General features: G+C 68.6%; 51 protein-coding genes, 1 tRNA gene and 1 pseudogene (2 of these 53 running past the window's edge). 33 read left to right on the forward strand and 20 right to left on the reverse strand.

The annotated features are described in order from the left end of the window. The 6 genes and pseudogenes from ASF87_RS12070 to ASF87_RS12095 all read left to right on the forward strand — a co-directional run. A protein-coding gene (locus ASF87_RS12070) for an AzlD domain-containing protein (protein ID WP_056376172.1) crosses the window boundary here: on the forward strand, positions 1-67 show its 3' end. It extends 248 nt beyond the left edge of the window; 67 of the gene's 315 nt are visible here — the last part of the coding sequence; its start codon lies off the left edge, out of view; it ends in the stop codon at positions 65-67. A gap of 35 nt (positions 68-102) precedes the next feature. Beyond that, on the forward strand, positions 103-579 hold the full coding sequence (locus ASF87_RS12075; protein ID WP_235558938.1) for a histidinol dehydrogenase: 477 nt from the start codon (positions 103-105) through the stop codon (positions 577-579). Between the two features lie 9 nt (positions 580-588). Next, positions 589-801, forward strand: a pseudogene (gene fdxA / locus ASF87_RS12080) (ferredoxin); the annotation flags it as partial. A 21-nt stretch (positions 802-822) separates the two neighbouring features. Next, positions 823-1935, forward strand: coding sequence for a succinyldiaminopimelate transaminase (gene dapC / locus ASF87_RS12085; RefSeq protein WP_056376173.1), 1113 nt, complete (start codon positions 823-825; stop codon positions 1933-1935). 144 nt (positions 1936-2079) lie between these two features. Then, a complete protein-coding gene (locus tag ASF87_RS12090; protein ID WP_153302153.1) occupies positions 2080-3399 on the forward strand; it encodes a citrate synthase in 1320 nt (439 codons plus the stop codon). 11 nt (positions 3400-3410) lie between these two features. Then, positions 3411-3881, forward strand: coding sequence for an SRPBCC family protein (locus tag ASF87_RS12095; RefSeq protein ID WP_056376174.1), 471 nt, complete (start codon positions 3411-3413; stop codon positions 3879-3881). 100 nt (positions 3882-3981) lie between these two features. Here the strand turns inward: ASF87_RS12095 and ASF87_RS12100 are convergent, their stop codons facing one another. Then, entirely contained in the window at positions 3982-5397 is a 1416-nt protein-coding gene (locus ASF87_RS12100; protein WP_042541999.1) for a DEAD/DEAH box helicase, read from the reverse strand. A 227-nt stretch (positions 5398-5624) separates the two neighbouring features. After that, positions 5625-6578, reverse strand: a complete 954-nt coding sequence (gene dapD / locus ASF87_RS12105) for a 2,3,4,5-tetrahydropyridine-2,6-dicarboxylate N-succinyltransferase (protein WP_056376175.1) — start codon at positions 6576-6578, stop codon at positions 5625-5627. Positions 6579-6643: 65 nt separating this feature from the next. Here dapD and dapE point away from each other — a divergent pair, with 65 nt between their 5' ends. From dapE to ASF87_RS17520, 3 genes are all read left to right on the forward strand, one after another. After that, on the forward strand, positions 6644-7717 hold the full coding sequence (gene dapE, locus ASF87_RS12110; RefSeq protein WP_042541997.1) for a succinyl-diaminopimelate desuccinylase: 1074 nt from the start codon (positions 6644-6646) through the stop codon (positions 7715-7717). After that, positions 7699-8916, forward strand: coding sequence for a hypothetical protein (locus ASF87_RS12115; RefSeq protein ID WP_056376176.1), 1218 nt, complete (start codon positions 7699-7701; stop codon positions 8914-8916). The genes dapE and ASF87_RS12115 overlap by 19 nt, the downstream gene beginning before the upstream one ends. 96 nt (positions 8917-9012) lie before the next feature. Beyond that, positions 9013-9186 (forward strand): DUF3117 domain-containing protein, encoded by a 174-nt coding sequence (locus tag ASF87_RS17520; protein ID WP_079112537.1) that lies wholly within the window; start codon positions 9013-9015, stop codon positions 9184-9186. 91 nt (positions 9187-9277) lie between these two features. Here the strand turns inward: ASF87_RS17520 and ASF87_RS12120 are convergent, their stop codons facing one another. Next, positions 9278-9913: an O-methyltransferase gene (locus tag ASF87_RS12120; protein WP_042541995.1), complete on the reverse strand. Its 636-nt coding sequence runs from the start codon at positions 9911-9913 to the stop codon at positions 9278-9280. A gap of 89 nt (positions 9914-10002) precedes the next feature. Here ASF87_RS12120 and ASF87_RS12125 point away from each other — a divergent pair, with 89 nt between their 5' ends. Beyond that, entirely contained in the window at positions 10003-10389 is a 387-nt protein-coding gene (locus tag ASF87_RS12125) for a translocase (RefSeq protein ID WP_042541994.1), read from the forward strand. A gap of 41 nt (positions 10390-10430) precedes the next feature. Next, positions 10431-11003: a hypothetical protein gene (locus ASF87_RS12130; protein WP_056376177.1), complete on the forward strand. Its 573-nt coding sequence runs from the start codon at positions 10431-10433 to the stop codon at positions 11001-11003. Positions 11004-11009: 6 nt separating this feature from the next. On the opposite strand, the gene ASF87_RS12135 is transcribed toward ASF87_RS12130, so the two are convergent. Genes ASF87_RS12135 through ASF87_RS12150 form a run of 4 tightly spaced genes read right to left on the reverse strand, consistent with a single transcriptional unit; the run spans position 11010 to position 14416 of the window. Next, complete coding sequence (locus tag ASF87_RS12135; protein WP_235558939.1) at positions 11010-11483, reverse strand: YcxB family protein; 474 nt, start codon at positions 11481-11483, stop codon at positions 11010-11012. Positions 11484-11490: 7 nt separating this feature from the next. Next, positions 11491-12609, reverse strand: coding sequence for an Mrp/NBP35 family ATP-binding protein (locus ASF87_RS12140; RefSeq protein ID WP_056376178.1), 1119 nt, complete (start codon positions 12607-12609; stop codon positions 11491-11493). Beyond that, positions 12606-13151: a DUF1003 domain-containing protein gene (locus ASF87_RS12145; RefSeq protein WP_056376179.1), complete on the reverse strand. Its 546-nt coding sequence runs from the start codon at positions 13149-13151 to the stop codon at positions 12606-12608. The genes ASF87_RS12140 and ASF87_RS12145 overlap by 4 nt, the downstream gene beginning before the upstream one ends. Next, a complete protein-coding gene (locus ASF87_RS12150) occupies positions 13151-14416 on the reverse strand; it encodes a magnesium transporter MgtE N-terminal domain-containing protein (RefSeq protein WP_042541990.1) in 1266 nt (421 codons plus the stop codon). Before ASF87_RS12150 ends, ASF87_RS12145 begins: the two co-directional genes overlap by 1 nt. A 99-nt stretch (positions 14417-14515) precedes the next feature. Here ASF87_RS12150 and ASF87_RS18130 point away from each other — a divergent pair, with 99 nt between their 5' ends. From ASF87_RS18130 to ASF87_RS12170, 4 genes are all read left to right on the forward strand, one after another. Further along, complete coding sequence (locus ASF87_RS18130; RefSeq protein ID WP_056376180.1) at positions 14516-15274, forward strand: general stress protein; 759 nt, start codon at positions 14516-14518, stop codon at positions 15272-15274. Between the two features lie 251 nt (positions 15275-15525). Beyond that, positions 15526-16026: a DUF4870 domain-containing protein gene (locus ASF87_RS12160; protein WP_157550062.1), complete on the forward strand. Its 501-nt coding sequence runs from the start codon at positions 15526-15528 to the stop codon at positions 16024-16026. Continuing rightward, positions 16026-16676 (forward strand): alpha/beta hydrolase family protein, encoded by a 651-nt coding sequence (locus ASF87_RS12165; protein WP_056376182.1) that lies wholly within the window; start codon positions 16026-16028, stop codon positions 16674-16676. The genes ASF87_RS12160 and ASF87_RS12165 overlap by 1 nt, the downstream gene beginning before the upstream one ends. After that, complete coding sequence (locus ASF87_RS12170; protein ID WP_056376183.1) at positions 16676-17071, forward strand: VOC family protein; 396 nt, start codon at positions 16676-16678, stop codon at positions 17069-17071. The genes ASF87_RS12165 and ASF87_RS12170 overlap by 1 nt, the downstream gene beginning before the upstream one ends. A gap of 3 nt (positions 17072-17074) precedes the next feature. On the opposite strand, the gene ASF87_RS12175 is transcribed toward ASF87_RS12170, so the two are convergent. Genes ASF87_RS12175 through ASF87_RS12185 form a run of 3 tightly spaced genes read right to left on the reverse strand, consistent with a single transcriptional unit; the run spans position 17075 to position 20459 of the window. After that, a complete protein-coding gene (locus tag ASF87_RS12175; RefSeq protein ID WP_056376184.1) occupies positions 17075-17968 on the reverse strand; it encodes a phosphotransferase in 894 nt (297 codons plus the stop codon). Positions 17969-17977: 9 nt separating this feature from the next. Further along, on the reverse strand, positions 17978-19399 hold the full coding sequence (locus tag ASF87_RS12180; protein ID WP_056376185.1) for an aminopeptidase P family protein: 1422 nt from the start codon (positions 19397-19399) through the stop codon (positions 17978-17980). A 37-nt stretch (positions 19400-19436) separates the two neighbouring features. Next, positions 19437-20459: an endonuclease/exonuclease/phosphatase family protein gene (locus ASF87_RS12185; protein WP_056376186.1), complete on the reverse strand. Its 1023-nt coding sequence runs from the start codon at positions 20457-20459 to the stop codon at positions 19437-19439. A gap of 87 nt (positions 20460-20546) precedes the next feature. On the opposite strand from ASF87_RS12185, the gene ASF87_RS12190 reads away from it, so the two are divergent. After that, on the forward strand, positions 20547-21422 hold the full coding sequence (locus ASF87_RS12190) for a PHP domain-containing protein (protein WP_042541984.1): 876 nt from the start codon (positions 20547-20549) through the stop codon (positions 21420-21422). 97 nt (positions 21423-21519) lie between these two features. Here ASF87_RS12190 and ASF87_RS12195 read toward each other — a convergent pair whose 3' ends face one another. Further along, positions 21520-23043 carry a DEAD/DEAH box helicase gene (locus ASF87_RS12195; RefSeq protein WP_056376187.1) on the reverse strand — a complete coding sequence of 508 codons (1524 nt, stop codon included), beginning with the start codon at positions 23041-23043 and terminating at the stop codon, positions 21520-21522. Positions 23044-23210: 167 nt separating this feature from the next. Between ASF87_RS12195 and ASF87_RS12200 the strand changes: the two genes are divergently transcribed. After that, entirely contained in the window at positions 23211-23924 is a 714-nt protein-coding gene (locus tag ASF87_RS12200) for a ferritin-like fold-containing protein (RefSeq protein WP_042542188.1), read from the forward strand. 160 nt (positions 23925-24084) lie between these two features. Here the strand turns inward: ASF87_RS12200 and ASF87_RS12205 are convergent, their stop codons facing one another. Beyond that, positions 24085-24372 carry a hypothetical protein gene (locus tag ASF87_RS12205; protein WP_056376188.1) on the reverse strand — a complete coding sequence of 96 codons (288 nt, stop codon included), beginning with the start codon at positions 24370-24372 and terminating at the stop codon, positions 24085-24087. Between the two features lie 7 nt (positions 24373-24379). Beyond that, on the reverse strand, positions 24380-24604 hold the full coding sequence (locus ASF87_RS12210) for a DUF3107 domain-containing protein (RefSeq protein WP_042541981.1): 225 nt from the start codon (positions 24602-24604) through the stop codon (positions 24380-24382). Positions 24605-24790: 186 nt separating this feature from the next. Here ASF87_RS12210 and ASF87_RS12215 point away from each other — a divergent pair, with 186 nt between their 5' ends. After that, the gene (locus ASF87_RS12215; protein WP_056376189.1) at positions 24791-28027 is read left to right on the forward strand and encodes an ATP-dependent helicase; all 3237 of its coding nucleotides are present in this window, start codon (positions 24791-24793) and stop codon (positions 28025-28027) included. Next, positions 28024-31473 carry a UvrD-helicase domain-containing protein gene (locus ASF87_RS12220; RefSeq protein ID WP_056376190.1) on the forward strand — a complete coding sequence of 1150 codons (3450 nt, stop codon included), beginning with the start codon at positions 28024-28026 and terminating at the stop codon, positions 31471-31473. The genes ASF87_RS12215 and ASF87_RS12220 overlap by 4 nt, the downstream gene beginning before the upstream one ends. Here ASF87_RS12220 and ASF87_RS12225 read toward each other — a convergent pair. Next, positions 31419-32750 carry a phosphotransferase gene (locus ASF87_RS12225; protein WP_235558940.1) on the reverse strand — a complete coding sequence of 444 codons (1332 nt, stop codon included), beginning with the start codon at positions 32748-32750 and terminating at the stop codon, positions 31419-31421. The genes ASF87_RS12220 and ASF87_RS12225 overlap by 55 nt on opposite strands. A gap of 63 nt (positions 32751-32813) precedes the next feature. Here ASF87_RS12225 and nudC point away from each other — a divergent pair, with 63 nt between their 5' ends. Both nudC and ASF87_RS12235 read left to right on the forward strand, forming a co-directional pair. Continuing rightward, positions 32814-33713 carry an NAD(+) diphosphatase gene (gene nudC / locus ASF87_RS12230; RefSeq protein ID WP_056376192.1) on the forward strand — a complete coding sequence of 300 codons (900 nt, stop codon included), beginning with the start codon at positions 32814-32816 and terminating at the stop codon, positions 33711-33713. Next, entirely contained in the window at positions 33710-35431 is a 1722-nt protein-coding gene (locus ASF87_RS12235; protein ID WP_056376193.1) for an ATP-dependent helicase, read from the forward strand. The genes nudC and ASF87_RS12235 overlap by 4 nt, the downstream gene beginning before the upstream one ends. A gap of 788 nt (positions 35432-36219) precedes the next feature. Here ASF87_RS12235 and ASF87_RS12245 read toward each other — a convergent pair. Next, a complete protein-coding gene (locus tag ASF87_RS12245; protein WP_056376195.1) occupies positions 36220-37635 on the reverse strand; it encodes a zinc-dependent metalloprotease in 1416 nt (471 codons plus the stop codon). Positions 37636-37751: 116 nt separating this feature from the next. Here ASF87_RS12245 and ASF87_RS12250 point away from each other — a divergent pair, with 116 nt between their 5' ends. Beyond that, positions 37752-38846 (forward strand): YlbL family protein, encoded by a 1095-nt coding sequence (locus ASF87_RS12250; RefSeq protein WP_157550063.1) that lies wholly within the window; start codon positions 37752-37754, stop codon positions 38844-38846. Positions 38847-38892: 46 nt separating this feature from the next. Further along, positions 38893-41790, forward strand: coding sequence for a UPF0182 family membrane protein (locus ASF87_RS12255; protein WP_056376196.1), 2898 nt, complete (start codon positions 38893-38895; stop codon positions 41788-41790). Positions 41791-42019: 229 nt separating this feature from the next. Here the strand turns inward: ASF87_RS12255 and ASF87_RS12260 are convergent. Then, positions 42020-42093, reverse strand: a tRNA-Met gene (locus ASF87_RS12260). Positions 42094-42172: 79 nt separating this feature from the next. Between ASF87_RS12260 and ASF87_RS12265 the strand changes: the two genes are divergently transcribed. Next, positions 42173-42985 (forward strand): carbon-nitrogen hydrolase family protein, encoded by an 813-nt coding sequence (locus ASF87_RS12265; RefSeq protein WP_056376197.1) that lies wholly within the window; start codon positions 42173-42175, stop codon positions 42983-42985. A 13-nt stretch (positions 42986-42998) separates the two neighbouring features. On the opposite strand, the gene ASF87_RS12270 is transcribed toward ASF87_RS12265, so the two are convergent. Next, positions 42999-44198, reverse strand: coding sequence for an aminotransferase class I/II-fold pyridoxal phosphate-dependent enzyme (locus tag ASF87_RS12270; RefSeq protein ID WP_056376198.1), 1200 nt, complete (start codon positions 44196-44198; stop codon positions 42999-43001). A 100-nt stretch (positions 44199-44298) separates the two neighbouring features. Here ASF87_RS12270 and ASF87_RS12275 point away from each other — a divergent pair, with 100 nt between their 5' ends. The 3 genes from ASF87_RS12275 to ASF87_RS12285 are packed head-to-tail and all read left to right on the forward strand — an operon-like array spanning position 44299 to position 48670. After that, positions 44299-45930 carry a S1C family serine protease gene (locus ASF87_RS12275; RefSeq protein WP_056376199.1) on the forward strand — a complete coding sequence of 544 codons (1632 nt, stop codon included), beginning with the start codon at positions 44299-44301 and terminating at the stop codon, positions 45928-45930. A gap of 53 nt (positions 45931-45983) precedes the next feature. Beyond that, positions 45984-47237: a CDP-glycerol glycerophosphotransferase family protein gene (locus ASF87_RS12280; protein ID WP_056376200.1), complete on the forward strand. Its 1254-nt coding sequence runs from the start codon at positions 45984-45986 to the stop codon at positions 47235-47237. After that, positions 47234-48670 carry a CDP-glycerol glycerophosphotransferase family protein gene (locus ASF87_RS12285; RefSeq protein WP_056376201.1) on the forward strand — a complete coding sequence of 479 codons (1437 nt, stop codon included), beginning with the start codon at positions 47234-47236 and terminating at the stop codon, positions 48668-48670. The genes ASF87_RS12280 and ASF87_RS12285 overlap by 4 nt, the downstream gene beginning before the upstream one ends. Before the next feature lie 25 nt (positions 48671-48695). Here ASF87_RS12285 and ASF87_RS12290 read toward each other — a convergent pair whose 3' ends face one another. Beyond that, the gene (locus tag ASF87_RS12290; RefSeq protein WP_056376499.1) at positions 48696-49721 is read right to left on the reverse strand and encodes a glycosyltransferase; all 1026 of its coding nucleotides are present in this window, start codon (positions 49719-49721) and stop codon (positions 48696-48698) included. Positions 49722-49872: 151 nt separating this feature from the next. On the opposite strand from ASF87_RS12290, the gene ASF87_RS12295 reads away from it, so the two are divergent. From ASF87_RS12295 to ASF87_RS12320, 6 genes are all read left to right on the forward strand, one after another. After that, a complete protein-coding gene (locus tag ASF87_RS12295) occupies positions 49873-51156 on the forward strand; it encodes a CDP-glycerol glycerophosphotransferase family protein (RefSeq protein ID WP_042541970.1) in 1284 nt (427 codons plus the stop codon). Positions 51157-51158: 2 nt separating this feature from the next. Further along, positions 51159-51920: a biotin--[acetyl-CoA-carboxylase] ligase gene (locus ASF87_RS12300; protein WP_056376202.1), complete on the forward strand. Its 762-nt coding sequence runs from the start codon at positions 51159-51161 to the stop codon at positions 51918-51920. Positions 51921-51977: 57 nt separating this feature from the next. Beyond that, a complete protein-coding gene (locus tag ASF87_RS12305; protein WP_056376203.1) occupies positions 51978-52532 on the forward strand; it encodes a PH domain-containing protein in 555 nt (184 codons plus the stop codon). Positions 52533-52595: 63 nt separating this feature from the next. After that, positions 52596-53747, forward strand: a complete 1152-nt coding sequence (locus ASF87_RS12310; RefSeq protein WP_082508858.1) for a 5-(carboxyamino)imidazole ribonucleotide synthase — start codon at positions 52596-52598, stop codon at positions 53745-53747. Positions 53748-53856: 109 nt separating this feature from the next. Further along, positions 53857-54324, forward strand: a complete 468-nt coding sequence (purE, locus tag ASF87_RS12315) for a 5-(carboxyamino)imidazole ribonucleotide mutase (protein ID WP_056376500.1) — start codon at positions 53857-53859, stop codon at positions 54322-54324. Then, entirely contained in the window at positions 54321-55775 is a 1455-nt protein-coding gene (locus ASF87_RS12320) for an LCP family protein (protein ID WP_056376205.1), read from the forward strand. Before purE ends, ASF87_RS12320 begins: the two co-directional genes overlap by 4 nt. A gap of 235 nt (positions 55776-56010) precedes the next feature. On the opposite strand, the gene ASF87_RS12325 is transcribed toward ASF87_RS12320, so the two are convergent. After that, positions 56011-56592, reverse strand: coding sequence for a hypothetical protein (locus ASF87_RS12325; RefSeq protein WP_056376206.1), 582 nt, complete (start codon positions 56590-56592; stop codon positions 56011-56013). A gap of 143 nt (positions 56593-56735) precedes the next feature. Beyond that, a protein-coding gene (locus ASF87_RS12330) for a DUF4012 domain-containing protein (protein ID WP_056376207.1) crosses the window boundary here: on the reverse strand, positions 56736-57143 show its end. Its footprint extends 1353 nt past the window's final position; 408 of the gene's 1761 nt are visible here — the last part of the coding sequence; its start codon lies beyond the right edge, outside the window — the gene reads right to left on this strand; the stop codon is at positions 56736-56738.

The raw sequence follows: 57143 nt of genomic DNA on the forward strand, positions 1-57143 counted from the left end.
CCTGGTCGTGGTGTTCGCCGCTGCGGTCGTCGCCGCGGTCCTGAGGCTTCTCGGCCTCGCTGCCTGAGTCGAGCAGATCCTCGGCGCGCGTAGGATCGACTCGTGCGTACTGGATGGATCTCCCGGGTGCTTTCCTGGATCGCCGCGGCTCTCGTCGGCGGCGTCTTCGGCGTCGCGGGAACGATCGGACACAGCCTGATGTGGGGACCGGTGCCCGTGGGGCTGCTGGTGGGAGCGGTCGCGTGCGGGGCGATCCTCGTCGCGATCCGCGCGCTCACCCACGACCGGGGCGCGACTCTCGCCGCGGGGCTCGGCATGCTCGGCATGCTGGTGCTCATCTCCGGAGTTGGTCCCGGTGGATCGGTGGTCGTCGAAGACACGCTCAGCGGTCGCATCTGGACCTATCTCGTCGCCGGACTCGTGCTTCTCGCCGTGGCATGGCCGTCCTTCTCCCGGCTTCCCGCGCGCACCGATGCGCCTGCGCCTGCGCCCGCAGAGTCGCCTGCGGCGTCCGACGGCGGAGCGCCGAGTGCCCGGCGTGCCCCCGCTCTGGGCGATCGGACGGGCAGCGAGTCGTAGACTGGGGGAGTGACGTATGTGATCGCTCTCCCGTGCGTCGATGTCAAGGACCGCGCCTGCATCGACGAGTGCCCCGTTGACTGTATCTACGAGGGCGAACGCTCGCTGTACATCCACCCCGACGAATGCGTCGACTGCGGCGCGTGCGAACCCGTCTGCCCCGTCGAGGCGATCTACTACGAAGACGACCTGCCGGAAGAATGGCAGGACTACTACAAGGCCAAGCCACAGGGCGAGTAGTCCGTGAGCGTTCGCGATCTCGCCGACTATCCGTGGGATGCGGTCGTTCCCTATCGTCAGCGCGCTGCCCTGCATCCGCAGGGGATCGTCGACCTGTCCGTCGGGTCGCCCGTCGATCCGACGCCCGAGCTGATCCGCCGAGCTCTGTCGGAGGCGACGGATGCGCACGCGTATCCGCAGACCGTCGGCACTCCCGCTCTGCGTGAGGCGATCGTCGCGTGGTATGCCCGCCGCAGGGGAGTGGTCGACCTCACGGTCGACAACGTCCTGCCCACGATCGGCTCGAAGGAGCTTGTGGCCCTGCTGCCGACCCTGCTCGGTCTCGGCGCCGGCGACATCGTCGTGCATCCCCGAATCGCATACCCGACCTACGAGGTGGGTGCCCGCGTCGTCGGGGCCACGCCGCTGCCTTCCGACGATCCTGCCGACTGGCCCGAGGGTACCAAGCTCATCTGGATCAACACGCCGGGCAACCCCGACGGCCGCACCTGGACGGTGGAGGAGCTCTCGGTCGCGGTTCTGCGCGCTCGTGAGCTGGGGGCCGTGCTCGCGAGCGACGAGTGCTACGCCGAGCTCGGGTGGGACGGCCAGTGGGCGACCGAGTCGATCCCCTCGGTCCTCGACCCGCGCGTGACGGGTGGGAGCAGGGCGAATCTGCTCAGCGTCTACTCGCTGAGCAAGCAGTCGAATCTCGCCGGCTACCGGGCCGCTTTCGTGGCGGGGTGCGCGCGCATCGTCGGCGAGCTGCTCACCGCGCGCAAGCACCTGGGGCTGATGCCACCGGAGCCTGTGCAGCACGCGATGGCCGTGGCTCTGGGTGACGACGAGCACGTCGCGGCTCAGAAGGAGCTCTATCGTGGGCGGCGCGACATCCTGCGGCCTGCGCTCGAAGCTGCGGGGTTCCGGATCGATGGATCGGAAGCCGGCCTCTACCTGTGGGCGACCGAGGGGCGGGATGCCTGGACGAGCATCGAGAGGCTTGCGGATCTCGGCATCCTCGCGGGGCCCGGCCCGTTCTACGGTGCGTTCTCGAACGAGCACGTGCGGCTGGCGCTGACGGCTCCTTCCGAACGGATCGCCGAGGGCGCCCGGCGTCTGCACGAACAAGCCGTGTAGGTTCTCGCCTCAGACTGAGGGTTCTTTTGTCGGTTGTCACAGTAGGCCTGTGTGCCTACTAGGCTGTAAAGGCGATTCGGTTGTGTATCGATGATCTCGAACAGACCTGGTGCTCAGCGCCGTGACATCGCCACATCCGACTTGATGAAGATCCATGAGGAGGCCCGCGTGAGCGCAGCGGCAGAGCAGCAGGCGACAGCGAAGCTGACGATCGGCGATACGACCGCTGAGTTCCCACTCGTGCGAGGCACGGCGGGCACCGACAGCATCGACTTCTCGACGCTGACGCGGCAGACCGGCTACACAGGGCTCGACTACGGTTTCGTCAACACCGCATCCACCAAGTCCGCGATCACCTTCATCGACGGAGACAAGGGCATCCTGCGCTACCGCGGATATCCGATCGAGCAGCTCGCCGGATCGACGAGCTACCTCGAGGTCGCCTGGCTCCTCATCTACGGTGAGCTGCCCTCCGCCGCCGAGCTCGCGGAGTTCGATGAGAAGATCCGTCGGCACACGCTGCTGCATGAAGACCTGAAGCGGTTCTTCTCGGCGCTGCCGCACACCGCGCACCCCATGTCGGTCCTGTCGTCGGCCGTCGCCGCTCTCTCGACCTACTACGAGGGTCAGACCGACCCGCACAACCCCGAGCACGTCGAGCTGAACATGATCCGCATGCTGGCGAAGCTGCCGGTCATCGCCGCCTACGCGCACAAGAAGAGCATCGGCCAGGCGTTCCTCTACCCCGACAACTCCCTCGGCTTCGTCGAGAACTTCCTCAAGCTCAACTTCGGCGTGCACTCCGAGGAGTACCAGGTCAACCCGGTCATGTCGAAGGCCCTCGAGCTGCTGCTCATCCTGCACGAGGACCACGAGCAGAACGCGTCGACCTCGACCGTGCGTCTGGTCGGCTCGACCGGTGCGAACCAGTTCGCATCGATCTCCGCCGGCATCCAGGCTCTCTCCGGCCCCCTGCACGGCGGTGCGAACGAAGCAGTCCTCACCATGCTCGGCCAGATCCGCGACTCCGGTCAGAGCGTGTCTCGCTTCGTGGAGCGGGTGAAGAACAAGGAAGAGGGCGTGAAGCTGATGGGCTTCGGGCACCGGGTGTACAAGAACTACGACCCGCGCGCCAAGCTCGTCAAGGAGGCTGCGGGCGAGGTGCTCGCCGAGCTCGGCGTCACCGACCCGCTGCTCGACCTCGCGCAGGAGCTCGAGGAGCTCGCTCTCGCAGACGACTACTTCAAGGAGCGTCGCCTCTACCCGAACGTCGACTTCTACACCGGCGTCATCTACAAGGCCATGGGCTTCCCGACGCGCATGTTCACCGTGCTGTTCGCGATCGGCCGTCTGCCCGGGTGGCTCGCGCAGTGGCGCGAGCTGCAGCTCGACCCGCAGACCAAGATCGGTCGCCCGCAGCAGCTCTACACGGGATCCCCCGAGCGCACCTTCCAGACCCGCTGACGTCGAGCACGATGCCTGTCGTCAGCGCCGAGGCGTTCGTGCCGGTGGACCCGGCGACGGCGTTCGCAGTGTCTCAGACGACGGGAGCGGTGCGCAGACGCTGGGACCGCTTCATCAGTGAGCAGCACCTCATGGACGACGCGGATGCCCCCGCCAAGGGTGTGCGCACCTTCACCCGGCAGCGGTTCGGTCTCTCGATGGTCAGTCGCTACGTGTCGTACGCTCCACCCACGAACGTGGGCATGGTGATGGAGCGGGGCCCCTGGTTCTTCACCAAGCTCGGTGGCGGCTGGCGGTTCACCGAGGTGCCGGAGGGCACGTTGGCTGTGTGGAAGTACAACTTCTCGTGCCGCCCCGCCTGGCTCGCACCGTTCGCCGAATGGATCGGGATTCGAGTGCTCGGCTTCGAGATCCGTCGTCGCCTCGCCGGGTTCGTCCGCGGCTGCGCGGATCCGCAGGTTCTCGCGGCCGTGGGACGCTGATCGCGGCGCCCTCCGCACACTTTGGTTTCGCCGACGCGCGCAGAAAGGCGGGTGCGTCGATGCCTGAGCATCGACGCACCCGCCTCTATGACTGTTGCGTTCAGCGACCCTGCGAGCTCCAGCCACGGCCGCCCTGGTTGCGTGACTGACCGCCCTGGCGAGATCCGCCCTGGCCGCCCTGTCGCGAACCGGTCTGCGCTGCCGGCGCACCCTGACCACTCTGGCCAGAGCGGGGACGACGGCTGCGACGCGACGGCGGGTTGGCGGCCGAGTTGCGCTCGCCGCCCGCGGGACGCTGCTTGGGCGCCTGGCGCTGCTGCGCCTGGACGGGAGCAGGACGCACGTGTGCGGCGCGCTCGGGAACCAGCTCGCTGACGGCGGCCGTCGTGACGGGCTCGAGAGCGGCGCTGATCGCTGCCTTGCGCAGCAGATCCTTCACATCGCGGCGCTGCTCGGGGAGCACCACCGTGACGACCGTTCCTGCGGCTCCGGCACGAGCAGTGCGACCTGAGCGGTGCAGGTATGCCTTGTGCTCCATGGGCGGGTCGACGTGGACGACGAGATCGACGTTGTCGACGTGCACTCCGCGGGCAGCGACGTCGGTGGCGACGAGGACGCGCACGCCGCCGTCTTCGGGGGCTGCCGAGAAGGCGCCGAGGTTGCGCTCACGCGCATTCTGCGACAGGTTGCCGTGCAGGTCGACGGCCGGGATGCCGGCTGCGGTGAGCTGCTTCGCGAGCTTCTTGGCCTGGTGCTTCGTGCGGGTGAAGAGGATGCGCCGGCCGGTGCCTGACGCGAGCTCGCGCACGAGCTCGGTCTTGTTGTCGGTCGAGTCGACGACCAGCACGCGGTGGGTCATCTCGCCGACGGGCACGCTCTCTTCGTCGACCTCGTGGCTGACGGCGTTCGACAGGAAGCGGCGGGCGAGCGTGTCGATGCCGCGGTCGAGGGTCGCGCTGAACAGCAGACGCTGGCCGCCGGCCGGCGTGGCGGTGAGGATGCGGGTGACGCCCGGGAGGAACCCGAGGTCGGCCATGTGGTCGGCCTCGTCGAGGACGGTGACCTCGACGGCGTCGAGCTGCACGACCCGCTGCTTCATCAGGTCTTCCAGACGGCCGGGGCACGCGACGACGATGTCGACGCCGTTGCGCATCGCCTGCTCCTGCGGGCGCTGGCTGACGCCGCCGAAGACGGTCGTGACGCGCAGGCCCTTGGCCTCGGCGAGCGGTGCGATGGTCGCTGCGATCTGCGTGGCGAGCTCCCTGGTCGGGGCGAGCACGAGACCACGCGGGTGGCCGGGGCGGCTGCTGCGCGAAGACGCGGAGAGGCGGGCGACGAGGGGGAGGGCGAACGCGATCGTCTTGCCGCTGCCGGTGCGGCCGCGGCCGAGGAGGTCACGACCGGCGAGGGAATCGGGAAGCGTATCGCGCTGAATCGCGAACGCCTCGGTCTTGCCGTCCTTGGTGAGGACGGCGGCGAGGTCGGCGGGCACGCCGAGATCGAGGAAGGAAGTCATAAAGGTATCTCCGTGAGAATGCACGCACGTACCAACGGGCCGGGTGCGGAAGGGTGGGCGACGGCGCGGGATCGCGCATCGTTTCGCCGTTCGAAATGGCCAGAACCAGGCAAGTGGCGCGGGAGCGTGTCGACGACGCAGACGACTCGCACTGCGAGGATCGTCGATTCGACACTATCACGCGTCAGGGGGAGAAGCCTGGGACGCGCTCCCGCTCAGCGCGTCGCTCAGGCGTGGAGCGCCTCGTTGAGTGTCACGCCGACACCCGCGCGCCGCACGGCCTCAACCGCTCCGCTGAGCGAATTGCGGCGGAACAGCAGGCCGTTCTGGCCCGACAGCTCAGCGCCCTTGACAGTCTTCCTGCCGCCGTCGGGGGTCGCCGGAGCGTCGAGGAGCACGACCTTGGTGCCCGCCGTCACGTAGAGCCCGGCTTCCACGACGCAGTCGTCGCCGAGCGAGATGCCGATTCCCGCGTTGGCGCCCAGCAGTGTGCGCGAGCCGATCGAGACGCGGTGTGCGCCGCCACCCGAGAGCGTGCCCATGATCGACGAGCCGCCGCCGATGTCGCTGCCGTCGCCGACCACGACCCCCTGAGAGATGCGTCCTTCGACCATCGACGCACCCAGCGTGCCGGCGTTGAAGTTCACGAAGCCCTCATGCATGACCGTCGTGCCGGGGGAGAGGTGGGCGCCGAGGCGGACGCGCGAGGCGTCAGCGATGCGCACGCCCGCCGGCTGCACGTAGTCGGTGAGTCTGGGGAACTTGTCGAGCCCCTGCACCTGGATCCCTGCCCGCTGCAGCAACGGGCGAAGTCGTGCCGCGTCATCGGGGTGCACGGGGCCGGCGTTGGTCCAGGCCACGTTCGGCAGGTGGGCGAAGATGCCGTCGAGGTTGAGCTCGTTCGGCCGCACGACCAGGTGTGAGAGCGCGTGCAGTCGCAGATAGGCGTCGACTGTCGACGTGGGCGCGGCATCCAGATCGATGTGCAGCTGCACGGTCTCGACAGTGACGTTGCGTCGCTCGTCGGGACCTGCCAGCGCTTCGAGCGCGAGGAGTGCGGCCTCGGCGTCTTCGACCGACGGGGCTTCGGAGAGCACCCCGGGGAACCACGCGTCGAGAACTGTGCCGTCGCCGGCGGTCGTCGAAAGTCCGGTACCCCACACGGTGCGCGCCTCAGTCATGCCTCCACGGTATCGCGAGCGGGCGTGGACGATCGCACAGATGTCGGGGTAAGTAGGCTGGGTGCATGATGCTCGATCTGACAGCGTCCTCTGTCGACCTGACCCGTGCGATCTGCGACATCCCGAGTGTCTCGGGTGACGAGAAGACGCTCGCGGACGCCATCGAGGAGGCGATCTCCGTCTACTCCCACCTCGAGGTGATCCGTCACGGCAACACGATCGTCGCCCGCACGAACCTCGGACGAGCCCAGCGGGTGGCGATCGCAGGGCATATCGACACTGTGCCCATCAACGGCAACGTGCCGACGAAGGACCTCGAGATCGACGGTGTCGCCCACCTGTGGGGTCGAGGGACCGTCGACATGAAGAGCGGCACGGCGGTGCAGCTCAAACTCGCGGCCGAGCTCACCGAGCCCACGGTCGATATCACCTGGATGTGGTACGACAACGAGGAGGTCGAGGCGTCGAAGAACGGGCTCGCTCTCCTCGCTGCGGTGCGGCCGGACCTCTTCCGGGCCGATTTCGCGATCCTCGGCGAGCCGTCGAACGGTGAGGTCGAAGGCGGCTGCAACGGCACGATGCGTGCGATCGTGCGCACCACCGGCGTGCGCGCGCACGCCGCCCGCGCCTGGATAGGAGAGAACGCCATCCATCGGGCGGCCCCGATCCTCGCGCGTCTGGCCGAGTACCGTGCGAAGGAGATCGCGGTCGACGGACTGCTGTATCGCGAGAGCATGAGCGCCGTCCGGATCACGGGAGGGGTCGCGGGCAATGTGATTCCCGATGCGTGCGAGGTCGAGGTGAACTACCGGTTCGCTCCGAGCAAGTCGGCGGCGGATGCAGAAGCGCACATCCGCAACCTGCTGGCCGGTTTCGACGTGGAGATCACCGATGCCGCCGAAGGCGCGCGGCCAGGTCTCGATGCCCCGATCGCCCGGGACTTCGTGACTGCCGTCGGCGCCGAGCCGCGCCCCAAGTACGGATGGACCGACGTCGCTCGCTTCTCGGCCCTCGGCATCCCCGCCGTGAATTACGGACCGGGGGACCCGCACCTCGCGCATCATGACGAGGAGCGCGTTCCGCTCGCGCAGATCGACGCCGTCGAGCGAGGACTGCGCGCATGGCTCAGTTCGCGCTGACCGCGACCCGTCGGTGGGCGGCCGCACCGCTGGCGCTGCGGATCGCCCTGATCTACCTCGCGGCGCGCGCTGTGACGACCGCGATGATGATCGCGGCGGCGACGCTGTCGACGTCGCTGTCGAGGTTCGGGGCGGAGCCGGGGCTCGCCGACTTCATCGTCGGGTGGGATGCGCAGTGGTACTGGCTCGTCGCCGAAGAGGGGTATCCGTCTTCTCTTCCCCTCACCGAGTCCGGTGAGGTCGCAGAGAACGCCTGGGCGTTCATGCCGGTGTTCGCTTTCGCCGCCAAGACGGTCGGGTTCGTGTTCGGCTCGTGGGGGATGGGCGCTTTCCTGCTGTCATTCGTGGCCGGTTACTTCGCCTGCCTCGCGCTGCACCGACTGCTGCGTGAGCGCATCGGCGCGCGGGCGACGATGTGGTCGGTGGTGTTCTTCGCCTCCGGACCTGTCGCGGCGATGTTCCAGGTCGGATACGCCGAGACGCTGTTCCTCCTCCTGCTGTTCCTGGCGCTCGACGCGACGGTGCGCAGGAACTACGTCTGGCTCTACCTTCTCATCCCCGTCATGGCGTTCACGAGACCGGGGATCCTCGCATTCGCGCTCTACCTCGGTCTGCACGGCATCCTCCGCTGGTGGCACCGCCGAGACGACCCGCTCGCCCTGCGGGAGATCGTGCACATCGTGGCGCTCGGCGCCCTCGCCACGATCGCGGGCTTCTCGTGGCAGGTCATCGCGGGCATCGTCACCGGAGACCCCGGCGCGTACCTCGCGACCGAGCTCGCCTGGCGCAGGAACTGGCTCGTCGGCGGCGTCGAGGGTTTCGTGCCGTTCGAAGGCTGGATCCAGGCGTCCCAGTTCTGGTTCGCCCAGTGGGGGCTTCCCGGCGCGTGGGGCCCCGTCGCTCTGGCGCTCCTCGTCGTGGCGGCAGGTGCGGCTCTGCTCTATCTGCCCCAGGTGCGCGCGCTCGGTCCCGATCTCAGGCTCTGGAGCGCGAGCTACCTTCTCTATCTGCTCGCCGTCTTCTTCCCGCAGTCGAGCACTTTCCGGCTGCTCCTGCCGTTGAGTCCTGCCTGGGGAGCACTCGCGGTGCTGCGCTCGCGCGTCTGGCGGCTGGGGGTTCTGGCGGTCTGCCTGCTGGGTCAGTGGCTCTGGATCTACCACATCTACGCGTTGGGGAACACGTTCTGGCAGGTGCCGTGAATGTTAAGGCTTGATGCATTTCTTCATAGGGGACATCCAGGTTCCGGTAACACCCGATAAACTGATCGCATACCACCGGAGGAAAAGGAGCCCACGATGGCAGCGATGAAGCCGAGGACCGGAGACGGACCCATGGAGGCCGTAAAAGAAGGACGACTCATCATCGTGCGCGTCCCGCTCGAAGGAGGCGGCCGTCTGGTCGTCTCCGTGAACGACGCAGAGGCGAAGGAACTCCACGACGTGCTGGCAGCCGTCGTGAAGCCCGCCTGAGAGAACTCGAATTCGCGCACGCGGATTCACGAAGAGGGCGACGGATCATCGATCCGTCGCCCTCTTCCGTCTGTTCGGGGGTGTCGTCGGCTCAGCCCTCACCGACGCTGATCAGCTGCAGCAGGCCTTCGCCGGAGCTCGAGACGGTCGCGAGCACCGCTGAGGACTCCTGGGTCTCCTGCACGAGCGAGCGATAGGCCGAGGTCACCTCGTCACGCTGCACGGGGTCGGCCACGCGGCCGCCACCGAGAATCCGGGGGACCAGGACCATCCCGCCGGTGCGCACCAACCGCAGCCCGTGCTCGACGTAGTCGATGACGTTCTCGGGGTCCGCATCGACGAGCACGATGTCATAGGACGCTTCGTTCATGCGCGGCAGCACGTCGGCGGCGCGACCGGTGATGAACCGAGCCTTCGTCGGGGCGACCCGAGCGTCGGAGAACGCCTGACGAGCCGCGGCCAGATGCTCCGGTTCGTTGTCGATCGAGGTCAGTACGGCCTGCGGCGCCCCTCGCAGCAGCCAGAGGCCCGAGACACCGGCTCCGGTGCCGATCTCGACGATCGACCTGGCACCTGTCGCCGCGGCGAGCACCGCGATCTGCGAGCCGACGGCCGCGCTGATCGGCGAAGCGCCGAGTTCGATGGCGTGCGCACGCGCGCGGGCGATCGGCGAAGGCTCCACGATCGACTCGCGGATGAAACGTGCGTTCGCATCGTTCTCGCTCATTGACTGATTCTCCCGACTGAGATATGTGTTCTCCCAGCGTATGCGCTCGGTGCGCGGCACAACGGCAGGCGCGGCGGTAGCCTGGACACATGCAGTTCGGGATCACCTTCGAGAAGCTGCTGCTCATCGGTCTGATCGCTGCGCTGCTCATCGGACCGGAGCGGCTGCCCCGCTACGCCGAGAGCGTCGCGAAGCTCGCTCGGCGTGCCGGCGAGTTCCTCCGTGACACCAAATCGCGCGTCCGCGACGAGATGGGCCCCGACATCGATGACGTCGACTGGCGCAAGCTCGACCCTCGGCAGTACGACCCCAGACGCATCATCCGCGACGCTCTCTTCGAAGACGACGCGGCGCCCGGGCCCGCCAGAGCCGAGGCGGTCGTCGCAGAGCCGACGGTGAAGCCGGTGCGAACGCCGAGGGTGCGACCGGAGTTCTCGGTCGCGAGTCCGCCCCCGTTCGATCCCGAAGCCACGTGACGCGGACGGTCGACGAGAGTCGGCTTCGGACCAGAGACCGGATGGCGTTCTTCGCCGCCGCGATCTGCGCCGTGACCGGAGTCCTCATCTGGGCGCTCTGGGTGCTGCCGATCGTGCGGTCGATCGAGAGCGCCGAGGACGTCCCGATCGGGCAGACGATGGCGGTCGACCTCGACTCCGGGGCTCGGGTCGGCATCTGGACCAGCGGGATCTCCGCCACGCTCGGCACCATGGATTGCAGCGTCATCGGGCCGGACGGCGCCGAGCGTCCGCAGCAGGGCCCATCCGCGGTGAGCTGGGACGACGTGCTGTGGTGGATGACGCCGCGGACCGGGTTCGTGCAGTCCGCCCAGTTCACCGCGGCCGAGGCGGGCACTCACCTGGTGGACTGCCGGGATTCGCTCGACACGTACGACGGGCGATTCCTCGTCGCCGGCGACTCGATCGGTGACGGCAGCATCGGACTGGGCCGCACCGGCGGCAACGACTACCCGGTGGGGACTCTGCTTGCTCTCGGAGCGGTGATGTGTCCACCCCTCGCGGTGCTTCTTCCTCTGGTGATCCTGCTGAGGCGCCTGATCACACGCCGCGTTCCGAGGCCGCCCCAGACCTGATCGCAGTCAGCCGATCCTGGCCCGGAGAGTCGCGATGTCGTCATCGGACAGCAGCGCACGGGGGATCGCCGTGATCGCGGACGCGCCTCGAAGCTTGAAGAGCACGGCATGCCTGCCGGCACGAACGCTCTGGAAGGTGCTGTACGAGATGTCCGACGACCGACTGCCGGCGCCGACGTGCAGAGCGGTGTCATCGAGCCGAAGCCACACCGCGCTGCCGGGAGGGGTGGCGGCCCGAACGGCGCGTCTGGCGCCGACGACAGTCATGACGACCGCGTAGACCATGAGGGCGATGCTCGCGACGGGCAGCAGACCCGCCAGCCCCTGGGTGCCGCGCACGGCGGTGAGGTTGAGGATGCTGACGATGAATGCCGCGACGAGGGCGATCCACATCACGATCGCGACGGGGCGTGTGAGGGCGTAGATCGCGGCGTCGCGTGCCATGCCCCGAAGCAGCTGTTCGTCGACGGTGAGAGCCACGATCGTCTCAGCCCAGGGTCATCGGCAGCGAACGACCGGCGAGGCCGCGCCCCTGAGTGGCGAGGGAACCTGCGAGCTCGCGGATCGCGACGGCCGCCGCATCGTCGGGGGCGCTGAGCACCACGGGCACCCCTTCGTCGCCTCCCGTACGCAGCGCGGGACTGAGGGGGATCGATGCCAGCAGCGGCACGGACTGCGTCTCCGACAGCGCACTGGCCACGGCTGCACCGCCTCCTGAACCGAACAGATCGACGACGGTGCCGTCCGGAAGCGTGAGGGCTCCCATGTTCTCGACCACCCCGATCACCCGCTGCCCGGTCTGGCGAGCGACCAGCCCGCTGCGGATCGCCACGTCGGATGCTGCCGCCTGCGGCGTCGTGACGACCAGCACCTCGGCGTGGGGCAGCAGCTGCCCGATCGAGATGGCGATGTCACCGGTGCCAGGAGGCATGTCGATGAGCAGGATGTCGAGATCGCCGAAGAACACGTCTGTCAGGAACTGCTGCACGGTGCGGTGCAGCATCGGTCCGCGCCAAGCGACCACAGCCTCCCCGTCGCGGAGGAACATGCCGATCGAGATGGTCTTCACGCCATGGGCGACGGGCGGGAGCATGAGGTCGTCGATGCGCGTGGGCTGTGTTCCCGCAGGGATGCCGAGGAGGCCCGGGATCGAGAAGCCGTGCACATCGGCGTCGACGAGGCCGACCGAGAGGCCCTGAGCCGCGAGCGCCACCGCGAGATTCGCCGTCACAGTGGACTTGCCCACGCCGCCCTTGCCACTCGAGACGAGGATCACCCGTGTGAGTGAGTCCGGGCCGAAGGGCATCTGGCGAGGAGGCCGCCCGTCGCGCAGCTTCTCGGTGAGCGCTTTGCGCTCCGACGGCGTCATCACGCCGACCTCGACGTCCACCTCGGCGATGCCGGGCACCGAAGCGGCCGCGGCGCGGACATCGGTTTCGATGCGAGCCGCTGCGGGACAGCCCACGATCGTGAGCACGATCGCGACGTGCGCGTGTGCTCCATCGACACTGATCTCCCTGACCATGTCGAGATCGCCGATGGGTCTGCGAAGCTCGGGGTCGGTGACAGCGGCGACGGCTGCTCGGACGGAGTCGGCTGAGCTCATGATGATGTGGAGCGGCCGCGGGGGCGTCGCTCGGTCGGCTCCTCGTCCTGCTCGCCGAGCTCGGCGAGCAGCGACTTGAGCTCGTGGCGCAGCACATCCCGGGTCACGACCTGGTTGTTGCGCTCTTCGAGCGACATCCGCAGCGCGACGATCTCTCGGGCCAGGTACTCCGTGTCGGCGAGGTTGCGCTCGGCACGCTGGCGATCCTGCTCGATCTGCACGCGGTCGCGGTCGTCCTGGCGGTTCTGCGCGAGGAGGATCAGAGGGGCCGCGTACGACGCCTGCAGCGAGAGCATGAGGGTGAGGGCCGTGAAGCCGAGCGCGGCATCGTCGAAGCGCAGGTGGTCGGGCAGCAGGGTGTTCCAGCAGATCCAGAGCACGCAGAACAGCGTGAGGATGAGCAGGAACGCCGGGGTGCCCATGGCACGGGCGACCCATTCGGTGAAGCGGCCGAAGCGGTCACGCGATGTCGGCCGCTGCCGAGGGGTGCCGCGGCCCAGAGGGGCGTCGAGCTGAGGGGAGCGCGAGCGGGAGCGGGGCATCAGCGCACCTCCTTCGGGATCGACGGCTCGTCGCTGTCATGTGTGCGCCAGTCGTCGGGCAGCAGATAGTCGAGGACGTCGTCGATGCTGATGGCGCCGACCAGACGATGGGCGGCGTCGATCACCGGAAGCGAGACGAGGTCGTAGCTCGCGAGCATCCTGGCCACCTCCGCAGCCGATGCGGTGACGCGCACGGGGTCGAGGCTGTCGTCCATGATCGCGCCGAGCCGCTCGTGCGGCGGGTAGCGCAGCATCCTCTGGAAGTGCACCATGCCGAGCAGTCTGCCCGTCGGCGTCTCGAAGGGTGGCAGGGTCACGAACACGGCTGCGGCAAGGGCGGGGTGCAGCTCGTGACGCCGGATGAGGGCCAGCGCCTCGGCCACGGTCGCATCGGCGGAGAGGATGATCGGCTCGGGCGTCATGAGACCGCCGGCCGTGTCAGGTCCGTAGCGCAGCAGCATCCTGACGTCCTCGGCCTCCTCCGGCTCCATCAGCTCGAGCAGCTGCTCGAGGCGATTGGGCGGCAGCTGGGCGAGGAGGTCGGCGGCGTCATCCGGCTCCATCTGGTCGAGGATGTCTGCGGCTCGCTCGTCGCCGAGGCGGTCGAGGATGTGCACCTGGTCGTCCTCGGGCATCTCTTCGAGGGCGTCGGCGAGCCGATCGTCGGAGAGCTCCTCTGCGACCTCGATCATGCGCTGCTGCGGCAGATCGAGCAGGGTGTTCGCGAGGTCGGCGGCGTGCAGCTCGGAGTAGGAGGCGACGAGCTGCTCGGCCGATTGGGACTCGCCAGGGGAGTGCTGCTCGGTGACCTCGTTCCAGGCGGCGAACGTCGTCGGGCCCTTGGCGAACGGCGAGGCGCTGGTCTTCGGGCGACGGAGGAAGAGCTGGCTGACGGCCCACTCGCCCAGGCGGTTCGGCTCGATGGCGACGTCTTCGATGACAGCAGTGCCGGTGCCGTCGACGAGGCTGACCCGTCGACCCAAGAGCTCTGCGAGAACCCGCACTTCTCCGGCGCGCGGCGAGAAGCGGCGCACGTTGATGAGTCCGGTGCTGATGACCTGGCCTGCACGGATCGACGTCACTCGTCCTATCGACAGGAAGACGTGTCGTCGCCCGGGGATCTCGACGACGAGGCCGATGACACGCGGAGCAGCCGTACTTCGGTACACGATGACGACATCTCGGACTTTGCCGAGCCGGTCGCCGACGGGATCGAAGACGGCGCAGCCTGCCAGGCGCGCGGCGAATACCCGTTGTGTGCTCACTCGTCCAGCGTAGTGCGCAGGGCCCTCCCGCGGCCCCCGCGGGGCCGCAGCACGACACACTCCCGGCCCTGTCACCACAAGGCATGGAACAATGGCGGGATGAGCATGCTGAACCGTCCAGCCGACAGCCGCGATGAGGGCGAGATCGTCGCCTCCACCCGCGATTACGAAGGCGCCCAGAAGACGGTGTCGAAACTGATCGCCCAGGAGGTGCCGGCCCGAGACATCGCGATCATCGGGCAGAGCGTCCGGACGGTCGAGCGCATCACGGGTCGACTCGGCTATGCCGCCGCGGCACGATCGGGGGCCATCAACGGCGTGCTCATCGGTCTCTTCCTCTCCGCGATCCTCGTGATCGGCAACCCCGAGGTGCCGATCCAGCTCTTCGTCGGGTTCGTCTTCATCGGCGTCGCGCTCGGAATGCTCCTCAGCCTCGTCACCTATGCGATCGTGCGCCGACGCCGCGACTTCGCGAGCGTCACGCAGTTCGCCGCAGACCATTACGAGGTGCGGGTGCAGGCCACGTCACTCGCGAAGGCGCGTCTCGCCCTGGGGGCGGCCAAGCCTGCACCGGTGCGTGCGCCCGTCGATCTGGACGAGCCGCCGAGGTACGGCGAGCGCATCGCTCCGGGTGGCCAGCCCGCTCCTGCGCCTGCGCCTCCGGCAGCGCCTCCCGTCTCGCCAGAGGACCCGACTCCCGGCCCGACCCCGCCGCTCGGTGGACCTGAAGCCGCTCCCGAAGAGCCGACTGTTCCGCCGCGCCCCGCAGATCCGGCCGCACCCCCGACCGCACCGCCGATCGACACGCCCGACCCCGGCAAGCCCGGCCTCCCGCCCACCTCGGCGGGAACCGTCTGATGTCCGACGCAGACCGCGCGACTGACCCGTCGGCGACACCCGCACACCCCGCAGTGCCTCCCGTACCTCCCGTGCCTCCCGGGCCTCCCGCCCAGGGCCCGATTGCACCGGCGCCTGTGTACGGCTACGCGCCGCCGCAGCCTCCGGGATATGCGCAGCAGCCCGCGTCGCAGCCACCGGGGTACGCGCCGCCCGCCGCTCCCGGCCAAGCGTCGTCGCCTCAGCAGCCCGTCGGCTACGCCCCGCCGCAGATGCCTCCTTCCCAGGGGTATCCGGCACCCGGCAATCCGGCACCCGGCCATCCGGCACCCGGCTATCCGGCACAGGGCTACCCCGCGGGGACCTATCCCGCCGCCGTGCCGCCGCGCGGGCTTCTTCCGTGGGCTCTCGGCCTTCTGATCCTGATCCCGTTCCCGTTCGTCGGCGGACTCGCATCGGGGATCGCCATGGCCGTCAGCGGCGGGACATCGCGTCGCTTCGGAGGCGTGGCCGGCGAGAACGCTCGAGCGGCCGCGAACTGGGGGCTCACATACCTGCTGGTGTCGACGGTTCTGCTCATCTCGCACTTCGTGATCCTGTTCTCACTCACGGCCGATTCTCCGTCGAGCGGGTTCTACCCCATCGGCATCCCGATCACGATCTACTTCGCGCTGTCGGCCTTCCACGTCGTCCTGGTCATCATGGGCATGGTGAAGGCATCCGGCGGCAGAGTCATGCGCGTACCGTTCGCGATTCCCTACCTGCGCGCCTGATGGTCGAGATCCTCGTCGATCTGCCCGCCGGACCGGCCGCCATCTCGGCTGACTGGTCGGCAGGGGACAGCGGATCGACCGTGATCGTGGCGCACGGCGCTGGCACCGGCAAAGACCACCCCTTCCTCACCGGCTTCGCCGAAGAGCTCGCCTCCCGTGGACACGCCACGCTGCGCTTCAACTTCCCGTACGTCGAGCAGGGACGCCGGATGCCGGGCCCGGCGACACATGCGATCGCGACCTGGAACGCTGTGGTCGCGTTCGCGCGTGAGCAGGACCCGGATGCGGCCATCTGGGCGACGGGCAAGTCGTACGGCGGACGGATGGCGTCGATGGCCGTCGCGCAGGGACTCTCCGTCGACGGTCTCGCGTACCTGGGATACCCGCTGCACGCGCCGGGCAAGCCGGAGAAACCGCGCGCCGAGCACCTTCCGGCCATCAGCGCCCCGCAGCTGTTCATCGAGGGCACGAACGATCCGTTCATCCAGCCGGTGACGCAGCTGGAGGAGGTCGTCGCGACTTGTCAGGACGCGCGCATCATCTGGATCGAGGGGGGCGGTCACACCTTCGAGGTGAAGGGGCGCAGGCGCCCTGCGTCCGAGATCGGCGCGTCGCTCGCACCCTTCGTCGCGGAGTTCGTGCACCCCTGATGAGGGGTCTGCACCATGTCGAGATCTGGGTGCCCGATCTCGACGAGGCTTCGCGAAGCTGGCACTGGCTGCTGACTCGATTGGGGTTGCAGCTCACGGGCGAGTGGCCGGACGGTCGCACGTGGGAGGCGGGAGGTGCCTACGTGACGATCACGACGTCGCCGAACCTCACCTCGGCTGACCACGACCGCCGTCGCGCCGGGGTGAATCATCTGGCCTTCTGGGGCGGCGCCCGAGCAGAGGTCGACGCGATCGTCAGCGACGCCGAGGCGCACGGGTGGCGCCCGCTGTATCAGGAGCGGTACCCCTACGCCGGCGGGCCGGATCACTATGCCGGATGGGTCGAGAACGACCAGGGATTCAAGGTCGAGATCGTCGCGGATCCGCCGGCGTAGGCATCACGCGACCGACGTGAGCTCAGCGTCGTCGAGCAGACGGCGCATCGTGGAGAGTCCGAGAGCGCTCATCGCGGGATTCGTGTCCTCGTAGTACCAGCCCAGACCCATCGCCTGCTGCAGCGCCCACCCGGCTCCCCGCTGCCATTCGACATCCGACGCTCCGACGCGCTCGCGCACCATGCGTCGGCGAGGCGCGTCGAACAGATGCCAGGCGGCGACCAGGTCGAGAGCACGATCAGCAGGGCCGAATCCGCCGCCGTCGAGAACGCCCGCAAGGCGATCGCCCGCGACCAGCAGGTTGAACGGGGTGAGATCGCGGTGGCTCATCGCATCCGGACCGGAGCGCGGCAGGTCGCGCAGAGTACCCCACAGCCGCCGCACGCCGGCCGGATCGACCAGATGAGCGCTTCTCTCGATGCAGAGTGCGACCCAGTCGTCGTGATCGGTGAGGACGCCCCCACGGCCCTGACCGTCGAACTCGCGCCCGCGCACATCCGCGGTCCGCAGCGACGCGATCAGCGTGGCGACGTCGAGCGCCAGGACATCGGATGTCGCGTGGAGATCATGGCCCGCTGTCTCGCCAGGAACCCATGTCTGCACCGACCATGCCGATGGGTACTCGGCCGTCGCCTCACCGACACCGAGAGGGCGGGGCGAAGGCACCGCGCAGACGTCTGCGAGCTCCTCCATCGCCGCGGCCTCAGCAGCGAGTGCCTCTGCCGATTCGACGACGAGGGGGAACCGCGCCGCGAACTCGTCGCCGATCCGGGTGATCGTGTTCACGGTGCCCGCGGTGCGTATGCGCTCGACCGGCAGGTGGGCGAGCGCGGGAAACCGCTGCGCGATCAATCCCGCAGCGGTCTCCTCCGTGAGTGCGAGCTCGCGCTCGTGCATGCAGCGGGCTCAGCTCTGGATGCGAGCGATCCAGGCCTCGACCTCGTCGGCGGTGCGGGGGATGTCGGCGGACAGATTGATCGGACCGTCCTGCGTCATCAGGATGTCGTCCTCGATGCGCACGCCGATGCCGCGGTACTCCGCGGGCACGGTGAGGTCGTCGATCTGGAAGTACAGGCCGGGCTCGATCGTGAACACCATGCCGGGCGCGAGGATGCCGTCGTAGTACATCTCTCGACGGGCCTGAGCGCAATCGTGCACATCGATGCCCAGATGGTGCGACGTGCCGTGCACCATGTAGCGACGGTGCTGTCCGCCGGCATCTGCGTCCAGCGCCTCCTGCGCGGTCACGGGCAGCAGGCCCCATTCGGCGACGCGGGCGGCGATCACGCGCATGGCGGCCTCGTGCACCTCGCGGAACCGTACGCCGATCCGTGCCGCGGCGAACGCGGCATCCGCGGCCTCGCGCACGGTCTCGTAGACCCGGCGCTGGACCTCGCTGAAGGTGCCGGAGACGGGGAGAGTGCGGGTGATGTCGGCGGTGTACAGGCTGTCGGCCTCGACGCCGGCATCGACGAGGATCAGGTCTCCGGGCACCACCGTTCCGTCGTTGCGGGTCCAGTGCAGGTAGCAGGCGTGGGGACCCGATGCGGCGATCGTGTCGTAGCCCTCGCCGTTGCCGTCTTCGCGGGCGCGACGGTGGAAGACGCCTTCGACGACGCGCTCGCCGCGAGCATGCGCGATCGCGTCGGGAAGCGAACGGATGACGTCTTCGAAGCCCTGGGCGGTGATGTCGACGGCACGGCGCATCTCGGCGATCTCATACTCGTCCTTGACGAGACGAAGCTCCGAGACGAACCGGGTGAGGTCGTCGTCCTCCTCGAGCACGAGTTCACCGTCAGCGCTCGAGAACTGCGCGAGGTGCTCGGTCGCGACATCGAGGTCTGCGGCGACGCCGGTGAGAGACGGGCGCGGGCCGATCCAGAACTCCCCGACGGTGGCATCCGCGTAGAACTCGGTCGTTGTGCGGTCCGCGCGCTCGCGGAAGTACAGCGTCACATCGTGGCCGGAGTCGGTGGGCTCGAACACGAGGATCGAATCGGGCTCGGCATCCGATGCCCAACCGGTGAGGTGCGCGAAGGCCGAGTGGGCGCGGTACGGGTAGTCCGTGTCGTTGCTGCGCTGCTTGAGCGATCCGGCCGGAATGACCAGGCGCTTGCCGGGGAATGCCGCCGAGACGGCTGCGCGGCGCACGGCAGCGAACGGCGCCTGTGCGCGGGGCGCGGGAATCGACTCGGGGCGCTCGGCCCATCCGGTCGAGATCGTGTCGAGGAACCCGCGGGGGAAGGGCTGCTTCCGGTTCGTGGTGGTGGCTTCGACGGGAGTCTCGGTCGTCGGCTCTGCGATCGTGTCGCGTTCTGCGGTGCTCATCCCTCCAGTCTGTCACCTGCGTGACGACCGCGGGATGTCAGCCTGCGGGTTCGAGCTGCACGACGAGGCCGCGATGATCGCTGCCACCGCCGCCTCCGATCACGACCGATCCGGTGGCCGTCCAGCTGGGCGATGCCATGACGTGGTCGATCGGCGTGCTCAGCAGCGCCGGCAGCGAGCTCGGCCAGGTGCCGCTGAAGCCGTTGCCCGATCGGGTCGCTGCGTCGCGGCAGTAGCCCATGTCGCCGCCGTCGACCCCGAGCCCCGCCATGTGGTCGATCGTCGCGTTGAAATCTCCGGCGAGGACGAAGTCGCCCGCGGGGCACTGGTCGGCGATCCAGCGCAGATCGCTCTGCCACTGCGCCATGTCGTCCATGCGCGGTGCGACGGCATGGACGGCGACGATCGTCGGACCCGCGCCATCCACCGGCATCAGCACCGCACTGGGAACCGAGCCGGTGTTGTTCGAACCGTCTTCCGACGACGCGATCACGGAGTACTCGCCGAGGTCGGGGGATACCAGGACGGTCGTGTGCCACGATTTCGGGCCGTCGACGACGTCGGGTTTGAACTGCACGTGGTGCACCCACATCGGGTGGTCCTGATCACGCAGCAGCACAGCGACCTGTTCGCCGACCTCCTCCGTGGTCTCGGGGAGCGCGACGATATCGGCGCCTCGATCGAGGATCTCGCGGGCGATCTCCTCGGCTGACACCTCGTCGCCGGCAGTGTTCCAGGTGAGCACGCGGAGGCTCGACTCGGTGGGGGCGGGGAGCGTGTCTGCGCCGAATCCGCGCAGGAAGCCGATCGCGCCCGTCGCCCCCGCCCCGAGCAGTGCGACGATCAGGACTGATGCCGCGAAACCACGCAACGGCTTCGCGAAGAGGAGGAGCAGCGACAGCGCCGCGACGACGAGGAACGCTGCGAGCACGACTCCACGGGCGGCGACGATCTGAGCGAACGGGAAGGTCTGCTCGAGATGGAAGAACTGCGGCCACACCACGACCGCCGTCGCGATCGCGAGCAGCACGGTGAAGAGGATCCCCAGTAGACGAAGCATCCCCTCCAGCCTAGAAGTCCCCCCTGTGAAGTCCCTAGAGCGGCGGCGTGCGCGACCGGCGTCCGCGGTCGTCGGTACGCTCGGAGCATGGCCTCCGCTCCCTCACGCCGTTTCGCCGGTCCGTCCGACCTGCACATGCACTCCAATCACTCGGACGGCACAGAGACACCCGCTGAGGTCGTGCGCCAGGCGCACGCGTACGGCTTGCGCACCGTCGCGCTGACCGACCACGACCGCAGCACCGGGTGGGATGAGGCGGCAGCGGCCACCGCGGGACTGGGGATGACGTTCATCCCCGGCATGGAGCTCTCGGCGAAGCACGAATGGCGCAGCGTGCACGTGCTCGGTTACCTGTTCGACCCGCTCGACGAGGCGCTCACAGCCGAGACCGATCGGATCCGGGGCGATCGGATCGGCCGAGCCGAGAGGATCGTGCGCAGCATCGGTCGCGATTACGACCTCGACTGGGACGATGTGCTCGCCCAGACCACCCTGGACGCGACGGTGGGCCGTCCGCATATCGCCGATGCTCTCGTCGCTCGCGGAATCGTTAGGGATCGCACCGAGGCGTTCGATGGGATCCTGCACCCGCGCGAGGGGTACTACGAACCGCACTACGCTCCAGACCCGCTGACCGCGGTGCGTCTGATCACGGACGCCGGAGGAGTGGCGATCATCGCGCACCCCGCCACGGTCGGACGCGACCACATGATGCCGTTGCATTTCATCGAGCAACTGATCGCCGCTGGTCTGGGCGGGTTCGAGATCGATCACCGGGAGAACACCGCGTCGGGCAAGAAGGCGCTGCATGCGATCGCGGCGAAGCACGACCTGATCATCACGGGCTCGAGCGACTATCACGGCACCGGAAAACCGAACCTGCCGGGCGAGAACACGACCTCCGACGAGATGGTGCAGCGGCTCATCGAGCGCGCGAGCGGAACCGCGCCGCGGTACGCCTGACGCCGGGCGTTCCGTCGACCGCTCGGTGCGGTGTGCCCGCGGAGACGGCAGAGGGGGCGGATGCCGCTGCTGCAGCATCCGCCCCCTCTGAGGTCGATCAGGCTCCGGAGACCGGAGCCGCTCCCGCTCCGCCCGAACCGCCGCGACGACGACGGCGACGGCGCGCCGGAGCCGGCTTGCCGTCGTGGTGCTCCTTGCCTGCGCCGTCGTGGGTGCCGGCGCCTTCGGCACTGCGGTCGGCTGACGTCGTGGACTGCGAGTCGTCGGCGGGCGCCTCGGAGGCGCCTTCTGCGAACGTGGAACCCACCGGGGTCGAACCGCCCCGACGACGCCGACGGCGACGGGTGCCGCCCTCGTCCGTGCCCTCTGCTGCCACGTCTGCTGCCCGCTCGGGGCGCGGAGCCCGCTCGGTCTTCACCGACTGCGTCTTCGGCGCCGAGACCAGACGGCCCTTCGTGCCGGCGGGGATGTCGAGGTCTTCGAACAGGTGCGGGCTCGACGAGTACGTCTCGGTGGGTTCGGGCTGGCCGAACTCGAGGGCGCGGTTGATCAGCGCCCACTTGTGCAGGTCCTCCCAGTCGACGAACGTCACGGCGATGCCGGTCTTGCCCGCCCGACCGGTGCGGCCGACGCGGTGCAGGTACGTCTTGTCCTCGTCGGGGATCGTGTGGTTGATCACGTGGGTGACGTCATCGACGTCGATGCCGCGGGCGGCGACGTCGGTCGCGACCAGCACATCGCGCTTGCCGGCCTTGAAGGCAGCCATCGAGCGCTCGCGCTGATCCTGGCCCATGTCGCCGTGCACGCCGCCGACGTTGAATCCGCGGTCGGAGAGCTCGTCGACCAGACGCTGCGCGGCACGCTTGGTGCGCGTGAAGATGACGGTCTTGCCGCGTCCCTCGGCCTGCAGGATGCGCGCGATGATCTCGTCCTTGTCGAGCGAGTGAGCCCGGTAGACGAGGTGCTTGATGTTCGCCTGGGTGAGGCCCTCGTCGGGGTCGCTGGCACGGATGTGGATCGGGTTCGACATGAACCGACGAGCGAGCGCGACGATCGGGCCGGGCATGGTCGCCGAGAACAGCTGCGTGTGCCGCACCGCGGGGACCTTCTGGAAGATCTTCTCGATGTCGGCGAGGAAGCCCAGGTCGAGCATCTTGTCGGCCTCGTCGAGCACGACCTCGGTCGCGTTCGACAGATCGAGAAGGCGCTGGCCGGCGAGGTCGATCAGACGACCCGGCGTGCCGACGACGATCTGCGCGCCGGCCTTGAGCTGGTCGATCTGACCCTCGTAGGCCTTGCCGCCGTAGATCGCGACGACGCTGGTCGAGCGGTTGCTCGTGAGCAGGTCGATGTCTTCGTACACCTGCACCGCGAGCTCGCGGGTGGGAACGACGATGAGCGCCTTGACGCCGTGCTCGGGGTTGAGCCCCAGTCGCTGCACGACAGGGATGCCGAATCCGAAGGTCTTGCCGGTGCCGGTCTTGGCCTGGCCGATGATGTCCTGGCCGGGGAGGCCGAGGGGGATGGTCTGCTCCTGAATGGGGAAGGCGTCGACGATGCCCTTGGCGGCGAGTGCGTCGATGATGTCCTGATCGATTCCGAGATCAGCGAAGGTTGTCAATGTTCAGAGTGCCTGTCCGGCGACCTGCGAGGATCGCCACGTTCACGGATCCACGCCGTCTTTGTGCCACAGGCGCGGGCCCCGCTCCGACGGCGGGGACACCGACAGCCTACCCGAGGGGGTGGCGGCGCCCGGAAGGCCCCTCTCGTCCGAGTATTGTGAACCCCGTGGTGAACTGGTTCTGGAAGCGAAGGACGCCCCGGCGCACACTGACGTTGCGCAGTCGAGGGGATCAAGGCGCAGCGACGCGCGTCGACTTCGCCGAACTCGCGCCGGAGCTGCCACGATTCCTCGGACAGGCCGCGTACCTGCAGCTGGGCTACTTCGAGACGCTCACCCGACTGATCAGGGCGACGCCCGAGCTCTCCGAGAAGGAATCCCTGTCTCGCGCGGCCGGCGCCGCTCTCACGAAGCATCGGGCCATCGTCGACCTGATCGCCGAGCGCGGTGACGATCCGACGCAGCTCATGCTCCCGTTCCGCGAGAACCTCGATGCATTCCGTCGCAAGACGATCGGGGCGCGTCCACGTGAAACGCTGCTGGCCGTCTACATCACCGCAGGGATGCTCGACGACTTCTACTTCGCGCTCGCCTCGAGCTACGGAGAGACCGGCGAGCGGGTGGCGGCCATCCTGGGCGAGGACGACGCCCGTCACGAGATCGTCGCGATCATCCAGGAGACCATCGACGGCGACGGGGAGTGGCGATCGCTCCTGTCGATGTGGGCGCGCCGCCTGGTCGGCGACACGATCCTGGTGTGCCGTTCAGCCCTGCGTCAGCCCGAACTCGCGGCCATGAGCGAAGACCGCGTCGAGCTGGTCTACACCGAGCTGATGGGCGCGCACGCGCGTCGCATGGACGCGATGGGGCTGGCCTCCTAGCCCGCAGCGGTCTGCGTGCGCATCCGCTCGAGCCGCCGGGTCAGACGCCAGGCGATGAGAGCGAGCGGCACGCCGTGACACCGCTGACCACGAGGCCGAGCATCAGCACGCCGATGCTGACGCGGATCCACCGCAGCGTGCGATGTTCGCTCATGAATGCTCAGATGCCGAGCGCGGCCCTGGCCGATGCGTCCGACCGACGGCGCGACGCGACGATCGCGACCGTGAGGCCTGCTGCGACCGCGACGGATCCGACGATGCTCGCGAGCCACAGCCAGATGCTGTCCTCTCCCACGCCCAGCCACTGCATGCCCGTATAGAAGAGCGCGGCGAGGGCCGTGGCCATCGCGGGCGTCAGAGCGACCCCGCGCAGCTCCCGGCCACCGATCATGTAGTGGGCCGCGATGCCGAGCGTGCACGCTCCGACGAGAGCGAGGAGGATGTACATAGTGGCGTCAGGCGAAGAAGCCGACGCGACGAGACTCCTCGGTGCCGAGCTCGATGTACGCGAGGTTCGCGGTCGGAACCAGGTAGGAGTTGCCCTTCACATCGGCGAAGCTCAGGTGAGAGGTGTTCTGCTCGAGAGCCGAGGAGACCTGTGCGCGGACCTCGTCCGCGCTCGAAGCGGTCTCGAAGCTGAGCTCGCGGCCGGTGTTGATGATGCCGATGCGGATTTCCACGCGTACTCCTGTATTCCAGTCGACGATGCTGTGGTCGAGTCGACCTCGGAGGTCGACGACTGCGCCCAACTCTACCGGGCGGCGAGACGACGGGATCCGCCGATCGGGTGGGTTTCGCCCTGAGCGCACAGCGTCGTGAGACGGCGGCGGGCGGCGATGTCCGTGCGCCGCAGTAGCGTGGAGGACATGACAGAGGACGCCGCGCAGAACGCCGTGATCGGCGCAGAGGCGTCGGCATCCGGTGTCATCATCGGAGCGCCCGGAACGGGCAAGACCCGCACTCTCACCGAGCGTGTGGTGCATCTGCTCGACACCGTCGGGATGCGCCCCGAGCAGCTCCTCGTCCTCACGCCGAGCAGGCAGGCGGCCACCGCGTTGCGCGACCGCATCGGAGTCAGAATCGGTCAGGCCACCCCCGGCCCTCTGGCCAGGTCGCTCGGATCGTTCGCCTTCCAGGTCGTGCGCGGAGCGATGGTGCGCGCAGGAGCAGAGCCGCCGGCCCTGCTGACAGGGGCGGACCAGGACCGTCTGATCGCCGAGCTGCTCGCGGGCGATGCGGAAGACGAGCGCATCATATGGCCGCAGGCGCTGAGCCCCGCGGTTCGCGCGTCGAAGGGCTTCCGTTCCGAGCTTCGTGCGTTCCTCGCCGAGTGCGTCGAGCTCGGCGCGCAGCCCGGGGAGCTGCGCGCGGCCGACGATGCGGCCTGGTCTGCCGTCGCCGACTTCCTCGTCGAGTACCGCGCGGTGCTCGATCTGGCTCGGGCGTCCCACCGTGACGCCGCAGATCTGCTCGCCGAGGCGCGCACGATCCTCCAGACGGCCGAGTCGACTGTCCTGGGGCCCCTCGCGGATCTCAGGGTGGTGCTGATCGACGACGCGCAGGAGCTGACACGTGGCGGGATCGCGATGGTCGAGGCGCTGCGTGCACGAGGCACGGCAGTGCTCGCGTTCGGCGACCCTGACATCTCCTCCGGAGCCTTCCGCGGAGCGAGCCCGGAGCTGTTCGCTCAGCTCGCCGCCGCGCTGGGCGAGGTGCATGTCCTCGACAGGCCTCATCGGCAGGCGCCCGCTCTCACTGCGCTCACCCGCACCGTCACACAGGCGATCGGGGCGTCGGGCCGCATCGACCACCGACGCGCCCCCGAACCGCTCGACGCACAGGAAGCAGGCGCCCCCACCGACGTCAGCACCTTCATCGCGCCGTCGCCGCATGAAGAGCTCGACCGCATCGCCGGCGTGATGCGCGAATGGCACCTCACCGACGGTGTTCCGTGGGATCGCATCGCGGTGATCGCGCACGACACCCGCCAGGTGACGCACCTCGAGTCAGAGCTCGCGGCACGCGAGATTCCGACGAGAGCCGCGGGTGTGCAGCGTCCCCTCGGCTCCGAGCCGATCGTGCGCGACATCGTCGGCATCGTGCGCCTGGCCCTCACCGCACCTGACGACCGGACCCCCCAGGACTGGGAGGAGGCGCTCCGCACTCCTTTCGGCGGCATGGATGCGATCGGTCTCCGGCGCCTTCGGGCACGTCTGCGTCATATCGAGCTCGACCTCGGCGGGTCCACGCCGGCTCGGGAGCTGCTGCGCCAGGCGCTGGCCTCGCCCGACCACTTCACTCTCATCGATGCGCAGGAATCCCGCTTGGCCGCGCGCTTCGCCTCGACCATCGCCGAGGTGGCCACCGCGGCGGCTGACGGCGAGACGATCCACGATCTTCTGTGGCGGGTCTGGGATCAGTCCAGGGCAGTCGACGGGCGCAAGCTCCAGGTCGCGTGGCGCGAGATGTCGCTGCAGCCCAGCGGTGCGGAGACCGCGAGAGCCCTCGACGCCCTCGTCTCCTTGTTCGGTGCGGCGAAGCGGTTCGTCGAACGCACCCCGAATGAGAAGCCCGAGGCGTTCGTGCGCGACATCCTCGACAGCGAAGTGCCCGAAGACTCGCTGTCGAGTCCCGATCGGCCGGGACGGGTGACCCTGCTCACACCTGCGACAGCGCTCGGCACCGAGTTCGACGCCGTCGTGGTGGCCGGAGTGCAGGACGGCATCTGGCCGAACGTGCGTCTGCGCGGCGGGATGCTGCAGACCTGGCGCCTCGCCGATGCGCTGCTCGCCGCCCGCAGCGGAACCGTCGAGCACCCGCCCGAGACCCTCGACCGGCGCCGTGCGGCACTCCATGACGAACTGCGTCTCTTCGTGCGCGCGATCTCTCGCTCGCGCCGCCGGCTCCTGGTCACCGCGGTCGACGACGACGACCTGACACCGAGCCCATTCTTCGGTTTCCTCCCGCCGCCCGATCCGCCCGAGCTGCATGCATCGGCGGAGCATCCGCTCACGTTGCGAGGCCTCGTCGCCCGTCATCGCCGGGTGCTGACGACCTCGACCTCCCCGGCCGCGCGAGAGCACGCGTCCGCGCAGCTGGCGGTGCTCGCGAGAGAGGGCGTGCCGGGCGCGGACCCGTCCGAGTGGTACGGCGTGGCTCCGCCGACGACCGACGCCCCACTGCACGACCTCGCGGTCGATGCCGCTCGGGTGTCGCCGTCACGCATGGAATCGTTCGAGGAATGCGAACTGAACTGGGCGGTCTCCGCACTCGGCGGCGACACCGTGATGCCGCCGTCGGCGGGCATCGGCACCATCATCCATGAAGCGATGGAGCAGGTGCCTGACGGGGAACTGGATCGCCTTCGCGACGTTCTGGCCCAGCACTGGCCCGAGCTCGACTTCGAGACGGCCTGGATCGGCAGGAAAGAGCGTCGTCGAGCCGACCTGTACATCGATCGACTGCACAGCTATCTCTCTGACGTGGCAGAGGAAGGCGGTCGCGTGATCGCCGGCGAGGTCGAGTTCCGATTCGCGGTCGAGGTTCCGGAGGAGATCGGCGTCCCGCCTGGTGTCCGCCCGGTGAGCACCGAACCGGACGACCCCCACCCGCACCACGCGATCGTCCACGGTTTCATCGACAGGGTCGAGGCGTACACCGCCGGGGGCGGGGAGCATGCGAAGGCCCGAGGGCAGAGATGGACGCGTATGGCCGATGCGCAGGGAGGAGAACGCGTCGTGGTGGTCGATCTGAAGACCGGCAAGTACGAGCCGGAGAGCGAGCAGAAGGTCGCAGACCACGCGCAGCTCGCCGCATACCAGGTGGCTGTGCAGGAGGGGCTCATCGAGGGAGCGGATCCGGCGGCACTGGCCGGAGCGCGGCTCGTGCTCGTCGCCAAGACCCTTGCCGGGAGCGATTTCCGCGTCGCACACCAGCACACCCTCGCCGGCGAAGAGCGGGTGCAGTTCCTCGGACGCATCGCCGAGGCTGCGCGAGGCATGGCGGCGTCCAGCTTCACCGCTCACGTCGAGGCGCACTGCGCAGACACCCAATGGCGGGTCCAGCCGTGCCGCATCCACACCGTCGCCGCGGTGAGCGCGTGACTGCGTGGACGGGAGCGGGGCATGGGATCTCTGCACTGGACGTCGCTGCCGCGCTCGGCCTTCCGGCGCCCACGGAGGCGCAGCAGAGGGTGATCGAATCGCCACCCGCACCTGCGCTCGTGGTCGCGGGAGCGGGCAGCGGCAAGACCGAGACGATGGCCGGTCGTGTCGTCTGGCTCGTCGCGAACGGGCACGTGTGCCGCGATCAGATTCTCGGGCTGACCTTCACCCGCAAGGCCGCCGGTGAGCTTGCCGAGCGGATCGGCGCCAGGCTGGCGCTCATCGACGAATACGGAAGAAGGGGGCTGCTGCCGCACCTTCCCGAGATCGTGGCGAGCCACGCTCTCGATCGCGTGTCGAAAGCAGCGAACGGCCGTCAGCGCGAGGTCGTCCGATCGCAGGTGCTCGATGAACTCGCCCAGCGCTTCGGCACCGCGGGCGACTCGGCCCCCCTGTCGGCCGAGGACCTGCTGATCCGTCCGAAGGTGTCGACGTACAACGCGTTCGCAGACGGCATCGTGCGCGAGCACGCGGCGCGCATCGGCCGCGAGTCCGACGTCGCCATGCTCAGTCAGGCGGCGTCCTGGATGCTGGTGCGCGACGTCGTGCTGCGCGCCGACCTCCCTGAGCTGGAGCAGATAGACCGATCTGTGGCGGGAGTGGTCGATGCGGTGCAGAGACTGGCCGGTGACTCGCTCGACCACAGGGTCGACCTCGACCGCGCCGACCGGATCGCGCTGCGTCAGGCCGAGGCGTTCGAGCCGTACTCGAGCAATGCGGATGTCGCGACCGCGGTGGCGAATCTTCGCGCTCTTCCCGCTCTGTCGGTGCTGGTCCGTGACTACATCGCGGAGAAGGAACGACGCGGTGTGCTGGACTTCGCCGACCAGGTGAGCGGCGCCTACGACATCGTCGAGTCGTCACCCGATGTGCGCGAAGATCTCCGACAGCAGCATCAGGTCGTGCTGCTCGACGAGTACCAGGACACCTCCGTGATCCAGACGCAGTTCCTCGCACGGCTCTTCCGAGACTCCGCCGTGATGGCGGTGGGCGATCCCCACCAGTCGATCTACGGATGGCGAGGCGCCAGCGCCGACAACCTGCACGCCTTCGCGCGGACCTTCTCCGAGCACGAGAAGGTCGGGAACTACAGTCTGATGACGAGCTGGCGCAACGACCGGAGCATCCTCGGTGTCGCCAACCGCATCCTCGGTCCTCTGCGCAGACCCGGGTTGGACGTGCCACCCCTCGAGGCCCGCCCGGGTGCGGGCCCCGGGGCGGTCGAGGTGGAATTCCCGCTCACGGTCGATGAGGAGGCGCGCGCGGTCGCCGAGTGGTTCGCCGCGCGTCGTGCAGCACACGACGACCCAGCCAAGCCGCACACCGGGGCGGTGCTGTTCAGGTCGAAGCGCCACATGCAGACCTTCGCGGCTGCCCTGGCCGCGCAGGGCATTCCCCACCGGATCCTCGGCCTCGGTGGTCTCCTGGCCACGCCCGAGGTGGTCGATGTCGTCTCGACACTGCGGGTGCTGCACGATCCCACCGCCGGCTCAGCTCTGATCAGACTCCTCGTCGGCCCTCGCTTCTCGGTCGGGGTCGCCGACATGGCCGCGCTGCAGGGGCTTGCAGCGGAGCTCTCGCGGAGAGACAGCGGTCTGCTGCCGTTGGACGACGAACTCCGAAAGCGCATCCGCGCCTCGCGAGGCGCGGATGAGGCGCTGTCCATCATCGACGCCGTCGATGTGCTCCGCGGCCTCAACGATGACTACCGCCTTCTGTCGGGCATCACACCGGAGGGTCGCTCTCGGATACGCGCAGCGGGGGAGATGCTCGAACGTCTTCGCAGAGCCTCGTCGCTGCCGCTTCCCGACATGCTGAGGCTCATCGAGCTCGAACTGCGTCTGGACATCGAGCTCGCTGCGAACGAGACGAGGGGGCCGGCTCGTATCGCCGCCACCCAGCTGCGTGCGTTCACCGACGAGGTCAGGTCGTTCCTCGCCGCCGACGAGCGCGGGACGATCTCGAGCCTCCTCGCCTGGCTCGAGAAGGCCGAGAGCACGGATGAACTGGTGCCGCGCCCGGAGCCGCCGGAGCCGGGAGTGGTTCAGCTTCTGACCGTCCACGGTTCCAAAGGCCTGGAATGGGATGCGGTCGCCGTGGTGCGCATGGTCGAGGGGGAACTGCCGTCGCGACCGACGGACACCTCGGGGTGGTTCGGCTTCGGGGTGCTGCCCTTCGCGTTGCGCGGCGACAGCGCGGCGCTGCCGACGTTCAGTTGGATCGCCCCCTCTGACGAGGAGCTCGATCCGGCCAAGCGGCTGAAGGCCGGGATCGCATCTCTGACGAGCAAGAGCAAGACGGCGCCGGGCGCGATCACCGTCTTCAAGGACTCCTATCGCGAGTATCAGCAAGAGGAGGAGCGTCGACTGGCCTATGTCGCCGTCACCAGGGCGCGCAGCCACCTGCTCCTGACCGGAGCGCACTGGGCGGGGCAGAAGCAGCCGAAGGCGCCGAGCCCGTACCTGATCGAGGCCATGGAGGTGCTCGGTCGCAGGCCGATCGAGCCCGTGGATCCTGACGAGAACCCCTACGAAGGTCCGGGCGCCACGCTCACCTGGCCGCTCGACCCACTCGGTGCTCGGCGGGGCATCGTCGAGTCCGCGGCCGCAGCTGTGCGCGCTGCCGCCGAGGGCGAACCTGTGGCCTCCCCGGAGCTGGTCCGTCTGCTCGCCGAGCGTGCCGCACGACTGCGCGGCGTCGATGCACCACCCCCGACTCGCGTGCCCGCTTCCCGCTTCAAGGACTACGTCACCGACTTCGCCGGCACGGTGTCTTCCCTCGTCCGCCCGATGCCCGAGCGACCCTATCGGCAGACTCGCCTGGGCACGCTGTTCCATGCCTGGGTCGAGCGGCGCAGCGAACTGGTCGGCGTGGGCCAGCGCGTCGACGAGGCACTCTGGGAGGTAGACGAAGACGACCTCTCCCTCGGGGAGAGCGCAGGCGGAGCGGAGGTGTCGTCAGCCGACGCCGCAGACCTCTCGACTCTGCAGGAGATCTTCGAGGCCAGCGAGTGGGGATCCCTCAAGCCCATCGCGGTCGAGATCGAGATCGACTTCGCGCTGGGTGGCGGCGCGCTGCCGGGCGATGAGGGCCATATCGTCATCTGCAAGCTCGATGCGGTCTACCGACGCGAGGATCGGGGCGGGCGCATCGAGATCGTGGACTGGAAGACGGGCAAGGCCCCGCGCACACCCCAGGAGCGGGAAGAGCGGATGCTGCAGCTCGCGCTGTATCGCCTCGCCTACCATCGCCGATTCGGCGTGCCGCTCGACGAGATCGATGTCGCGCTCTACTACGTCGCAGACGACCTCGTCATCCGCGGTGACCGGGTCTACTCCGAGCCGGAGCTCTTCCAGCGCTGGAGCGCTGCTCGGGCGGCCCGCTGAGCTTCATCTTCCGGCGACCCCTCGTCGGAGCCATCCGCCTTCTCGGGCGTGTCGGCATGATGAGCATCGCCGGTCGTGCGCCGCTCCGCACCGAGGTCTTCCGAGAGCTGGTCGCGCACCCCGGACAGGTCCTCGGTCTCGAGGCCACCCACCTGGAGGCGATGTGCGGCATCCGCCGTCTCACTGAGATCGCTCGTGCCCTGGCCGTCGCTGTCGTCGCGCCAGAGGTCGTCCGGGTTGTACGCGTCGGTCTGCATCGATGTGTCGACACCGGAGACGGCGCTCGACGGAACCCTGTCGAGTGCGTCGAGAGCAGACTCGACACCTTCGTTGTGCGATGCGATCACGCCGAGATCGTCGCTGTGGAGTCCGTCTGCGAGCGCCTCGAGGAGAGCGGCGGCATCGTCGACGATGTCGGGTCGGTGCAGCGAGTCCCCATGCACCAGCCAGCGGGCGAACTCGAGCTCGGCGAGCAGCCGAGCGCGCACCTCGAGTGCTGCGTCCGGGCCGCGATCGGCGGCGCGAGCGTACGACGCGTGGACGTCATCTGCCGCATCAGGGGCGGTCGACAGCCATGAGAGGTCGATCGCCGGGTCGCCCACAGCCAGCGAATGCCACCCGACGAGTCCGGTGACCTCGGGGCCGAGCTCCGGGTCGTCGCGGAAGATGAACGAGGTGGACTGCACTCCACCCAGCACGACCGTCGATTCGAAACGCCAGAGGTCGTCGTCGGCGATGGCGTCGCGCCATCTGACCGTGAGTCGAGCGGGGACGCGCCCTGTCGATGCCGCGGCGTCGACCAGTCGAGCGAGTTCGTCGCGGCTCTCCTGAGCAGACCGTGTGGTCAGACCGGCGCCCCGCACGACCGACGTGGGAAGCGCGTGGACGGCGGCGATCGCCGCGCCCATCGATTCGGCGGCGCCCCGGCCCGCTGGCACCATCGCGGCTTCGATCTGGAAACCGGGCAGCAGCTCGGTCACCAGTGCGTGTGCGTCCGCCAGCCGGGTCTCGCCGATGTACTCGGGAGCTCTGAAGGGAAGCATCGCCCGCGCACCGGCCGTCAGCGCTCTGAGGGCGAGGGCCTCGGCGGCGAGCTCCCGAGAGGTCTCGTCGTCGTCTGCCACGCGGATCGCGAGCTCGCGTCCGTCGGCGAGCGTGGCGACAGCGGAGTCGAAGCGGCCGTCGCCGTCGGCACTGAGCGCGCGCGCCCCGGTCACCTCGGCGCCGGGCAGTGCGGCAGTCACCGCCGCGGCTAGAGTGAATGGAGAGCGTCCCATGCCTCCAGGGTAGGTGGACGTGGGGGCGGTCCCGCTTCCGCCACGCCCGTGAGAGAGGAGCCGATGATCGCCGACAGCAGCACTTCCCTCGACCGCGCAGCGGATCTGCGCATCGAGCCAGGGATCCTCGATCGACTCCGCGCAGAGGAGGAGACGAGGGTGATCGCCGTGCGCGACGGTCGGGTGCGCATCTCCGGCGCCGATCTCGATCCGGCCACCCTGCTGCGGGTGCCCGCCTCCGAGATCGTCGACGCGACCTGGGCGCTCCTAGGGCGCGACGGCGACGGAACCGCTGTGCTTCTCGCCGTGCTGCCGCCGGAGGGCGACACCGTCGACACCGCCCCGGATGAGGTCTGGCTGGGTCTCCGCGACCTGGGCGCGCGTCTCGGCTCTGGCGACACAGAGCTGCTCATCGAGGCACTGGCGCTCGGCGGCTGGTTGCGCGACGCGCCGTTCTGCCCGCGCTGCGGTGGAGGCACCGAGGTGCGGCAGGCCGGATGGTCGCGCCGATGCCTCGTCTGCGGCCGCGAGCACTTCCCCCGCACGGACCCCGCGGTGATCGTCGCAGTCGAGAGCTCGGACGGCGAACGACTTCTGCTCGGGGCGAACGCGAACTGGGGCGGACGGATGTACTCCTGCTTCGCCGGGTTCACCGAGGCGGGCGAGTCTCTCGAGTCGACGGTGCATCGGGAGCTCGAGGAGGAATCGGGCGTCCGCCTGGCCTCACTGCGCTACGTCTCGTCTCAGCCATGGCCGTTCCCTCGCTCGCTCATGCTCGGATTCCGTGCGGTGGCTCTGGACGACCACGTGCTGCGTCCGGACGGCGAGGAGATCATCGACGTGCGCTGGTTCTCTCGCGACGAGATCGGGTCCGCTCTCGCAGGCGACGGACCGGTCGGTCTGCCTGGGCCCGCATCGATCGCGCGCGCACTCATCCTCGAGTGGTTCGAGGAGCGCGCGTGAGCGCGCTCGAAGCCCTCGACGATCGACAGCGGGAGGCGGCATCCGTTCTGCGTGGTCCCGTCGCCGTGCTGGCCGGCGCGGGAACGGGCAAGACGCGTGTGATCACCCATCGGATCGCCCACGGTGTCGACACCGGGGCGTACTCGCCGTCTCGGGTCATGGCGGTCACCTTCACCGCGAAGGCCGCGGGAGAGCTCAGAGGACGCCTGCGCGCTCTCGGTGTCGAGGGCGTCGCCGCGCGCACTTTCCATGCCGCCGCGCTCGCCCAGCTCAACTTCTTCTGGCCGACGTTGGCCGGCTCGCCCGCGCCGTCGATCATCGACAACAAGGTGAGACTGCTCGGCCAGGCTGCGGACTCGATGCGTCTGCGCCCGAGCACTGCGACCCTCCGCGACATCGCCTCCGAGATCGAATGGCGCAAGGTGTCGATGCTCTCGGTCGAACAGCACTCGCTGCTCGGTCGCACGGTGAGCGGGATCGACTCCGCGCAGTTCGTCGAGCTGCAGCAGCGCTACGAGGCACTGAAGGACGAGCGGCGCCAACTCGATTTCGAGGACGTGCTGCTCGCATGCGCCGGGATGCTCGAAGCGGAGCCGCGCGTCGCCGCCTCCGTGCACGAGCAGTATCGCCACTTCACGGTCGACGAGTATCAGGACGTCTCTCCGCTCCAGAACCGACTGCTCGAACTCTGGCTGGGCGACCGCAAGGACATCTGCGTCGTCGGCGATGCGAGCCAGACCATCTACTCGTTCGCCGGCGCGGAACAGCGCTTTCTGCTCGAGTTCGAGCGGCGTCATCCGGATGCCACGGTCGTGCGGCTCGAGACGAACTACCGTTCGCAGGCGCCGATCCTCGAAGCGGCCAATGCTCTCATGAAGGGTCGGCCGGGCGCGCTCGAGCTCATCCCGGCGAGAGAGACGTTCAACGCGGAATCACCCACGGTCACGGCCTACGACTCCGAGCGCGACGAGGCCGAGGGGATCGCCGCTGCCGTGGCTGCTCGGATCGAATCCGGGGCGTCGCCTTCGGAGATCGCGGTGCTCTATCGCGCCCATGCCCAGTCGGCGGTGCTGCAGCAGGCGCTCGCCGCAGAGGGGATCCCGACCTCCGTGCTGGGCGGAACGCGGTTCTTCGCCATGCCGGAGGTGCGTCAGGCGATCCTGGCGCTGAGGGCCGCCGCCGTGGCTCCGACGGAGCAGGGGTTCCTCCCCGGTGTTCAGCGAGTCCTCCGCGAGCTGGGGCTCTCCGACGAGCCACCCGCGGCCGGTGGCGCGCAGCGCGACGGGTGGGAGGCTCGGCGCGCGATTCTGCGTCTCGCCGAGGATGCGGGGCCGGACGAGAACCTGCGCACCTTCAGCGATGCGCTCATGGCACGCGCGAAGGACCAGCACGAGCCCACGATGCGCACCGTGACGCTCTCGACACTGCACGCCGCCAAGGGTCTCGAATGGCCGCACGTCCACCTCGCCGGGTGGGCAGAGGGCGCGCTTCCGATCTCGTACGCCTCCGGCTTCGAGGCGATCGACGAAGAACGCCGCCTCGCCTACGTCGGCGTCACGCGGGCCGCGCGTACTCTCTCGCTGTCATGGTCGCGCTCAGCGGGGCGAGGGGAGCGGGCGCCGTCGCGGTTCCTGGCAGAGATGGGAACGACTGCGCGCGGCACCGGCATTCTGCATGAAACGCCACCGAACGCCACTCGCGCCGGCCATCGCCGCTGACGCCCACGAACGAACCCGCTGATGACGTCTCCGCAAGGAGCCGCGCGACGAGCGTCGCCGCGTCCGCGATCCGAGCGACGCTGATCGGACCCGACGCTCGCCCGATGAGCTGCGCGTGCATCCGCGGCCAGGCGTCGTCGCGCTCGCGTTCGTGCTCGTCGCGGCAGGTGAGACAGGGGGTCTCGCCGGGCACCACCAGGGGGCCGACGGTCGTCCGCCCTCGCTCGAGCGCCACGGGGAGATGCGAGGTGTCGTCGCGAAGGTAGCGGGCGAAGTGCAGGGCTGCTGCTGCGCCTTCGACCAGCACGACTCCGATGTCGGCGGGGTTCTCCCGCGCTCCGGCGACGATCCCCTCGTCGAGAAGTGCTTCGCGCATGCGGTAGTCGCAGCGCGCGTCGGCGACGTCGATGCTCTCCACCCATGCGGCTCTCGGCGCCGGGGCGTCGTCGACGAGCAGCGGTTCGAGTCGTGAGAGGAGCATCCGTGCCTCCGCGCGCGGTGCACCTGCGGCGTGCGCGACCACATCGAAGGCCGTGCGCCGGAACCCGGCAGCCATCCGACCGATCAGTCGCTCGACCCACGGCTCGGACGCCGCGATGCGCAGCGTGCCTTCGATGCCGATCTGCAGTGTCTCCCCGTCTCGCCAGAGCAGCGGAACGGCGGGATCCAGGCGGGTGATGGTCTTGGGCGTCAGAGGAGACATCCCTCGATTCTGCGCAAAGCCGAACTTCCGGTGGGGGAGTCTCGGGCATCCGTGGAAAAGTCAGCGCACCCCGCTCCCGCCCCGCTCACACCGGGCGATCGCCTCCCGGGCCGTCACCGCCGTCGGAGTCCTGCTCATCCTCCGAGGCGTCAGATCTCTCCGGCTGCTCGCTCGAGAAGTCGTCGCCGTCCAGCAGACGGGCCAGGGCCTCATCGAACTCATCTGCGACGGGCTGCTCGCCTCGTGCGCTCGCCTGAAGTCGCGCGATGAGCGCGGACGGGTCGTCGATGTCCTCCGAGGTGGGCATGAGGTCGGGGTAGTCCCAGAGCGCGTCGCGTCCTGCGATGCCGACGGCGTCGGTCACCGCCTGCCACATGGCCGAGGCCTCGCGCAGACGACGTGGCCGCAGCTTGAGGCCGACGAGCGCGCCGAGAGCATCCTCGGCCGGACCGCCGACCGCTCGGCGACGGCGGGCCGCCTCGGCGATCCGTGCCCCATCGGGGAGGCGAGACGTGGCCTGAGCCGTCACCACGTCGACCCAGCCGTCGATCGTCGCCACGAGGTTCTCGAGACGCGCGAGGGCCTCGCGCTGCGCCTCCGTCTGCGTGGGCAGCAGAGCACCGCCCTCGATGGCCGCGCGGAGCTCCTCGGGGTTCGAGGGGTCGAGGCGGCTCGCGACGTCTTCGAGTGCATCGACATCGACCGTGACTCCGCGCGCGAAGTCGGTGATCTGGGCCATGACGTGCAGGTGCAACCACTTGGAATGGCGATACAGCCGGGCGTAGGCGAGTTCGCGGGTCGCGAGATAGAGGGTGATCTGGTCTTCGGGGATCTCGAGACCGTCGCCGAACGCCGTCAGGTTCTGCGGGATGACAGCCGCGGTTCCGGCCGGAAGCACGGGAATGCCGACGTCTCCGCCCGACACCACCTCGAGCGCGAGGTTGCCGAGCACCTGCCCGAACTGGGCGGCGAACACCGATCCGCCGAGACCGCGCATGAGCTTGCCGGCGCCTTGCACGACGTCGCGCATCTCCTCGGGCACCTGCGTGTCGAGGGCGCTGGTGAGCGCATCGGCGATGCTCGTCGACACCGGGCCGGCGATCTCCTTCCACACCGGGAGGGTCGCTTCGACCCATTCGCCGCGTGTCATCGCCTTGGGTGACTCGCCGAGCTCGGAGATCGTCGTCGCCTCGCCGAGCCACAGATCGGCGAGTGCGAACGAGTCGACGAGCGAGCTCCGCGAACCGTCGGTGATGCCGAGGCCGTCGCGGTTGGCGATGTGCAGCGCCTGACGCAGCGCGTTCTCCCAGGCGTCGCCGCCGAACGCGCCCTGCAGCTGCGACATGATGGTCTGCATCATCGCCGGGTCGAACTGGATTCCATCCATGCCCGCGAAGGCGTTCTGCAGCGCCTCGGGGTCGATGTCGCCGGCACCCTGGCCGGACATCATTCGTCGGAGGAACTCCTGGAAGTCCTCGGGGGTCGGGTCGTTGTCTGACATGTCGCTCGCCTCTCAGCACGCCTAAAGCCGTGGCATCTACGCTAGTCACAGGATCGGCCGCGAGACCCCGAAGCGGGCAGATCGCTGTACGCCGCCCGCGAACGACGGAGGAACCTGTGGATCGAACCCGGCCTGTGAAGCTCGGACTTGGCGTCTGGGCGCTGGTCGTCGCGTTGATCGCGCTCGTCGTGCTGACCTTCCTCCCGACGCCGTACGTCATCCAGCGTCCCGGCCCGGTCTACGACACCCTCGGCACTGCGGCCGGCGCAGACGGCGAGCAGGTTCCCCTCATCCAGGTCGAAGGCACCGAGACGTTCGAGACCGCCGGATCGCTCGACCTCACGACGGTGCAGGTCGTCGGCAACCGCGAGCGCACGCCGAGCTGGTTCGAACTCGCGCTGGCCTGGATGGACTCCTCCCGAGCGGTGGTCCCGCTCGACTCGGTGTTTCCCGAGGGTGTCACGACAGAGCAGCGGGACGAACGCAACGCGACGCTCATGGTCGACTCGCAGCACGAGGCGACAGCCGCGGCGCTCAACGAGCTCGGCTACGACACCGGAGCCGAGGTCGTCGTGCAGGAGGTCGTCGAGGATGCGCCGGCCGAGGGCGCTCTCGAGGCGGAAGACGTCATCACTGCCGTCGACGGCACCGCTGTGGCCTCGGCCAAGCAGCTGCGTCAGGCGATCCAGGATGCTGCCGGTGCGCCGGTCGAGCTCACCGTGCAGCGCGGCGGCGAAGAGCAGGTCGTCGAGGTGACGCCGGCGAAGCAGACCGACGGCGACGTGACGACGTGGCTGATCGGCGTGACCCTGCGCACGGATTACGACTTCGAGATCGATGTGACGCTCCAGCTCGACAACGTCGGCGGCCCGAGTGCCGGGATGATGTTCGCACTCGGCATCATCGACACCGTCACCGAGGGAGAGCTCAACGGCGGGAAGAACGTCGCGGGCACCGGCACGATCGAAGCCGACGGCACCGTCGGACCGATCGGCGGCATCCGGCAGAAGCTCTACGGCGCTCGTGATGCGGGGGCGGAGTACTTCCTCGCACCGTCGACGAACTGCGACGAGGTCGCCGGCCATATCCCCGACGGCCTGACCGTGATCAGCACGTCGAGCCTGGAGGAATCGCTCGCCGCGCTCGATGTGATCGCCGAGGACGGAGACGTCGGATCACTGCCGTCATGCGACGTCGTGACCTCCCCGTGACAGGGATGACAGCCGCAGCACAGTAAGGCGTGCCTAGGATGGGACGGTGACCTCGACTTCTGCACCGAACCCGGCCACTCCCCGAACCTCGCGACGAATCTTCGGCATCTCGTTGGCGATCATCGCCGCGCTGATCGCCGCGTTCTTCGTCTTCGCGTCGCTCTACACCGAATACCTCTGGTTCGACCAGGTGGGCTTCGAGGGAGTTCTCACCACCCAGTGGATCGCCACGGCGGTGATGTTCGTCGTCGGATTCCTCGGCATGGCAGTGCCCCTGTTCGTGGCCATCCAGCTCGCGTACCGTCTGCGCCCCGTCTACGTGCGGCTCAGCTCGCAGCTGGACAGATACCAGGAGGTCATCGAGCCGCTGCGCCGCCTCGCGATGTGGGGCATGCCGATCTTCTTCGGTCTGTTCGCGGGTTTCTCCGCGGCCAGCCAGTGGAAGACCGTCTGGCTCTGGGTGAACGGCGTCGCCACCGACACCGTCGACCCGCAGTTCGGCGTCGACACCGGCTTCTACATGTTCGCGATGCCCTTCTACTCGATCCTCCTGGCCTTCGTGTCGGCGGTCCTGCTGCTCACCCTCGTCGTGACCGCCCTCGTGTCGTACCTCTACGGTTCCGTCCGGATCGGCCAGGGCGAGCTGCGCATCTCGAAGCCCGCCCGCATCCAGCTCGCGATCATCGCCGGCCTCTACCTGCTCGTGCAGGCGGCGAGCCTGTGGCTCGACCGGTACAAGACCCTCGTCGCCCAGGACGACCGCATCGTCGGTCCTGCGTACACCGGTGTCAACGCGACGATCCCCGGTCTCGCGATCCTCACGATCATCGCGGCGATCGTCGCGATCCTCTTCTTCGTCACGGCGATCATCGGTCGCTGGCGCTTCCCCCTCGCCGCGACGGCACTGCTGATCGTCGCCTCGCTCGTCGTGGGCGTCGGCTTCCCGTGGGCGGTGACCACCTTCCAGGTGGCGCCGAACCAGAACGCGTACCAGGCGGAGTTCTACCAGCGGAACATCGACGGCACGAAGGAGGCGTACGGGGTCGCCGACCTCGAGACGACGCCCTTCGAGGCCGAGACCGACGCCGAGGCCGGCCAGCTACGTGAGGATGCCGAGACGACGGCATCCATCCGCATCGTCGACCCCGCCGTGATCAGCCCGGCCGTGCGCCAGCTCGAGCAGTACCGCGGGTACTACCAGTTCCAGCAGAACCTCGACGTCGACCGCTATGAGATCGACGGCGAGATGCAGGACACCGTGGTGTCCGTCCGTGACCTCGACATGGAAGGCGTCGATGTCAGCAACTGGAACAACCGTGCCGCCGTCTACACGCACGGCTACGGCCTGGTGGTCGCGGCGGGCAACCAGCGCACGTCCGACGGCGAGCCGGTGTTCCTCGAGCGCGGCATCCCGTCCGCGGGCTTCCTCACCGAGCAGGAGAAGTTCGAGCCGCGCGTGTACTTCGGCGAGAACTCGCCCGAGTACTCGATCGTCGGCTCGCCGGACGGCACCGACCCCGTCGAGATCGACTACCCGCGCGGCAAGGACGGCTCGACCGAGACCAAGACCACGTTCGAAGGCGACGGTGGACCGCAGATCGGTAACACCTTCACGAAGCTGCTCTACGCTCTGAAGTTCCAGTCGGAGCAGATCCTGTTCTCCAACCTGGTGAACGAGGACTCCCAGATCCTCTACGACCGCGACCCCAAGACGCGTGTGCAGAAGGTCGCACCGTATCTCGAGCTCGACAGCGACCCGTATCCCAGCGTGGTCGACGGACGCGTGGTCTGGATCGTCGACGGATACACGACGAGCGCGACCTACCCGTATTCGACGAACGTGAGCCTGTCGGAGGCGATCGCCGACTCGAACCTCCCGTCGCCCACGCTCGCGATCGACGACATCAACTACATCCGCAACTCGGTCAAGGCCACGGTCGACGCCTACGACGGCTCGGTGACGCTGTACGCCTGGGACGACGAGGATCCGGTGCTGCAGACGTGGCAGAACATCTACCCGTCGACGCTGAAGCCCGTGAGCGACATGTCGGCTGATCTGATGAGCCACGTGCGCTACCCGACCGACCTCTTCAAGGTCCAGCGCGACATCCTCGGGATCTACCACATCGACACCGCGGGCTCGTTCGCGCAGCAGGACAACCGCTGGCAGACGCCCAACGACCCGCGCAGCGACGCGGTCCTGCAGCCGCCGTACTACCTGACGATGCAGATGCCTGGGCAGGACTCCCCGCGGTTCTCGATGTTCTCGACGTTCATCCCGTCGGCGACGGGAAGCGGTGGCAACCGTGACGTGCTGATGGGCTATCTCGCCGTCGACTCGGACGCAGGATCCGAGGCGGGCGTCAAGGCCGAAGGCTACGGTCAGCTGCGGATGCTCGAGATCGACACCGATACGACGGTGCCCGGCCCCGGCCAGGTGCAGAACACCTACAACTCCGACACCGCCGTGGTGCCGCAGCTCAACCTGCTGCAGCAGGGAGAGTCCGAAGTGCTCTACGGCAACCTGCTGACGCTTCCCGTGGGTGGCGGTCTGCTCTATGTGCAGCCGGTCTATGTGCAGTCCTCCGAGGGCACGAAGCTTCCTCGTCTGCAGAAGGTCCTCGTGGCCTTCGGAGACAAGGTCGCTTTCGAGGACACGCTGACCGCGGCGCTCGACACCCTCTTCGGGGGTGACGCGGGCGCGGCCGGTGGAGACGACCAGGTCGAGCCGACCGAACCCGATCCGGACACCGGTGAGGTCCCGACCGAGCCGACCGTGCCGACCGACGCCGAGGCCGAAGCCCTGGCGGCCGCGCAGCAGGCGCTGCTCGACCGCGAGGCAGCGCTCAAGGAAGGCGACCTGACCAAGTTCGCGGAGGCCGACAAGCGGCTCACGGATGCTGTGAACACGCTGCTCGGATTGGAACAGGGCGCGGGGGAGTAACCCTCTGCAGTGACGGATGCCGCTCCTCTCGAGGGGCGGCATCCGTCGTATCCGGCAGGATCACGAGCGGTATCGGGGACGCCGCCGGCGAAGGTGGCCGGGTGGTTCGCGTCCTAGGCCGGATGACCGCTCCGGTGTCGCTCGGTCGCCGAGCAGCGCGTGGATGCATGCGAAAAACCCCTGATCAGGATTTCTCCCGATCAAGGGCTTTTCTTGTGTCGCATTCTCGTTGCGGGGACAGGATTTGAACCTGCGACCTCCGGGTTATGAGCCCGGCGAGCTACCGAACTGCTCCACCCCGCGGCACGTTTCATAGCCTAACACGTGAATCAGGAGTCCGCGAATCGAGGCGCGACAGGCACGATGGGGGGAGGATGTGAGCATGACCGAGACCGCTTCCGCCGCCGTTCCCGTCGCCGTCTGCCAGTTCGCGCCGACGTCCTCGCGAGAGGGCAATCGCGACCGCATCGCGGAGCTGACGGCGGAAGCCGCGGCGCGCGGTGCGCGGCTGATCGTCTTCCCCGAGTACTCGAGCTACTTCGTGGATCCGATGGATGAGTCCCTCGCGGCGAATGCGGAGAGTCTCGACGGTGAATTCGTGTCGACCCTGACGGCGCTCGCGGCGGACCACGGCGTCGTGATCGTCGCGGGTCTCGTCGAGAGCGCGTCGGACGCCCAGCACGTCCACAACACCGTGGTCGCCGTGCGCGGCGACGGGATCCTCGCGAGCTACCGAAAGCAGCACCTGTACGACGCGTTCGGCCAGACCGAGTCGGACTGGATCGAAGCAGGCGATCTGGGGGCCGCCACCTTCGAGCTCGCCGGCATCCGCTTCGGGCTCATGACCTGCTACGACCTGCGCTTCCCCGAGGTGTCGCGCACCCTGATCGACGCCGGCGCCGACGCCCTGGTGGTGCCGGCCGAATGGGTGCGCGGTCCGCTCAAGGAGCATCACTGGACGACGCTCCTGGCGGCGCGAGCGATCGAGAACACCGCGTATGTGATCGCCGCCGACCATCCGACCCCGATCGGCGTCGGTCACTCGCAGATCGTCGATCCGCAGGGGGTCGTGCTCGCCGGAGTGGGAACGACTGAGGGCATCGCGGTCGCGGCCGTCGAGCGGGAGACCGTCGAGCGCGTGCGCGCTGTGAATCCCTCGCTGCGGGTGCGCCGATACGCCGTCGGACCGCGCTGACTCGGCCGAGAGGTCAGAAGCTCGACACGAGCCTCGTCGCCGCCTCCTGGAGGATCTCCACGCGTTTGCACGCCGCGAAGCGCACCAGTCCGGCGTAGTCCTCCCGGTGTGCCTCCGACACGAAGGCAGTCAGCGGGATCGCCACCACTCCCGCGCGCTCGGGGAGCGCGCGGCAGAATTCGGCCGCATCCGCTCCACCGAGCGCTGACGCGTCGGCGACGGTGAAGTAGCCGCCCTGCGGCGCGAACACGGTGAACCCCGCATCACGAAGTCCCTCGCCGAGGATCTCGTGCTTGTGCGCCAGCGTCGCCGCGGCACCCGCGAAGAAGTCGTCTCCGAGCCGCAGGCCCACCGCGATGGCCGGCTGGAAGGGCGAGCCGTTCACATACGTCAGGTACTGCTTGACCGTCAGCACCGCGGTGATGAGCTCCGCGGGGCCGTGCACCCATCCGATCTTCCAGCCGGTGGCCGAGAACGTCTTGCCCGCAGACGAGATCGTGAGCGTGCGCTCTGCGGCGCCGGGGAGTGTCGCGATCGGGGTGTGCGGACCTGTGAACGCAAGATGCTCGTAGACCTCGTCCGTGACGATGATCGCGTCGTGCAGCTCCGCGAGACGGACGACCTCCGCGAGCACCTCGCGATCCAAGACGGCACCGGTGGGATTATGGGGATCGTTGATCAGGATGATGCGCGTGCGGTCGGAGACCGTGGCCGCCAGGCGCTCGAGATCCGGCTGGAAGTAGGGGGCTCTCAACGGCACCGTGCGCAGTCGGGCACCTGCGAGAGCGACCGCGGCCGCATAGGAGTCGTAGTACGGCTCGAAGACGACGACCTCGTCGTCCGCACTGTCGATGAGGGCGAGCAGAGTCGCGGTCAGCGCCTCTGTCGCGCCGGCCGTCACGATCACCTCGCGCGAGGGATCCACGTCCAGTCCGTAGAAGCGACGCTGGTGCTCGCTGATCGCTTCGAGCAGATCGGGGGTCCCTCTGCCGGGCGGGTACTGATTCATCCCGCGGGAGATCGCCTCCCTGGCAGCCGCGAGCACCTCCGCGGGGCCGTCCTCGTCAGGAAACCCCTGCCCGAGATTGATCGCACCGGTTCGAGCCGCAGCAGCGGACATCTCTGCGAAGATGGTGGGCGCGACGCTTCCGTCTGGTGCGAGCAGACCGGCTCCCGCTGCCGTGCGCCGCCATGCTCCGGGGATGACACTCATGAAGAACAGGCTAAGGCCATAGGTGAAACTCATCTTCGCCATACGAAACGCACAGATACAGGCGTCACTCTAAGAGGGCGTTGTTGAAGGAGCACACACCATGAACGAAGACAGCACCCAGGACCACTCGGCACCTGCGTCGAATGACGCAGCGCCGTCCACCGAGGCAGCAGAGGTCGTCGACCGTTCGACGACGGATGCCGCCGCTGAGACCCTAGGCACCGTCGCCGCTCCGGGGCCGTACCAGGGACACCACGTCCCCCCGACGTTCACGTCGTCGCAGGCACCGGCATTCGAGGCTCCGAGCGCCCCGGTCGCGCCCGTGGCCCAGACGGTGCCCCAGCCCTACTTCGGAGCTCCCGGACATCAGGCAGGGCCCCTGGCCGGACAGCACCAGCCAGGACCCCAGGCCGGACAGCACCAGGCACCCGTCGGCGGCCCGACCGCGACGTCGCCCGGTGCAGCATTCGGTCTCCACACCGCAGCCGAGCCCGGCCAGCCGGTCGATGGCTCCACGAAGGTCAAGGAGACGAAGCCCCGCGCAGGAGTGAAGTTCGCCGCGATCGTGCTCGCCGCCGCCCTCGTCGGCGGCGTCGCAGGGTTCGGCGGCGGAGCGATCCTCAACGGGATCTCGGATCAGGGGTCGACGGGCGTCGCCCAGGGCCCCGAGACCATCACCGTCAACAACCCCGGGTCGGTCAACGAGACCACCGCCGTCGCGACCGAGGCACTCCCGTCGGTCGTCACGATCGAGGTGGCGGGGTCCGACCAGGGTGGCAGCGGGTCGGGCGTCATCATCAGCGACGACGGCTACGTGCTCACGAACACCCACGTGGTGACCCTCGGCGGGGCCGTGGCCGATCCGACGATCCGGGTCACCACCTCTGACGGCCGCATCTTCTCGGCGACCGTCGTCGGGACCGACCCGATCTACGACCTCGCCGTGATCAAGCTCGAGGATGCGACGGATCTCACTCCGATCGACTTCGCCGACTCGTCGAAGCTCAACGTCGGTGACACCGCGGTGGCACTGGGAGCGCCGCTCGGTCTGTCGAACTCGGTCACGACCGGCATCGTCAGCGCCCTGAACCGCAGCATCCAGATCGCGTCGTCCGCTCTCCCCGATTCGTCGTCGGAGGATGCTCCGCAGAACGAGCAGGAGACCCCCGAAGAGGGCGAAGGCCCCTTCCAGTTCGATCTGCCTGGCAACACCTCGCAGCAGAGCTCGGAATCGATCTCGATCGCCGTGATCCAGACCGATGCGGCGATCAACCACGGGAACTCCGGCGGTGCGCTCGTGAACGCCAAGGGCGAGCTGATCGGCATCAACGTCGCGATCGCGAGTTCCGGGAGCTCGGAGGAGTCGGGTTCGATCGGAATCGGGTTCGCGATTCCCGCCAACATCGCCCAGCGCGTGTCGGAGGAGATCATCGCCGATGGTGCGGCCAGCCACGGCCTGCTCGGAGCGTCCGTCAGAGACGCCGCCAGCGTCGAGAACGCCGACGTCTCGGGGGCGTACATCGCCGAGGTCACCGGGGGCGGCGCTGCCGCGGTCGGCGGGCTGAAGGCCGACGATGTCGTGACCGCCTTCAACGGAGTGCCCATCACGAGCGCCAGCGACCTCACGGCGCAGGTGCGCGCGGCCGCCGCGGGCAGCGACGCGAAGGTCACCTACATCCGTGGAGGCAAGGAATACGAGATCGAGGTCACCCTGGGCGAGCTCGCCGGCTGACTCGGGCGATCCCGCTCACGGAGAAGGGCGTCACCCCGCGATAGGCTCGCGGGGTGGCGTCCTTCTCTTTCGGCTCCGGCAATGCGGCCAAGCTGCTTCGGATACCGTGCTACCTCGCAGGTCGCGCCGGCACGCTCGTCATCCCTCGTGGCACGCGCTGGGTGTTCGGGTGCGGGGCCGGCGTCGGAGACGGGGCTCTCGCCCTGCAGCGCCTCGTCGCCGCAGAAGGGCACGACACCGTGTGGCTGACGTCCTCCGAGCGGGAGGAGAACGACGCCGCGGCGCTCGGCATCCGCACGACGCGCAAAAGCAGCTTGCGAGGCTGGTGGGCCACGGCGCGCGCCGGCGTCGTCGTGGTGACGCATGGACTCGGCGACGTGAACCGCTATGCGGTGTCCGGTGCCTTCGTCGTGCAGCTGTGGCACGGCATCCCGCTCAAGCGCATCGGACTGGACTCGCCCGCGACCACCCAGGTCCCGGACATCCCCGGGGCTCCGGTCCTGCGCCGCCTCATCGGCATCCTCTACCGGCGTGCGGCTCAGCGCATCCGAGTGCTGCCGGCAGCGTCGCACCGTTCGAGGGGGCGTCTCGAGTCGGCCTTCGCGCTCGGTGACGGCCGAGTCGTCGTCACCGGCGAGCCGCGTGTCGACGTGCTGTCGTCAGGTGACCCGATCGAGCGTCGGGCGAGGGCATCCGACGTTCTGGACCGTGCGCTCGGCGGACTGCCGACCGGTTCTCGTATCATCCTCTATGCGCCGACATGGCGTGACGGAGCTGACGACCCGGCGGTTCCGACGGCTGCCCAGTGGGTGCAGATCATCCGGGTGCTCGAAGAGAGTGACGCTGTGCTGCTCGTTCGCTCCCACCCGCTCGGCGAGGGCGGGTACGCGCCGCCGCTGCCCAGCCGACGGGTCAGGATGCTCGGATCCGGAGTGCTCTCCGATATCACGCCCGTGCTGCCGGCGGTCGACGTCCTGGTCACCGACTACTCGTCGCTCGCCTATGACGTGGGCCTTCTGCGGATGCCGGTGCTCTTCCTCGCCCCTGACGCCGAGGACTATGCCCGCACGAGAGGCTTCTACGGCCGATTCCAGGACGTCGCGGGCGAGGACGCCCCGACGAGCTGGGACGCGCTTCTGCCGCGGCTGTCGGCGCTGCTGGACGATGACGACGTCTTCGCCGCGCAGTCCGAGCGTTCCGGTACGCTCAGCGCGGAGATGCACGCCTTCCGCGACGGAGGCAACACCCGGCGCGTCTACGAGAAAATCCGTGCGCGGGGGATCCCCGCGCCGAAGGGAGCAGCATGACCACGGCCAGGATCGATGAGGCGGCAGAGACGCTGGTCATCGCAGGCGCCGGTCAGCGCCCGACCACGGCGGAGCTGATCGGGCCGCGGGCCCGTGTCGACGCTCGGGTCACCGGCGGAGGAAAGACCTGGAAGGCGACGTTCCCGCTGCGCGCGTCGCGGTGGGGCGGCGCGGAGCTGCCGCTTCCCACGGGGAACTACGAGCTGCGCATCGCGGGTGCCGAGTTCGGTGATCTCCTCATCGCCCCGGAGGTGCTGGCGGGTGTGCGGATCGCCGTCGACGGTGCGACAGTGCGGATCGCTGCACCGATCGACCCTGCGTATGAGACGAGTGAGGGGCAGGCGACCCTCGAGGGGCGCTATGTCGCGCATCCCGGAGCCACCGAGAACGCGGTCTTCTTCGAGAGCTTCTACGGCCGCACCGTCGGCTGCAACCCTCAGGCGATCGACCGCGCCCTCTTCGCGCAGGCACCGGATGTCGTGCGCTATTGGAGTGTCGTCGACCTGTCCGTGGCGGTTCCGGACGGGGCGATCGCGGTCGTCGAGGGCAGCCCCGAGTGGTGGCGGGCCCGTGCAGCGTCGCGGCTGCTGGTCGTCAACGATTGGCTGCGTCGCAGGTTCGTCCGCAAGCCGGGGCAGAAGGTGCTCCAGACCTGGCACGGCACTCCGCTGAAGCGGCTCGCGCTGCACCGACCAGGATTCGACCCTCGCCGCATGGCGGCCGTCGTCAAGGAGTCGCGCCGGTGGGACGTGCTTCTGGCGCAGAACACCTACTCCGAGCGCATTCTGCGCAAGGCATACGCGTTCTTCGGACGACCGATCTGGGTCGAGGGGTATCCGCGGAACGACGCACTCGTCACCGGTGACGCCGCCGGCATCCGCGGCGACCTCGGCATCGCCGACGGCGAGCGGGTGCTTCTGTACGCCCCCACGTGGCGCGATGATCTGACCGAGATGGTCGATTTCATCGACCCGGAGGAGCTCGCCAGGCAGACGGACTCCGTCGTGCTCGTGCGTGGTCACTCGCGCACGATCGACACCGGGCGGGATCGAGCCGGTGCCCGTGTCATCGATGTCACGGGGTATCCCGAGACCTCGAAGCTCCTGCTCGCGGCCGACGTCCTGATCACCGACTACTCGTCGGTGATGTTCGATTTCAGCGTCACGGGGAAGCCGATGTTCTTCCTCGTGCCGGACCTCGATCACTACCGAGGAGAGCTCCGAGGGTTCTACTTCGATCTCGCAACGCGCGCGCCGGGGCCGCTCGTGCACTCCCAGGACGAACTCGTCACCGCGCTCGCCGACAGCGCGCATGAGAGCGTCTACGCCGAGCGCTACGCCGCCTGGCGGGCGCAGTTCAACTCGCGGGACGACGGGCACTCGGCGGAGCGGGTCGTCGCGCGCATCCTCGATCAGGGGTACGTCACCAGGTGAATCGCCCCGCGGCGTCGGCGGTGCGCTAGGGGAGTGGCGTATTGCGGGTGCCGAGACGCGATGCGTCGACGGTGTCGCGAGCACCGCGCAGCACGCCGCCGAGGAACCCGAGGCCCCACGAGAGGTGCATGGTCGGGAGCACGAGCAGCGTCCAGAGCCTCTGCCGTGGGCCGCCCCCGCCGGGCAGGCAGGCGACGACGATCACCAGAATGAGGTAGGCCACCAGCGGCAGATAGACGACGGCCGAGACGATCAGCGAGAGCACTCCGGTGAGGACGCCGGTGAGCTGAAGGATCCCGGTGACGACGGCGACGGCGACGAGGACCACCAGCGCAGGGGGAGCGAAGAAGCGGATGCCGTTGCGACGCCCGTATCGGCGCACGAGCTCGCCGCGCCATGCTCCGGTCGCCCGGAACTGACGCGCGAGGCGCAGCCAGCTCTCGCGTGGCCAGTAGGTCACGGAGAGGTTCGGGTCGAACCAGACGAGGTGACCTGCCTGGCGGATCCGGAGATTGAGCTCCCAGTCCTCGCCGCGGCGGATCGACTCGTCGAAGAGCCCCACTTCTTCGAGCACCGTCCGGCGCATGACGCCGAGGTACGCGGATTCGGCTTCACCCTCGTGAGTGCCACCGTGATACGCGCCGCCACCGAGACCGACCGGCGAGTTGTAGAGGCGCGCCACCGACGTCTGGAACGGTGTGCGGCCGTCAGCGCGCATCACGCCGCCGACGTTGGCAGCGCCCGTGCGCTCGAGGGTCTGGAGCGCGAGCGCCGCGTACCCGGGAGCGAGCTCGGAATGCGCGTCGACGCGGACGATCGTCGCGAAGCGGCTGGCCCGGATCGCCGCGTTCAATCCGACCGGGATGTGCGCGGCGGGGTTGTCGACGAGCCGGATCCGGTCGTCTTCCGCTGCGAGACGCTGAGCGAGTTCCGTCGTGCCATCGGTGGACGGTCCGAGCGCGAGCACGAGCTCGGCCGGAACGCTCAGCTCCTGCGCCAGCACGGAGGCGATCGCGTGCTGCAGGTAGGCGCGTTCGTTGAGCACGGGCATGACGAACGACACTCCGTTCTCGGGGGTGGCGATGTCGTTGTCAGGCACATGACGATCATGGCATGCGCTGCTCGGACGTTCGCTGATTCGAGACAGCGAGGGTCTCGGGGAAGCCGTCGGCTCGACCCCTGGTACTCGGTATCCTGGAGGGATGGGTGCAGTGTCCGACGTGAAGAAGGCCTACCGTCTGCTGAAGCGGGCGCTCGCCTCGCGCAAGGCTGTACAGCGAGTGCGACGGCGCCTCGCCGAACGCGAACCGCACCAGCCGGAGCACTACCAGGTGGCGGTGTACTTCGCCGACGGCGACGTGAACATGTACCAGATGCGGCAGTGGTACCGCCCGCTCGCCGAGCTGTCGAAGCGGTGGCCGGTCGTCGTGCTGTCCCGTTCGGCGACGGGTGCCGACAAGCTGCTCGACGAGGACGGCCCCCCGGTCGCCTTCGTCCCCACGATCCGTGACCTCGAGAGGTTCATCTCATCGCAGGACATCCGTGTCGTCCTGTACGTGAACCAGAACACCCGCAACTTCCAGATGTTCCGCTACGGCAGGCGCTGGCACGTGTTCATCAACCACGGCGAGTCCGACAAGATGTACATGACCACGAATCAGTACAAGGCGTATGACTATGCGCTTGTCGCCGGGCAGGCCGCACGCGACCGTCTGTCGCGGACGCTCTGGGACTGGGACATCGATCGGCGCACGATCGAGATCGGCCGCCCGCAGGCGGACCACTACTCGGGGACGCTCCCGTACGTGCCCGACGAGCGCACGGTCGTGCTCTATGCCCCGACGTGGGAAGGCGACCGCCCGAGCGCGCACTACGGGTCGATCGCCACGCATGGCGAGACCCTGGTCACCACGCTGCTCGCGTCCCGCGGTCACCGCGTGATCTACCGGCCGCACCCCCGAAGCGGGGTCATCGACGACGAGTACGGCGCAGCGCACCGTCGCATCATCGCGGCCATCGCCGCGGCGAACGCCGCCGACCCCACGGCCCAGCACGTGTACGACAACGGGGCGGAGCTCGGATGGCAGCTGGCTGCCGCCGATGTCGCAGTCGTCGACATCTCGGCGATGGTCTACGACCGCCTGGCCGTGGGCAAGCCGCTGATGATCACGCGACCGGCAGACGAGCGTGCGTCGATCGACACCAACGGCTATCTGTCGGACTGCGAGTGGCTCAGCGCAGACGCTGCGGGGGACATCGTCGCCGAGGTCGAACGCGTCCGTGCCGACGAGGTGGCCATCGCCAGGCTGCGCATGTGGGTGCAGCACTACTTCGGCGACACGACGCCGGGTGCCGCGACCGAGAAGTTCCACGCCGCGATCGAGCGCCTCATGAAGGAGTGGGATCAGTGGCAGGCGCACGAGGTCGGGGCGGTGCGCGGCGACGAGGACGACGACGACGAAGAGGCCGACGAAGAGGAGGTCTGACGATGGACCTTCCGCTCACCGCTGCAGTCGCGTCGCATCTCGAGGTGCTGACCGACGCGGGCTCGACCAATGAGATCCTGAGCGAACGCGCGCGCGAGTCGTTCTCGAGGCCGCACCTGTCGGTGCTCCTCACCGACAACCAGACGGCGGGTCGCGGTCGACTCGGCCGCTCCTGGACGGCCGCGCCGGGCGCGTCGCTCGCCGTCTCCGTTCTGCTGCGGAGGTTGCCGTCGGCCGATACGCGCGGCTGGATCCCGCTCGCGGCCGGGGTGGCGATGGCGGATGCGATCGCCGAGCAGCTTCCCGACCACGCGGTGGCAGTCAAGTGGCCGAACGATGTGCTGGTCGACGGTCGCAAGATCTGCGGGATCCTGGCGCAGGCGACACAGGATTCCGTGGTCGTGGGAACGGGTGTGAACACGGCGATGACAGCGTCTCAGCTGCCGGTGCCGACGGCGACCTCCTTCGCCGTGATCGGCGTCGAGGTCGACGCCGATCGGCTGCTCGCCACCTATCTGCGAGCGCTCGACCAGCTGGTCGCCGACCTCGCCGCAGCGGGCGATGCCGTCGCGAGCGGCCTTCATGCCGCGGCGAGCGAGCGCTGCGCGACGATCGGTCTCGACGTGAAGGTCTTGCTCCCCGGCGACTCCGTGCTCGTCGGAACCGCCACAGGACTGGATGCCGAGGGTCGACTGCTGGTGCTGGCGGAGGGCGCTGAGCGGCCGATCTCCGCGGGCGATGTGGTGCACGTCCGGCCGGCGTGAGCCTGACACGCCCGGCGTGCGAGCGGCGATGTCGGCGGTTACGGGCACAATGGAGGGGTGACTCAGCCCGTGACTCTCGGCGGAAGGCCGACGATGCCACCGCCGGGTGCGCCCGCCGAAGAACTGCTCATCGCTCGGTTCCGCGCACACGCCCGGAGGCTGTTCTGGTCCGCGCTGGTGCTGGTCGCGGTGTTCGGGGCCACGACCTTCTTCTATGACAATCTCCCGGCGCCGTTCGAGAACTGGATGCTGCTGAGCGCGGCCGCAGCAATCGTCCTCCTGCTGGTGGTCGTGCCCTGGGTCGTCTGGTACTCGCGTTCGGTGACGCTCACCACGCGGCGGGTCATCGTGAACCACGGCATCGGTGCGCGCAACAGGCAGGAGATGTCGCACGCTCGCGGCTATACGATCGGCGTCCGTCGCGGCGTGATCCAGCGGATGTGGGGAGTCGGCACTATCACCCTGTCCAACGGGGTCGACGCGCCGCTGCGCCTCGCCAACGTCCCGAACGTGACGCTCGTGCACGAGACGCTGGCGGATCAGATCGAGGTCAGTCAGATCCTGGCGCACCGCGATGCGCAGGCGGGCAACGACGGGACCGTGGGGTTCTGAGCAGAGCCTCGCTTCGACGTGGTCGGCGCGACGAGTGAACGGCGTGCGCGCCGATGCGCGAGAATGGTCAGGACGAAATGGAGGCGGCCCATGGCGCTGCGCGTTGGTGTGATCGGTGGAGGCCAGCTGGCTCGGATGATGATCGCTTCGGCGGTCGAGCTCGGACTCGACCTGAGGGTGCTCGCTGAAGACGAGGGGATGGCGGCGCAGCTCGCCGCGACCGCGGTCGGCGACTACCACGACCTGGAGGTCGTCCGCGCGTTCGTCGCAGACGTCGACGTCGTCACCTTCGACCACGAGCATGTCCCTCAGCAGGTGCTGCGGGCTCTCGTCGCCGAGGGCGTCGCAGTGCACCCCGGGCCCGATGCTCTGCAGTTCGCCCAGGACAAGCTCCTCATGCGGGCGCGGCTCGAAGAACTCGGCGTTCCTCAGCCCGACTGGGCACCGGTTCGCGATGCGTCCGAGCTGCAGGCGTTCCTCGACGCGCACGACGGGCAGGGTGTCGTGAAGACGCCGCGCGGTGGCTACGACGGCAAGGGCGTGCGCGTCGTCCGAGCGGCGAGCGAGGCTCAGGACTGGCTCGACGGGCTCGCCGACGGCGAGGCTCTGCTGGTGGAGGAGCTGGTCGGATTCGTTCGCGAGCTCGCGCAGCAGGTCGCCCGCCGTCCCAGCGGCCAGATCGTCGCCTATCCGGTCGTCGAGACCGTGCAGCGCGAGGGCGTGTGCGCCGAGGTGATCGCGCCGGCGCCGCATGCGACCGACCGTCTCGCCCAGGTCGCCGAAGAGATCGGGCGGTCGATCGCCGAAGGACTCGGGGTCACGGGCATGCTCGCGGTCGAGCTCTTCGAGACCGACGACGAGCGGATCCTCGTGAACGAGCTGGCGATGCGCCCGCACAACAGCGGCCACTGGAGCCAGGACGGCGCCGTGACCGGACAGTTCGAGCAGCATCTGCGTGCGGTCGCCGATCTGCCCCTCGGCGACACCGCGCCTCACGCACCCTGGTCCGTGATGGTGAACATCCTCGGAGGGCCGCAGAGCGGCTCGCTCGGCGAACGTTTCGCGGGAGCGATGGAGGCGCATCCGTCGGCCAAGATCCACACCTACGGAAAGGCCCCGCGTCCTGGCCGCAAGGTCGGACACGTGAACGTGACAGGCGACGACCTCGACGATGCGGTGTACGTGGCCCGTGCGGCAGCGGCTCACTTCGACTGAGGGTGCGTCGAGGGGTGTGCCGTTCGGGGTTTCTCCCAGCACCAGACCGTAGCCTGAGTGGGTGACTGAGCCATTGCACTCCTCCACCGCGCCCCTCGTCGGCGTCGTCATGGGATCCGACTCCGACTGGCGCGTGATGAGCGATGCCTCTCAGTCGCTGACGGACTTCGGGATCCCGCACGAGGTGGAGGTCGTCTCGGCGCACCGCACCCCTGACAAGCTCATGCAGTACGCGAGGGAAGCGCGCGGTCGCGGCATCCGAGTGATCATCGCAGGCGCCGGTGGCGCCGCACATCTTCCTGGGATGCTCGCCTCGATGACGGCGCTGCCGGTCATCGGCGTCCCCGTGCCTCTCGCCTACCTCGACGGGATGGACTCGCTCCTGTCGATCGTGCAGATGCCCGCCGGCATCCCTGTCGCGACGGTGTCGATCGCGGGAGCGCGCAACGCGGGTATCCTCGCCGCACGTATTCTCGGCACCTCCGACGACGACCTCGCCGATCGCATCGAGGCGTACGCGCTGGATCTCGAAGCGCAGGTCGAGGAGAAGAACGATCGGCTGAAGGGGTCCCTGTGACCCTTGCGCCGCCGCGAGGGTCGGCGCGACCGCTGATCGAGACCCGCCCGCTGCGGCATCCGAACACCGCGGATCCGGGGATGATGACCAAGCGCGGCTGGTGGCTGGTGCTGTTGAACCTGCTCGTGCCCGGTTCTGCTCAGGTGCTGGCCGGCAATCGCCGGCTCGGGCGCATCGGTCTCGGAGCGACGCTGCTCGCGTGGTTCCTCGTGATCGTGGGTGCGGGTTTGGCGCTGTTCGCGCGGCCGGTGCTGCTGTGGCTCACCGTCGGTGGCGGCTGGTTCTCGGCGGTCGTCCTCACGCTCGTTCAGGTGCTGCTGATCGCCTACCTCGTGCTGTGGGCGGTGCTCACCTTCGACGTTCTGCGTCTCGTCAGACTGATCAGAGTCCCTGGTCCCTCGAAATTCGCGATCCCCCTCGTCGCCCTTCTTCTGCTCGGTCTCGTCGGAACGGGCACCGGATACGCCGCGTCCTATGTCGGCACCGCGCGGGGCACGATCAACACGATCTTCGGCCAGAGCGGGCCGAGTCTGCCGCCGAGCGAGGGGTACTACAACATCCTGCTGCTCGGAGCGGACAGCGGTGAGGGCCGCGACTCGATGAGGTTCGACAGCATCTCGGTGGTCTCGGTGAACGCGACCACCGGCGCCGTCACGATCACCGGCATCCCCCGGGAGCTTCCCAATGCTCCCTTCAGCGAGGGAAGCCCGATGCAGGCGCTGTACCCGAACGGCTTCGAGGGTCACAGCTCGAGCTCGTGCGGATGGAACGGCTGGATGAACCACGTGCGCAATGCCGCGGAGATCTGCCGCGACGACAACGGCACCTCCCTGTATCCGGATGCTGCGGCACACGGTTCTGATGCGGGCATCGAGGCCACCAAGGATGCGGCCGAAGGTGTTCTCGGCATCGAGATCCCGTACTACGTCTTCGTCGACATGCACGGTTTCGCGGCGCTCGTCGACGCGCTCGGCGGCGTGGACATCAACGTCACGGAACGGCTTCCCAAGGGTGGTCCGCCCGAGGGCACGGACCCCTACGACGTGGATGCGTGGGCGATCGGCTGGATCGAGGTCGGGCAGCAGCACATGGACGGCGACACCGCCCAGTGGTATGCGCGATCGCGCTATACGACGAGCGACTGGGACCGCATGAAGCGCCAGCGCGAGCTGCAGGAGGCGATTCTCGCGCAGTTCACGCCGCAGACCGTGCTCACGCGGTTCAACGAGGTGGCTTCCGCGGGAACAGCGCTGATCAGCACCGATCTGCCTCAGGACAAGCTGCCCGAGTTCTTCGACCTAATGACCAAGGCTCGTGAGCAGCCTGTCACGACGGTCGAGCTCACCCCCGATCAGGGTGTTGACGAACATGCTCCGGACTACGGCTTCATTCACGAGAAGATGCAGCAGACGCTGCATCCTCCGACGGAGACCCCGACCCCGACGCCGTGATCGGCCGCGCCGTGGTCGTCGACCCGCTGTCGGCGGTCGTTGGCCGCGATGCCGCGAGTGGCGTCGGCATGGTTCGATCACGTACGAACGCATGAGTGAGCCCACGGCCACCACCTGAGAGTGAAGGTGGTGGCCGTGGGCCTCCGGTGCATGACCGGATTCACCAGACGACGGTGATCGGAGGGGGAGGGATCACCGTCGTCCAGTCGACTCCCGCTGAGAGCGGGAATCTGATCTAGGCGCGCTTGCGGCGTGTGACGCCTGTCGCGACGAGCACTCCACCAGCAACGAGTGCGGCTGCCCCACCTCCGAGAACCCACGGCGACACGCTGCCGCCCGTGAGTGCGAGCTCGAGCCCGCCGCCGGTGAGCGGAAGCTCTGTGCCCGCGGAGGCGACCCCGGGGTCGTGGTCGCAGCTCACGGCGGAGTCATGGCCGTGCGAGACCGTGATGGTCGCCGTGTACGACCGCGAACCGCTGAAGGCCAGGGCGTAGGAGCCCTCTCCGTCGGACGGCGGGCGGAACGTGACCACGAGGCTGCCGTCGGCGGCCGCAGTGTTGCCCGAGACGGCCGAGTCGCCGGCGTTGAGGCCGGAGACGGACACACCGACGTTCTCGGACGGCAGGAAGTAGCCTGCGCCGAACGCGACAGTGGACACTTCGCAGATGTCGATGATCGGATCATCGACGCTCACGCGCGGCGTGCCCGCGTACGAGTCCGACTCGGTCGGAACGACCGGCGCGGCAGAGGCGACAGCAGGTGCCATGAGCACGAGTACGCCAGCGGTAAGGCTGATGGCAGCCAATTTCTTCAGCATGATTCTCCCCAGAAATACACGCGGAATCGCCCTCGAATACACCCCTGCATTCGACTGCGTGAGTTCTTCCTGTCCCCACGACAGAATTGCAGAACCCAGATATTCCCCAGTGGGACTGACACTACATCATGGAATCGGGAAAGTCACGAGGCGCATCGCAGTTGCTCGCGAGATGTCTCCGGAGTGTTCACCATGGGCGTGTGGTCGACCACCGTCAGTCGTTCTCCAGCCCCGGTTCCCTGGAATTCGACGGTGATCTTCGACGATTCCCCCGGGGCCAGGAGGACCTCCTGCTGAACCGCCGATCGGGAGCCGAGCAGAGCCGTCTGCACGCCCACCTCTTCTCCGTCGCGGTCGATGTGAGACGGAGTCGCACCTTCGGGGCCGTACACGGTCACGAGCGTCCGGGTCGACCCGGCAGGTACTCCGTAGAACCCGTCAGCGGTCACGTAGGGCGGCAGAGATGTCCCGGCGTCGGCAGGTGCATCGTTCTTCCAGGTCACAGTCACCTGCGTGGTCTGCTCGCCGTCACAGGTGCCGATCGAGGTTGT

It is taken from the genome of Microbacterium sp. Leaf161 (assembly GCF_001423645.1).
Lineage (GTDB): Bacteria > Actinomycetota > Actinomycetes > Actinomycetales > Microbacteriaceae > Microbacterium > Microbacterium forte.

Coding starts and splice junctions, on each gene's coding strand:
- ASF87_RS12245 (WP_056376195.1), bottom strand. CDS start 37,635: ATGTCAGACAACGACCCGACCCCCGAGGACTTCCAGGAGTTCCTCCGA.
- ASF87_RS12100 (WP_042541999.1), bottom strand. CDS start 5,397: ATGACTTCCTTCCTCGATCTCGGCGTGCCCGCCGACCTCGCCGCCGTC.
- ASF87_RS12295 (WP_042541970.1), top strand. CDS start 49,873: ATGGGTGCAGTGTCCGACGTGAAGAAGGCCTACCGTCTGCTGAAGCGG.
- ASF87_RS12160 (WP_157550062.1), top strand. CDS start 15,526: ATGCCTCCTTCCCAGGGGTATCCGGCACCCGGCAATCCGGCACCCGGC.
- nudC (WP_056376192.1), top strand. CDS start 32,814: ATGATCGCCGACAGCAGCACTTCCCTCGACCGCGCAGCGGATCTGCGC.
- ASF87_RS12265 (WP_056376197.1), top strand. CDS start 42,173: ATGACCGAGACCGCTTCCGCCGCCGTTCCCGTCGCCGTCTGCCAGTTC.
- ASF87_RS12310 (WP_082508858.1), top strand. CDS start 52,596: ATGGTCAGGACGAAATGGAGGCGGCCCATGGCGCTGCGCGTTGGTGTG.
- ASF87_RS12140 (WP_056376178.1), bottom strand. CDS start 12,609: ATGAGCTCAGCCGACTCCGTCCGAGCAGCCGTCGCCGCTGTCACCGAC.
- ASF87_RS12285 (WP_056376201.1), top strand. CDS start 47,234: ATGACCACGGCCAGGATCGATGAGGCGGCAGAGACGCTGGTCATCGCA.
- ASF87_RS12270 (WP_056376198.1), bottom strand. CDS start 44,198: ATGAGTGTCATCCCCGGAGCATGGCGGCGCACGGCAGCGGGAGCCGGT.
- ASF87_RS12275 (WP_056376199.1), top strand. CDS start 44,299: ATGAACGAAGACAGCACCCAGGACCACTCGGCACCTGCGTCGAATGAC.
- ASF87_RS12325 (WP_056376206.1), bottom strand. CDS start 56,592: ATGCTGAAGAAATTGGCTGCCATCAGCCTTACCGCTGGCGTACTCGTG.
- dapE (WP_042541997.1), top strand. CDS start 6,644: ATGATGCTCGATCTGACAGCGTCCTCTGTCGACCTGACCCGTGCGATC.
- ASF87_RS12165 (WP_056376182.1), top strand. CDS start 16,026: ATGGTCGAGATCCTCGTCGATCTGCCCGCCGGACCGGCCGCCATCTCG.
- ASF87_RS12175 (WP_056376184.1), bottom strand. CDS start 17,968: ATGCACGAGCGCGAGCTCGCACTCACGGAGGAGACCGCTGCGGGATTG.
- ASF87_RS12185 (WP_056376186.1), bottom strand. CDS start 20,459: ATGCTTCGTCTACTGGGGATCCTCTTCACCGTGCTGCTCGCGATCGCG.
- ASF87_RS12120 (WP_042541995.1), bottom strand. CDS start 9,913: ATGAGCGAGAACGATGCGAACGCACGTTTCATCCGCGAGTCGATCGTG.
- ASF87_RS12225 (WP_235558940.1), bottom strand. CDS start 32,750: ATGGGACGCTCTCCATTCACTCTAGCCGCGGCGGTGACTGCCGCACTG.
- ASF87_RS12170 (WP_056376183.1), top strand. CDS start 16,676: ATGAGGGGTCTGCACCATGTCGAGATCTGGGTGCCCGATCTCGACGAG.
- ASF87_RS12145 (WP_056376179.1), bottom strand. CDS start 13,151: ATGCCCCGCTCCCGCTCGCGCTCCCCTCAGCTCGACGCCCCTCTGGGC.
- ASF87_RS12180 (WP_056376185.1), bottom strand. CDS start 19,399: ATGAGCACCGCAGAACGCGACACGATCGCAGAGCCGACGACCGAGACT.
- ASF87_RS12095 (WP_056376174.1), top strand. CDS start 3,411: ATGCCTGTCGTCAGCGCCGAGGCGTTCGTGCCGGTGGACCCGGCGACG.
- ASF87_RS12300 (WP_056376202.1), top strand. CDS start 51,159: ATGGACCTTCCGCTCACCGCTGCAGTCGCGTCGCATCTCGAGGTGCTG.
- ASF87_RS12130 (WP_056376177.1), top strand. CDS start 10,431: ATGGCGTTCTTCGCCGCCGCGATCTGCGCCGTGACCGGAGTCCTCATC.
- ASF87_RS12290 (WP_056376499.1), bottom strand. CDS start 49,721: ATGCCCGTGCTCAACGAACGCGCCTACCTGCAGCACGCGATCGCCTCC.
- ASF87_RS12090 (WP_153302153.1), top strand. CDS start 2,080: ATGAAGATCCATGAGGAGGCCCGCGTGAGCGCAGCGGCAGAGCAGCAG.
- dapD (WP_056376175.1), bottom strand. CDS start 6,578: ATGACTGAGGCGCGCACCGTGTGGGGTACCGGACTTTCGACGACCGCC.
- ASF87_RS12205 (WP_056376188.1), bottom strand. CDS start 24,372: ATGTACATCCTCCTCGCTCTCGTCGGAGCGTGCACGCTCGGCATCGCG.
- ASF87_RS17520 (WP_079112537.1), top strand. CDS start 9,013: ATGGCAGCGATGAAGCCGAGGACCGGAGACGGACCCATGGAGGCCGTA.
- ASF87_RS12215 (WP_056376189.1), top strand. CDS start 24,791: ATGACAGAGGACGCCGCGCAGAACGCCGTGATCGGCGCAGAGGCGTCG.
- ASF87_RS18130 (WP_056376180.1), top strand. CDS start 14,516: ATGAGCATGCTGAACCGTCCAGCCGACAGCCGCGATGAGGGCGAGATC.
- ASF87_RS12115 (WP_056376176.1), top strand. CDS start 7,699: ATGGCTCAGTTCGCGCTGACCGCGACCCGTCGGTGGGCGGCCGCACCG.
- purE (WP_056376500.1), top strand. CDS start 53,857: ATGGGATCCGACTCCGACTGGCGCGTGATGAGCGATGCCTCTCAGTCG.
- ASF87_RS12125 (WP_042541994.1), top strand. CDS start 10,003: ATGCAGTTCGGGATCACCTTCGAGAAGCTGCTGCTCATCGGTCTGATC.
- ASF87_RS12190 (WP_042541984.1), top strand. CDS start 20,547: ATGGCCTCCGCTCCCTCACGCCGTTTCGCCGGTCCGTCCGACCTGCAC.